The sequence below is a fragment of the Hydrogenophaga sp. genome (assembly GCF_026125785.1).
Taxonomy (GTDB): domain Bacteria; phylum Pseudomonadota; class Gammaproteobacteria; order Burkholderiales; family Burkholderiaceae_C; genus Hydrogenophaga.
The window spans coordinates 1-55,977 of sequence record NZ_JAHCKL010000024.1 but is presented as its reverse complement, the minus strand read 5'-3'; the positions used below and the strand labels follow the sequence as shown (position 1 = coordinate 55,977).

Below are 55,977 nucleotides of genomic sequence, written 5' to 3'. Positions count from 1 at the left end.
GCCACCGCGCAGGCCACCGGGTGGCCGCTGTAGGTGTAGCCGTGGTTGAACTCGCCGCCCTTCTCGATCAGCACCTGGGCCACGCGGTCACCCACCATCACGCCGCCCAGCGGGATGTAGCCGCTGGTCACCCCCTTGGCGAAGGTCACCAGGTCGGGGCGGATGCCGAACTTCTCGTACGCGAACCAGTGCCCCAGGCGGCCGAAGGCGCAGATCACCTCGTCGCTGATCAGCAGGATCCCGTACTTGTCGACGATGCGCTGGATCTCGGGCCAGTACGTCTCGGGCGGGATGATCACCCCGCCCGCGCCCTGCACCGGCTCGGCGATGAAGGCCGCCACCCGGCCCGCGCCGATGGCCAGGATCTTGTCCTCCAGCCAGCGCGCGGCGCGCAGGCCAAAGGCTTCGGGCGTTTCCCCGGGCTGCGCGTCCTCGTAGCAATAAGGCTGGCCGATGTGCGTGATGTCCGGGATCGGCAGGTCGCCCTGCGCATGCATGCCGCCCATGCCGCCGAGCGAGGCGCCGGCCATGGTGCTGCCGTGGTAGGCGTTGTGGCGGCTGATGATCACCTTGCGCTGCGGCTGGCCCAGCAGGTCCCAGTAGCGGCGCACCATGCGCACGTTGGTGTCGTTGCTCTCGCTGCCGCTGGAACTGAAAAACACATGCTCGAACCGCCTGCCGCCCACCACGGGCGCGAGCTGCGCCAGCTTCGTGGCCAACTGCACCGCGGGCACGTTGGTGGTCTGGAAGAAGCTGTTGTAGTAGGGCAGCGTCATCATCTGCTGGTACGCCGCATCGGCCAGCTCCTTGCGGCCGTAACCGGCATTGACGCACCACAGGCCGCTCATCGCGTCCAGGATCTGCTTGCCCTCGCTGTCCCACACGTAGATGTTGTCCGCCCGCGTGATCACCCGCGCGCCGCGGGTGGCCAGGTCCCCGTGGTCGGTGAAGGGGTGGATGTAGTGCGCGCTGTCCAGCGCCTGGATGGCCTGGGTGTCGTGCTGCTCGGCGCGGCGCACCAGGGCGGGAGGGGCAATCAGGGTGGAAGTGTTCATGGGCGTTGTGCGTTCGGGGTGGGGCGTTGGGCGCGGGCTCCGGGTTGACGTCGGGCGCTCGCCGCCCGACGCACAACCCCAGCCATCAGACGTGCAGCAGCAGGTGTTCGCGCTCCCAGGGCGAGATCACCTTCATGAATTCGTCGAACTCCAGTTCCTTGATCTCGGTGTAGATCGTGATGAACTCCTGGCCCAGCACCTCGTGCAGGTCGGGTTCGCGGCGCAGCCAGTCCAGCGCCTCGCCCAGGCTGCGCGGCAGCGCGTAGGGCGAGAGGTAGGCGTCGCCCTTCATCTCGGGCTTGGGCTTGATCTTGTTCTTCATGCCCAGGTAGCCGCAGGCCAGCGTCATGGCCATGGCCACGTAGGGGTTGGCGTCGGCGCCGATCACGCGGTTCTCCACCCGGCGCGCCTCGGGCGGCGCGATCGGCGAGCGGATGCCCACGGTGCGGTTGTCGTGGCCCCATTCGATGTTGATCGGCGCGGCCGTGTGGCGCGACAGGCGCCGGTAGCTGTTCACGTACGGCGCCACCAGCGCCATGGCCGCCGGAATGTAGCGCTGCAGGCCGCCGATGTAGTGGAAGAAGGCCTCCGAGGCCGAACCGTCCTCGTTGCTGAAGATGTTGCGCCGCGTCTCCTTGTGCAGCACGCTTTGGTGCATGTGCATGGCGCTGCCCGGCTCGCCCGCGATGGGTTTGGCCATGAAGGTGGCGTACATGTCGTGCCGCAGCGCGGCCTCGCGCACCGTGCGCTTGAAGAAAAACACCTCATCGGCCAGGCCCAGCGGGTGGTCGTGGAAGAAGTTGATCTCCATCTGTCCGGCGCCAATCTCGTGAATCAGCGTGTCCACGTTCAGGCCCATCAGGTTGCAGTACTCGTAGATCTCCTCGAACAGGGGATCGAACTCGTTCACCGCGTCGATCGAGTAGGCCTGGCGCGAGGTCTCGGCCCGGCCGCTGCGCCCGATCGGCGGGCGCAGCAGCGTGTTGGGGTCGGTGTTGCGCGCGGTCAGGTAGAACTCCAGCTCCGGCGCGATCACCGGGTCCCAGCCCTCGGCGTCGTACAGCTCGCAGATGCGGCGCAGCACGCTGCGCGGCGCATAGGGCACCAGCTTGCCCTTGTGGTCGAAGCAGTCGTGGATCACCTGCGCGGTGGGGTCGGTGGCCCAGGGCACGATGCGCACCGTGCTCGGGTCGGGCCGCAGCTGCATGTCGCGGTCAGTCGGCTCGACCACGTCGTAGTAGGGTCCGCTGGGCGGCTGCTCGCCGGTCACGCTCATGGCCACGATCGCGTGCGGCAGGCGCATGCCGCGGTCTTCCGTGAACTTCTCGCGCGGCAGGATCTTGCCGCGCGCCACCCCCGTCAGGTCGGGCACCAGGCATTCGACTTCGGTGACGCGGTGCTGATTGAGCCAGCTCTCCAGCTCGTTGAAGTTCTTGGGGGCGCTCATGGCCGGCTCCTTGTCTGGTTGGAAGTTTGAAGATGGGTCAGGCCGCCTGGCTGCGGGCCAGATCGCTGGCCTGCAGGCGCAGGCTGCGGCGCTGCCGGCAGGCCCGGCCGAAGGCCTCGAAGATCGCGGCGTAGAAAGGCGTTTCCCAGCAGCGCCACTCCGGGTGCCACTGCATCGCGTAGGCAAAGGTGCGCGCGCCCTTGACGGTAAAGGCCTCCACCAGACCGTCCGGTGCCCAGGCCAGGGGCAGCAGGCCATCCGCCAGGCGGGCAATGCCCTGCCCGTGCAGCGAGTTGACCTGCGCCTCGGTGCCCCCGGCCCACCCGGCCAGTTCGCTGCCCTGTGCGATGCGGATCGCGTGGCGCGGCGCGTACTGCTCGTCCGGCGGCGCGGTCTTGGGCTCGCGGTGGTCCATCATGCCCGGCACCTCGTGCACCCGCTGGTGCAGCGCGCCGCCCAGCGCCACGTTGATCTCCTGGAAACCCCGGCAGATGCCCAGCAGCGGCACGCTCTGGTGCACGCAGGCCTTCACCAGCGCCAGCGTCAGCAGGTCGCGCTCGGTGTCCAGCGGCAGGCTGGGGTCGGCCACGGCCTCCTGGAAATGCGAAGGGTGCACGTTCGAGGGCGAGCCGGTGAGCATCACGCCGTCCACCAGCGCCAGCAGCTCATCGATCTGGTCGGTATCGGCCAAGGGGAACATGACCGGCTGGGCCTGCGCCCCGACCTTGACCGCGCGGGCGTATTTGTCACCCAGCAGCAGAAAGGGCATCTGGTGCCCGTGGTCGCCCATCAGGCGGTGGTCGGCAGGCAACCAGACCATGCACGGCGGCTTGTTCATGATGACTCCAGGCAATGGATGGCATTGTGGGGGGTCAATTGGATCACGACGGGAGCCATTTGGCCGCATGTTATGGTGCCAAATGAAGGCTCCCCCTGCGCCACTTCGCGGCTTCGCGCCGGAGGGGGTCCGCGCCTGCGGCCCGGCAAGCCGGTTCCGAGGTGCGCCTGGACCAGGCCTCTCACTCCGGATAAGGCTTTGCATGTTGTCTGAATTCCTTCTCGCTGAAATGAACCGCCTGGGTGCGCACGGTGCGCTGCCCTTGCACCGCCGGCTGTATGAAGCGCTGCGGCGGGCCATGCTGGACGGCAAGCTCGGCGCCGGAGAGCGGCTGCCCTCCAGCCGGGACCTGGCGCAGGACTTGAACCTGTCGCGCAATACGGTGGTGGCGGCGATCAACCAGCTCAGCGTGGAGGGCTACCTGGCGAGCCGGGTCGGCAGTGGCACCTATGTGAACGACAACGTGCCGCGCGCCACGCCCGGACGGGCGGCACCACGTGCCGCCGCGCCGCAGGCGGGGCGTCTGTCGGCGCGCGGCGAAGCCCTGGCCAGCCGCTACTGCGCCACCGAACTGGAGGTGCAGCCTTTCACGCCCGGCATCGCCGACTTCAGCGCCTTTCCGGTCACGCTCTGGCAGCGCCTGCAGAACAAGCACTGGCGCATGACCTACCCGGACATGCTGGACTACAACGACTCCGGTGGCTACGCACCCCTGCGCCGTGCCGTGGCCGACTACCTGCGCGTGTTCCGCAGCGTGCACCTGGAGGCCGACCAGGTGGTCATCACCACGGGCACGCAGCAATCGCTGGAGCTGTGCGCGCGCCTGCTGGCCGACCATGGCGACACCGTGTGGATGGAAGACCCGGCCTACTGGGGCGCGGTCAAGGCCTTCATGGCCACCGGCCTGGCGCTGCACCCGGTACCGGTGGACGAGCAGGGCATCAGCCCGGCCAGCGCGGACCACGCGACGCCGCCGCGCCTGATCTACCTCACGCCCTCGCACCAGTACCCCACCGGCGCCGTCATGTCCCTGCCCCGGCGCCACCAGCTGCTGGCCACCGCCCGCGCCCACGGCGCCTGGGTGCTGGAAGACGACTACGACAGCGAATACCGCTTCAGCGGCCCGCCCGTCTCCAGCCTGCAAGGGCTGGACACCGACGGGCGCGTGCTCTACATGGGCACCTTCTCCAAGGTGCTCTACCCCGGCCTCAAGATCGGCTACCTGGTGGTGCCCAAGCCCCTGGTGGCCGCCTTCCGGCAGGCCCACTACGACCTCAACCGCCCTGGCCAGATGCCGGTGCAGGCCGCGCTGGCCGAGTTCATCGAAATGGGCCACTTCACCAGCGCGCTGCGCCGCGCGCGCCAGAACTATGGCGAACGCCGCCAGTGCCTGCTCGAAGCCCTGCGCCCCGTGCTCGGCCAGGCCGGCCAGGACCCCGCCATCACGGGCGCCGAACAAGGCCTGCACCTGTGCCTGCGACTGCCACCCCGGGTGGACGACCACGCCCTGGCCCAGCGCATCGCCCAGCACGGGCTCACCGTGCGTCCCCTGTCGGCCTACTGCCTGGCGCGCACCGACCTGCGCGGCCTGGTCATCGGCTACGGCTATGCGCCGCTGGCCGAGATCGAACGCTGCGGGCCCCTGCTGGCAAACGCGGCACGCGAGGTGGTGTGAGCATCAGGCGATGCCGGCGAACTCGCGCCAGCCCAACACCTCGCAACCCTGGCGCTCATAGCGGCCCGTCCCGCCAAACACCAGCCCGGGTGTGCGCAGCGGCGTCTGGTCGCGCTGGGCAAAACCCTGCCACTGGCGCGGCCCGTCCGCCCAGTCGGACGCCAGGGTGCTGCCCGACTTGACCTCGATGGCCTGCAATCCCTCGGGCGTCTCGAACACGATGTCCACCTCGTGGCCCTGGCTGTCGCGCCAGAAGTACAGATCCGACGCCGTTCCCGCATTGAAGCGCTGCTTGATCAACTCCGTCACCACCCAGGTCTCGAACAAGGCGCCCCGCGCAGGGTGCGTCTCCAGCGTCTGTGCATCGCGGATACCCAGCAGCCAGGCCATGAGCCCCACGTCCAGAAAGTACAGCTTGGGCGTCTTGACCAGCCGCTTGCCGAAGTTGCGGTGGTGGGGCAGAAGACGGGTGACCAGGTAGCTGGTCTCCAGAACGGAGATCCATTCACGCGCGGTGTTGGACGAGATGCCGCAATCGGCGCCCAGCGCCGAGAGATTGAGCAATTGGCCCGAGCGGGCCGCACACATGCGGATGAAGCGCTGGAACTGACCCAGGTCGCGCACGGCGATGAGTTGGCGAACGTCACGCTCCACGTAGGTCGCCACGTAGTTGGCGAACCAGTCTGCCGGACTCAGCTCCCGGTCGTACAACGCCGGGTAGGCGCCTTTCAGAAGCATGTCGTCCAGGCGGGTGGGCGCTCGCGCCCGGCCCAGTTCGGCACCCGAAAGCGGCAGCAGCTCGACCCGGCCCACGCGACCCGCCAGCGTCTGGGAAATGCCCGCCATCAGATCGAACTGCGCCGACCCCGTGAGCACGAAATCGCCCATGCGCCGCCGCTCATCCACCAGGCCCTGCAACCAGGAGAACAGGCTGGGACATCGCTGCACCTCATCCAGAATGGCGCCGTCCGGGAACCGGGCCAGAAAACGCCGGGGATCCTGCTCCGCGAACTCCCGTTCCTCGGGATTCTCCAGAGAGACGTAGGGCCTGTCCGAAAAAAGCTGGCGAGCCAGCGTGGTCTTGCCGGACTGCCGCGGCCCCGTCAGGGCCACGACGGGAAAGCCCTTGGCGAGCCTTTGCAGTGTGGCTGAGGCCAAGCGTGGGATCATGGGATTACAAATTTGAAGTTGAATTTCAGATTTGTAATTTTATGGCTTGTTCACCACCATGAACAGGTCTTTGGGATTCTCTACACCGCATCCCGCAACCGGTGCCACAGCATGCCCAGCGCCAGGCTGGGGGTGCGCAGCAGCGGGCCGCCGGGAAAGCTGCGGTGGCGCAGGCGGGCGAACAGGTCGAAGCGGCCCGCCTGCCCCGCCACGGCCTCGGCCACCAGCAGGCCGGCCAGGCCGGTCAGCGCCACGCCGTGGCCGCTGAAGCCCTGCAGGTAGTACAGGTTGTGGCCCAGGCGGCCGAAGTCGGGCGCGCGGTTCATGCTGATGTCCACGAAGCCGCCCCAGAGGTAGTCGGTGGGCACGCCGCGCAGCGCGGGAAAGACCTGTCCCATGCGCTCGCGCATCACCTCTTCCAGCCTCGGCGGTGTGCGGGTGGTGTAGCTCACGCGGCCGCCGAACAGCATGCGCGCGTCGGCGCTGAAGCGGAAATAGTCGAGCACGAAGTTGTTGTCGCAGGCCGCGGCGTTGCCCGGAATCAGGCGCGCGCACAGCGCCGGGTCCAGCGGCGCCGTGGCCAGGATGTAGGTGCCCACCGGCATGATGCGCGGCGCCACATCCGGCGCCACGCGCGGGCCGTACTCCGGCAGCATGCAATTGCCGGCCAGCACGCCGAAGCGCGCCTTGACCTGCCCCTGCGGCGTGCCGGCCACCAGCTTGGCGCCGCGCAGCAGGCCGGTCACCGGCGAATGCTCGAAGATGCGCACGCCCGCGGCCTGCGCTGCGCGCGCCAGGCCCAGCGCGTACTTCAGCGGATGCAGGTGCCCCGAGCGGGTCTCGCGCGCGGCCGCCACATAGCGCGGGCTGTCGATCAGGCGCGGCAGGTCCGCGCCCTCGGCCCAGTCCACCGCCAGGCCGCGCTTCTCCAGCCCATCCATCTCTTCGCGCAGCGCGCGCGCCTTGCGCGCCGAGTCCGCCACATAGAGATACCCATCGACCCGGTCGCAGGCAATGCCATGCCGCGCGATGCGCGCGTCGAGCAGGTCGATCGCCTCCAGCGACATCTCCCAGGCGCGCTGCGCGTCGGCCGCACCCAGCTGCTGCTCGAACGGCCCCTGTCCGCTGGCGTAACCCACGATCGCCTGGCCGCCGTTGCGCCCGCTGGCCCCGCTGCCGATGCGCTCGGCCTCCAGCACCACCACCGAGAGCCCCCGCTGCGCCAGCTCCAGCGCGGCGCTCAGCCCGGCAAAGCCCGCGCCCACCACCAGCACATCGGCCTCCAGGTTCTCCTGCAGCGAGGGCAGCACCTCGGGCCGCTGCACGCTGGCTTCGTAGTAGCTCCGGCGGTTGAGCTGGGTGTCGGAGCCCGTCAAGGAGTGCGTGCCGCCCATGCTCAGGCGCTCCCGGGCAGACGCCGCGCCACCTGGCCGGCCAGGTAGGTCCAGACAAAGGTGGCCGCCGCGTTCGTGGTCAGCTCGGCATGGTCGTAGGCCGGTGCCACCTCCACGCAGTCCATGCCGACCCAATTCAGGTCGGCCAGTTCTTCCAGAAAGGTCAGCACCTGCGAACTCGTCATGCCGCCGGGCTCGGGCGTGCCGGTGCCAGGGGCGAAGGCCGGGTCGAGGCAATCAATGTCCAGCGTGAGGTAGCAGGGCCGGCGGCCGATGCGCGCACGGATCGCGCCGATCACCGGCGCCAGGCCGGCGCCATCCAGCCCGCGCAGCGCACGCGCGGTGAAGATCTGTCCGCCCTGGTCGGCCACGTACTCGCGCGCGGACCGCTCGCCGCTGGAGCGGATGCCGATCTGCACCGTGTGCGCCGGGCTTGCCAGGCCTTCCTGCAGGGCTTCGTAGGTCCAGGTGCCGTGGCCCGAGGGCTCGCCGAAATGGTCGGTCCAGGTGTCGCAGTGCGCGTCGAAATGCACCAGCGCCAGCGGCTCGCCGCCCCCGTATTGCGCCCGGGCCGCGCGCAGCAGCGGCAGGGTGATGGAATGGTCGCCACCCAGGAACACGCAATGGTGTTTCGCCATCAGCGCGGCGGCCTGGCTCTGGATGTGGCGGCGCACCTCCGGCAGCGGCGAGGCATTGGGCAGGCGCATGTCCAGCGCGTCGCCCAGGTGCGCCAGCGGTGACACGTCGAACACCGGGTGGATGCCATCGCACAGCATCAGGCTGGCGGTACGGATGGCCTGCGGCCCGAAGCGCGCACCGGGCCGGTTCGTCACCACACCGTCGTAAGGCACCCCGGCGATGGCGAAGGGCTGCTCCGCCAGCGGCGCGCAGGCGAGGAAGCGGTTGCTGCTGTTGGCGTAGGCGAACTGACCCAGGGCCATGGCGGGAACACCTCAAGGAATGACGAAAGGGAAGGAGCCCGACGATACCGCCGGCCAGTACAGCGGCAGAGGTCCACTTGCGCGGCGAATGCGTCATCCACCGCCGGGCGGGCTTCATGTCCGGTGGCAGGGCGTTCGTGACTCCGCGGCCCGCCCACGCCGACGCTCTCCAGAATGCGCGGCATGTCCCGCCCGGACGGCGGGACGCTCCTTGAAAGGGCCGGGCACGACCGTCACCACCTGAGTCAACGCGCTGTCCGAGGCCGAGGTAACCCCCATGCGAGGGCCGACCACCCCTCCACCTCCTTCAACCCGCCAAGGAGACACCGCATGCAGAGCCCGCACAAAGCCCCACCAAAACCCAGCCCCGCCCAGATTCACCCGAAAGAGTCACTATGCCCATCGCCACCTGTTACGAAGCCCTGGCCGGCGCAAGAACGCCGCAGGACACCGAAGCCGCCATCCGCCGCATGCTGGCGAGCCCGCCCGAGGCGCTGGCCGAGGCGGCGCGGCGCACGCCCGTCAACACCCTGTCCACCGTCCTGAACCGCGCGTCCAAGGTCCGCCCGTTGGTGCCCCAGCACACGGGCGCCCCGAGGCCCGGACCCACCAGCCTGAGCGAGGAGGTCTTCGCCGCCATGGGTGTGGCCAATGTGATGGCGCGCGTAGGGGATGCGGGTGCGGGCAAGCACCTGGCCCTGGCGCTCAATGCGGCGAGCCATGCGTCCGCGCCCACCTGCCAGGCGGCCATCGCCCACGCGCTCGACAGCGGCTCGCTGCAACGGCTGTTCCAGACCAACTGCCTGCAAGACATCGCCCAGGCACTCAACGCCGCCAGCAAGGCCGATGCCGACACCTGCCAGCGGGTCGTCACCCTGGCCGGCGAGACCGGCGCCCTGCGGCGGGTGTTCCAGAACGGCAACCCGCAGGACATCGCCCAGGCGCTCAACGCCGCCAGCAAGACCAACGCCGGGACTTGCCAGCGCGCCGTTGCCCTGGCCGGCGAGACCGGCGCCCTGCGGCGGGTGTTCCAGGGCGGCACCCCGCAGGCCGTCGCCAATGCCCTCAATGCCGCCGGCAAGGTCGACGTCGCGATCTGCCAGCGCGCCGTTACCCTGGCCGGCGAGACCGGCGCCCTGCGGCGGGTGTTCCAGGACGGCACCCCGCAGGCCGTCGCCAACGCCCTCAACGCCGCCAGCAAGGCCGATGTCGCGACCTGCCAGCGCACCGTCGCCCTGGCCGGCGAGACCGGTGCCCTGCGGCGGGTATTCCAGGACGGCGACCCGCAGGCCGTCGCCAATACGCTCAACGCCGCCAGCAAGGTCGACATCGCGATCTGCCAGCAAGCCGTCGCCCTGGCCGGCGAGACCGGTGCCCTGCGGCGGGTATTCCAGGACGGCGACCCGCAGGACATCGCCAATGCCCTCAACGCCGCCAGCAAGGCAGGTGCCAGCACCTGCCAGCAGGCCGTCACCCTGGCCGGGGGGGCCGGTGCCCTGCTGCGGGTGTTCCGGGGCGGCACACCGCAGGACATCGCCAATACGCTCGACGCCGCCGGCAAAGCCGACGCCGACATCCGCCGGCAGACCTTCACCCTGGCCGGAGAAACCGGCGCCCTGCAGCGGGTGTTCGAGGGCAGCAACCCGCACGCCATCACCAATGCGCTCGACGCCACCAGCAAGACCGACCCAGACACCCGCCGGCAGGTCTACGCCACCGCCGAGCGCGCGGGCACCCTGCAGCGCTGGATACGCTCTTCGGCAGACGGGCCGCTGCGGGTCGATCTGCACGACCTGACCCACGAGGCCGCCAGAGACCTGCTCAACCACGCACTGACTCACCACCGCAGGCCCGGCCAGGAGGTAACCGTCATCACCGGCCGGGGCACCCACCGGGACGACAGGCGCAACCCCATGGCCGATGTCGCCAGCGATACCTGCCGCCGCCATGGCATGCGCGTTGACCAGGCGCCCGACAACCCCGGGCGCCTGTTTGCGCAGGAACAAGGCCCCGCACCCGCCGCGGATGTGGAGGAACCCGCCCCGGGTGCCGCCCTGCCCATCGCACCGGCCCATCCCCTGGCCGCCATGGCAGCGCGCGGCGCTCCCGTGGCAGACGTGATCGCCTGGCTGCAAGACCGCGCCCAGGCACGCGATGCCGACGCGTTGCGCCATGCCATTCGACACCACGGCCAGGCGCTGGACCATGTCATGCGACAAGGCTCTGGCGCACAGATCATGGCGCTGGTAGCGGTCGCGGAGGACATGGGCAGCGGTGCCGGCGCACAGGACATCTGCCGCGACTTGCTGGCCGGGGCATGCGGACCACGGCTCAGGGACGCCGTGGCCGCCTCGGGAGACGCGGGCCATGCACTGCTGCGCCGCGCCGCGGCGGCCAGCCGAGACGAAGGACTGGAACGTGATCTCCGGGCCCTGGTCGGCGATGCCCCGCAGACACACGGGGCGGTTCATCCGGGCGGAGCCGCTGGGCCCGCCGATGCCAGGCCTCCCCTGCACTACCGCGATGTCGTCCCGGAACCTGGAGGCATGGGCGGGGCAGGTGCAAACGACAGGAAACGGCCCGCGCCGGGCGACGCCATGCAACCGCCACCCGAGCCCAAGCGCCGCAGGCTGCCCGAACCACCAGGCGGCGGCCCCGCCGGGCCATGACGTTCATCGCCCGCACAAGGACCCGCAGACACCCGACCCTGCCCTGACGCACCCGAAGGAGTCGCCATGCCCATCGCCACCTGTTACGAAGCCCTGGCCGGCGCAAGAACGCCGCAGGACACCGAAGCCGTCATTCGCCGCATGCTGGCGAGCCCGCCCGCGGCGCTGGCCGAGGCGGCGCGGCGCACGCCCGTCGACACCCTGTCCACCGTCCTGAACCGCGCGTCCAAGGTCCGCCCGTTGGTGCCCCAGCACACGGGCGCCCCGAGGCCCGGACCCACCAGCCTGAGCGAGGAGGTCTTCGCCGCCATGGGTGTGGACAACGTGATGGGGCGTGTGGGGGATGCGGGCGCGGCCCAGGGCAAGCACCTGGCCCTGGCGCTCAATGCGGCGAGCCATGCGTCCGCGCCCACCTGCCGAGCGGCCATGGTCCACGCGCTCGACAGCGGCTCGCTGCAACGGCTGTTCCAGGGCAACAACCTGCAAGGCACCGCCCAGGCGCTCAACGCCGCCAGCAAGACCGATGCCGCCACCTGCCAGCGCGCCGTCACCCTGGCCGGCGATACCGGCGCCCTGCGGCGGTTGTTCGGGAACGGCGACCCGCAGGCCGTCGCCAATGCCCTCAACGCCGCCAGCAAGGCCCATGCAGAGACCTGCCAGCAAGCCGTCGCCCTGGCCGGCGAGACCGGCGCCCTGCGGCGGGTGTTCCAGGACGGCAACCCGCAGGACACCGCCCAGGTGCTCAACGCCGCCAGCAAGACCGACGCCGCGATCTGCCAGCGGGTCGTTGCCCTGGCCGGCGATACCGGCGCCCTGCGGCGGTTGTTCGAGAACGGCACCCCGCAGGCCGTCGCCAATGCCCTCAATGCCGCCAGCAAGGCCGACGCCGCGACCTGCCAGCATGCCGTCACCCTGGCCGGCGATACGGGCGCCCTGCGGCGGTTGTTCGAGAACGGCTCCCCGCAGCACACGGCCCAGGCGCTCCAAGCCGCCGGCAAGGCCGACGCCGCGACCTGCCAGCGCGCCGTCACCCTGGCTGGAAATGGCGGCGCTCTGGAGCGGGTGTTCCGGGACGGCACCCCACAAGACACCGCCCATGCGCTCAACGCCGCCAGCAAGGCCGACGCCGCGACCTGCCAACGCGCCGTCTCCCTGGCCGGCGAGACCGATGCCCTGCGGCGGGTGTTCCAGGACGGCACCCCGCAGGCCGTCGCCCAGGTGCTCAACGCCGCCAGCAAAGTCGATGCCGGCACCTGCCAACGCGCCGTCACCCTGGCCGGGGAGAGCCGCGCCCTGCGGCGGGTGTTCGAGAACGGCAACGCGCAAGACACCGCCCAGGCCCTCAACGCCGCCAGCAAGACCGACGCCGTGACCTGCCGGCGCGTCGTCGTCCTGGCCGGCGAGACCGGCGCCCTGCGGCGGGTGTTCGAGGGCAACAACCCGCACGCCATCACCAATGCGCTCGACGCCGCCAGCAAGACCACCCCAGACACCCGCCGGCAGGTCTACGCCACCGCCGAGCGCGCGGGCACCCTGTGGCGCTGGATATACCCTTCGGCAGACGGGCCGCTGCAGGTCGATCTGCACGACCTGACCCACGGTGGCGCCAGAGACCTGCTCGACCACGCGCTGACTCACCACCGCAGGCCCGGCCAGGAGGTGACCGTCATCACCGGCCGCGGCGCCCACCGGGAGGACGGGCGCAACCCCATGGCCGATGTCGCCAGCGAGGCCTGCCGCCGCCATGGCATGCGCGTTGACCAGGCGCCCGACAACCCCGGGCGCCTGGTCGCGCGGGAGCAGGGCCCGGCACCCGCCGCGGGTGTGGAGGAACGAGGAGGAAGAGGCGCCGGTGCGGCCGAAGCCGCAGGGCCCGCCGATGCCAGACTCGCCGCTGTCAGGCCCCCTATCCACTACCGCGATGTCGCCCACAACCCTGGAGGCATGGGCGCAGCGGGTGCCATCGACAGGAAACGGCCCGCACCGGGCGACACCATGCAACGGCCACACGAGCCCAAGCGCCGCAGGTTGCCCGAACCACCGGGCGGTCCCGCCGGGCCATGACTTTCGTCACTTCCGCCCGAGCGGCGCCTGGCCCTAACATGCGGGACCATGATGCCCGTCCTGGCCGCCGAGCCCACCAAGGAAATCCCTCAGGCCACCACCCTGCTGGTGGTCGATGACCACGACCTGCTGCGCCTGGGACTGCTCACGCTGGTGCAGGCACACGCCCATGCCAGTGGTCGGCACATCCCGGTGCTGGAGTCGCGCACGCTGCAGGAGGCGCTGGACCTCTACCGCGAGCACCGCGAACGCATCGGCCTGGTGCTGCTGGACCTGCACCTGCCCGACGCGCACGGCCTCTCGGGCCTGACGCATTTCCTCAAGGCATTTCCCGAGGCCCCGGTGGTCGTGCTCTCGGGCGTGAACGACCCCGGCCTGATGCGCCACGCCCTGGCGCGCGGCGCGCGCGCCTACCTCACCAAATCGGGCGACCTCAAGGACGTGATTGGCTACATCCGGACCCTGGGCCTGTTCGGCGCACCGGGCGAAGCCCCCACCGGAGACAGCCCGGCAGAAACGCCACGCCAGGCGGCAACGCCGCCCGAGCTGCGCACCGTGCGCGGCCTCGACGGCCGGCAACTGCAACTCACCGAGCGCCAGGCCCAGGTGCTGGACTGGGTGCTGGCCGGCCAGTCCAACCGCGACATCGCCGCGCACGCGCACCTCAGCGAAGGCACCGTGAAGAACCACGTCTCGGCCCTGCTGCTGCTGTTTGGCGTGCGCTCGCGTGCCCAGCTCATCAGTGGGATGAAGTGAAACACCCCCCGCGCCGCTGCGCGGCTCCCCCCTCTCTGGCGCGCCTGCGGCGCTGGGAGGGGGGCGGCGGCTCGGGCCGGCGAAGCCGGACCCTTGCCGCCCCTGGGTGGGGTGCGCCTCGCTTCGCTCGCTTGGCTCTCGCCGCTCCTCGGGTGGTGTTGCTGCGCTTGCCTCATGCCTGACGCGACGACGCCGTTGTCTCACGACACCACGGGTGATCGTGTGCTGCGCGAGCAGGTGGTGGCGCTGTATGCGACTTCGCTGAGTTCGACCATTGCGGATGCGGTGCTGGCCTGGGGTCTGTGTGCCTTGTTCTGGTGGCGGCTGCAGGATCCCATGGTGTTTGTCTGGCTGGGCCTGCATACCGTGCAGGTGCTGCGCTACCCGTTGATCCAGGCGTATTTCCGCGATCCGCAGGCGGCTTCGCGCAGTGCGTTCTGGGCGCGGCGGCAGTGGCGTGAGCTGCTGTACTACAGCATCACGTGGGGGCTGGCGCCGTGGTTGTTCATGCCGGCGGACGACGTGCCCATGACGACGCTGCTGATGCTGATCATGCTGGGGCTGGTCAGCGGCGGCATTCCTTCGGTTGCGCCGCGCTGGGCGTCGGTGCTGGCGTTCGTGCTGCCGATGATGGGCGGACTGATCTCGGCCCTGCTCTGGCGCGCGGACGCCACGCACCTGTTCCTGGCGGCCTGCGCGGCCATCTACCTGGGCGCGATGCTGCATTTCGCGCGCAGCCAGCATGTGCTGCTGACCGCGTCGCTGCGCATGCGCTTCGAGAAAGAGGCGCTGGCCGAGGAACTGGCACAACAGGTCGCCGTCACGCAGCGCGCCAGCGAGGAGAAGACGCGATTTTTCGCCGCCGCCAGCCACGACCTGCGCCAGCCGCTGCACGCGATCGCGCTGTTCGGCGCGGTGCTGGACAAGGAGCTGCAGGGCCAGCCCGCGCACGTCCACGCGCAACGCCTCATGGGCGCGGTGCAGGCGCTGGGTACGTCTCTGGACACCATGCTCGATGTCTCGCGCCTGGACGCGGGCGTGATCGAGCCCGACCTGCAGGACGTGCCGCTGAACGCGGTGCTGCAGGCCCTGCACCTATCCTTCGCCTCGCGCGCGGAAGAGCACGAGCTGCAGTTGCGCCTGCGCGCCACGCCGCTGTGGGTGCGCACCGACGCGCACCTGCTGCAGCGCCTGCTGGGCAACCTGATCGAGAACGCCATCAAGTACACGCCCGCCGCTGGCGGTGGTGTGCTGGTGGTGGCGAGGTCGCGCGGCGCACAGGTGTGGATCGACGTGGTGGACACCGGCATCGGCATCGCGCCCGAACATGCCGGACGGGTCTTCGACGAGTTCTACCAGGTCGACAACCCGGGGCGCGACCGCACGCGCGGCCTGGGCATGGGCCTGTCCATCGTGCGCCGCCTTGCGCAACTGCTGGGCCATCCGGTCACGCTGCACTCGCACCCTGGGCGCGGCAGCCGCTTTCGCATCTGCCTGCCACACGCCACGCCCCGGCCGGCCAGTCTGGTGCGCGCGCCCAGCCGCGAAGAGGCACGGGCGCTGCCCCGCCGTGTGCTGCTGGTGGACGACGAGTCCGACATCACCGACGCCCTGGCCGCGTTCCTCGGCGCCTGGGGCGTGGGCTCGCGCGCGGCGCGAGACGAAGGCACCGCGGCCATGGCCCTGAGCGTGGCGCGCCACAACGGTGACCCGTTCGACGCCATGCTGTGCGACTTCCGCCTGGCCGATGGCGCCGACGGCCTGGACGCGGCGCTGCGGCTGCGCGAGCGCTTCGACCCCGGCATGCCGCTGCTGCTCATCACCGGCGAGACCGCGCCCGAGCGCCTGCAGCGCGTGCGCGACTCGGGCGTGCCGGTCCTGTTCAAGCCGGTCGATCCCGAACGCCTGCTGCAGGCCCTGGCCGGTCTGGCACCGCCTGCGCCGCCCAACCCCTCCGCGCCACCGTCCGCCACGTCATGACCTTTGGCACTGGTGTGCCGCGCCCGCCCTGCCTATCGTGGCGGCCACGCCAAAACCAGGTTACCCGGAGGCCCCATGTCCATTGCTGTCACACCCCTCGGAAAAAGCCGTCTGCTGCTCGCTGGCGCGCTGCTGTCGCTGCTGGCCGCCTGTGGAGGCGGCGGTGGCGATGCCCCGGCCGCGCCGCCGGCCAGCGTGAGCGCGGTCATCGGTCCGGCCGGGGGCACCGTCACCGGACCCGACGGTGTGCAGATCGTGGTCCCGGCCGGAGCACTGCGCAGCGACACCACCATCGGCATCGCGCGCAGCGATGCCGGCGCACCTCCGCTCACAGGCTTGGTGCGAGGGCTGGGCAACGCCTACGAGTTCACCCCGCACGGCCAGATCTTCGACGTGCCGGTGCTGCTGCGCATGCCCATCCCCGCGGGCGGCGACGGCAGCAGCTGGCTGGTCGCCAGCCCGGGCGAGGACTGGTCCGAACACACGGCCCGGGTCTCGGGCGGCATGACGGAACTCGTGCGCAACCGCCTCTCCTGGGGCTACCCCGGCTCGACCTGCGCCTACAACCCCAACGACCCCAACCTGAGCCTTTCGGGCTGCGTGTTGCCGCGCGGCGGCACCGCGGCCACCACCCTGCCCGCGCAAGCCCTGCAGTTGGTGAACTACCCGAACTGGCAGGGCAGCGCCGGCAGCTACCGGCTGGAGGTCGCCGCCAGCGTCACCTTCACCACCACCTACACCCAACGGGCCGACTGCATCAGCACCCGCATCAAGGTCTACCGCCGCCAGCTCGACCGCAGCCCGAACCTGCTGGAAACCCTTTACGACCAGGGTGCCCCCCTGTCCCCACCCACCGGCACGCCGCCCGGCATGAAGGTCTCGGGCAGCGTGACCCTCGCGCCCGTCACGCTTACCCATGCCGACAACGGCCGCCACGTCTATGCCTTCCGCGTGAGCTGCACCCTGGCGGACCAGCGGACCTACACCTATGGCGACGACATGGTCATCCACATCGCCGTTCCCATGCCCACCAGCACGCAGACCATCGGCGGCACCGTCTCCGGCCTCACGGGCACGCTGGTGCTGCGCAACAACGGCGGCGATGACCTGAGCATCAGCGCCGACGGCGCCTTCAGCTTCGCCACCCCCGTGGGCACCGGCGCGCCCTACGGCGTCTCCGTGGCCACGCAACCCGCCGGCCAGACCTGCACGGTGCAGAACGGCAGCGGCACCGCCAGCGCCAACGTGAGCAACGTGGCAGTGACCTGCACCAGTGCCCCGGCCAGTGGCTGGCTGGGCGAGGCGCGCATCGAGTCTGGCGCCGGGGTGGCCTCCCACCCGGCGGTGGCGGTGGACGGCCAGGGCAACGCGCTCGCCGTCTGGATGCAGCACGACGGCACCCGCCACGACATCTGGGCCAACCGCTATGTGGCCGGCGGCAAATGGGGTACGCCGCAACGCATCGAGGGCGGCAGCGGCAACGCCGAATACCCGGCCATCGCCATGGACGCAGCCGGCAACGCGACCGCCATCTGGACCCAGCACGACGGCACCACCATGCGCGTGCGCGCCGCCCGTTACGTTGCCGGCACCTGGGGCGCCGACGAAGCGGTGGATGCCGGCAGCGGCACCGCCCGCGAGCCGCACCTGGGCATGGACGCCAGCGGCAACGCGGTGGCGGTATGGGTGCAGAACGACGGCGGGCAGCAGCGGATCAGGACCAACCGCCTGGTCTCCGGCGTCTGGCAGGGAGAGACCTCCATCGACGGCGCCGTCGGCGCCGCCCACGCGCCCCAGGTCGCCGTGTTCCCGGATGGCACCGCACTGGCGGTCTGGACGCAGGAGCAGGGCGGCCGTGTGCACCTGTTCCACAACCGCTTCAACGGCATGGGCTGGTCCACCGCCGACCAGCTGTACGAGAACACCACCTCGGCCATAGGCACGCCGCGCATCGCCGGCAACGCGAGCGGCGGCGCCATCGTGGTCTGGGAACAAGGCACGGGCGCAGGTGCCAGCAGCACCGACGTGCTGGCCTCGCGTTACTCGGGCGGCCTGTGGACCAACCCGGTCACCCTGTCCGACATCAACGCCCAGCGTGCCTTCGACCCACGCATCGCGATGACCGGCGACGGCCGCGCCCGCGTGGTCTGGCGCGAATCGCACGCCGATGCCTTCGAGACCTGGGCCCGGCCGTACGAGCCCGATGGCGGCTGGGCCACCGCTCCGGCACGGCTGGACGGCCCGCTGGTCGACCGCAGTTCGGGCAATGGCCCTCTGGCCGTGGGCGTCGGTCCGGACGGCAACGCCATCGCCATCTGGAGCTACACCGCACCAGGCGCACAGCACAACGACCTGTACGCCTCGCACTACCGTCAGGACGACATGCTCTGGGGCCCGCCCCAGCAGATCGAGAACACCAACGGAGGCGGCACCAACAGCGCCGCGCTGGGCGTCGGCGCCAACGGCAGCGCCGTCGCGGTCTGGGACCAGGACGACGGTGGCCCGCCCCATGGCGACATCTGGGCCAACGTCTTCCCCTGAACAGCGCCCGCGCTTACTTGCCGAACAGGTCCTTCAGGCCTTCGCCGATGCGGTCGCCCAGGTTGGCGCCCGCGCCGGTGCCCACGCCCGGCATGATCGCCGTGCCGATCGCCGCCCCCAGCAGGGCCGCGCGCGTGAGCGTGACCGAGGGCTCGTCCAGCGTGCCACCCACCACCAGCGGCACGCCCACCACCTGGCCGCCCGCGCCCCGCGTCATGTCCACGCGAATACGGCCCGAGAGTGCCCGCGCCGGGGAAACCGTCACCTCGCCGCTGGCCGCCAGCACGCCCGAGCGGGCCACCAGGTGGGTGAGGGCGATGGTCTGTCCGCGCGTGTTCACCTGCCCGGACAGCGTGTCCAGCGCGGTCAAACCACCACGCGACAGGCCCACGCTGGCCACGGCCCGGGCCAGATCCAGCCCATGCACCACCGCCTCGTGCACCGTGAAGCGCGTCTGGGTGCGCAATGCCTGCGTGACCGCGTCCGCGCTGACCGAGCCCGTGTCGATGCGCGCCGAGAGCGTGGTGTCCGCATCCAGCCACCCGCTCAGGGGCCGGCTGGGCGCGGTCAGCACCGCGACCTCCAGGCCACGCGTGCGCAGTTCGCCCTCCAGCACCAGCACGTGAGAGCCCGGTCCCGGCGGCGTGAGCCGGAGCGGGCCCTGCACCGTCCCACTCCCCACGGAGAGCGCCAGCGTCCACGCCAGCGGCCCCAGGTCGGGTGCCCGGCGCAGGGTGGCGCTCGCGCCCTGCATCACGCCCGCCAAGACCTTCACATCGGCGGCTCCCGGCCAGCCATCCGCGAGCAGGTCCACCGCGGCCTGCACCGTGGTGCCACGCCCGCGCGCATCGACCCAGGTCACATCGTCCAGCACCACGCGGCGCGGCAGCCACCCCAGGTCCAGGCCGCGATCCGGCACTGGCACTGGCCCAGGCACCGATGCCGCCGGGGGCGACCCCGCCTCCTGCCCTTTGAGCCGCGCCGCCAGCAGCACCACTGTGGCCTGCGGCAGCACCGCCTGGCGCAGCACCAGCACATCCACCTGCAGGCGGCCGACCAGCAGCGCCGACCAGGAGGGCCGGGCCACCACGCGCGCCAGCGTCAGCGGCGGATCGGCCTGGACATCGAGGCCTTCGAGCACCACCGCCGGCAACGGCCACACCGCCACGGACACCCGCGCCAGGCGCACCGGCACGCCCAGCGCCGCGCCGGCCTCGTGTTCCACGCGCTGGCGAAAACCGTCGCTGCCGGTCCACTGGTACAAGGTCGCCACCCCCGCCACGGCCAGCAGCACGCCCGCGCCAAACGCGATGGCCAGGAAACGCAGCACACGGGCGACGGCGGGCATGATGGCGCCATTGTGCCCAGCACCCGGCGCCAGAACCGCCTTGCGCCGACCGCCCAGCACGATTTCCCGGCGGCCGGTAGGATCGCTCCCGATGCCCCTGCCGGGGCATCACCGATTGACCCGAGGACACATCCCATGAAGCTCTACTACTCCCCCGGCGCCTGTTCGCTCTCGCCGCACATCGCCCTGCACGAATCCGGCCTCACCTTCGAGGCCGTCCCCGCCCCGACCAAGACCCACCAGCTGCCCGACGGCACGGACTACTACACCATCAACCCGCTGGGCTACGTGCCCCTGCTCGAACTGGACGATGGCCAGCGCCTGCGCGAAGGCCCCGCCATCGTGCAGTACATCGCCGACCAGGTGCCGCAGAAAAAGCTGGCGCCCGCCGGCGGCACCATGGACCGCTACCGCCTGCAGGAATGGCTCACCTTCATCGGTACCGAGGTGCACAAAGGCTTCTCTCCCCTGTTCAACCCGGCCACCCCCGAAGAGTTCAAGGCCACGACCAAGACCCGCCTGTCGCAGCGCCTGGCCTGGGTCGACAGCCAGCTCGCCGGCAAGCAGTACCTGATGGGAGACACCTTCACCGTCGCCGACGGCTACCTCTTCACCGTGACCAACTGGGCCCCGCGCGTCGGAGTAGACATCACCGGCCTGGCCAACCTGACGGCCTACCGCGAACGCGTGGCTGCCCGGCCCGCCGTGCAGGCGGCCATGAGGGCCGAAGGCTTGGTGAAGTAGGGGCTCCCCCCTGCGCCGCTGCGCGGCTTCCCCCCTCTCTGGCGCGCCTGTCGGCGCTTGGAGGGGGGACGATGCCTTGGGCCGGCGGAGCCGGACCCTCGGCATCTCTGGGCTTGGGCGCCTCGCTTCGCTCGCTGGGGCGCCCTGGACTGGTGAAGCCGGGCCCTTGCGTTCAGGTCAGGGCTTTCTGGCGGGATGCCAGGGCGGCGCCGAGCCAGAGGGCGATGGCCGAGAACACCAGGCCGCGTGCCAGGCCGCCTGGGCCGTCGGAGATGAAACCGACCACGGTTGGGCCCACGATCTGGCCGGCGGCGAACACGATGGTGAAGGCGCTGATGCCGGCGGCCCATTGCGCGGGCGGCAGGTTGTGGCGCACCAGCGCGGTGGTGGATGCGACGACCGAGAGGAACACGCCGCCGAACAGCGCACCCGAGACGATGAGCAGCGGCCAGGCCGCGGTGAGCGCCGGCACGATGGCGGCCACTCCCAGCAGCGCGTTGAGCACGGCCAGCGGCACGCCGTTGCGGTACCGGTCGAGCAGGCCGGCCCAGATGCGCGAGGAGGCCACCACCGCCACCCCCAGCAAGGCGTAGAACAGCGTGATGCCGCCGCCGGACACACCCTGCTCACGCAGCAAGGCAATCACGAAGGTCATGTAGCCGATGTAACCCACGCCGAAGGCCCCGTACCCGGCGAGCGCGAAGGCGAAGTCCCGTGCGCGGAACACGCGCGCGCCCGAGCCCAGCGGCCCGGGTGGGGGCGGTGCCAGGGTGGCCAGCACGCGCGCGGGCCAGGCCATGAGCAGCGTCGCCAGCAGGCAGACCATGGCCAGCACCCACCAGGCCCAGGCCCAGCCGTGGGCCTGCTGCGCGGCGGCCGCCAGCACGGGTGGCACGCCCAGGGCCGACACCACGATGCCCAGCCCCGTGCCACCGTAGTACAGGCCCAGCAGGAAACCGCTGCGCCGCGGCTGCAACGCGCCCAGGCGCGCGGCGAGCAAGCCGCCCGAGATGAACACCAGCGCACTGGCCACACCGGCCAGCAGGCGCTGGGCCAGCAAAGGCACGGCGCTGGTGAAGAAGCCGCTGAGAGCCATGAACACGGAAGCCAGCAGCGAACCCACCAGCAGCAGCCCCATCGGCGAGGCCCGCCGCAACAGCCAGGGCGTGGCCAGGGCGCCCACCAGGTAGCCCGCCGCGTTGAAGGTGTTCATCGCGCCCGCCAGGGTGTAGCTCCAGCCCAGGTCCCCGCGCATGGGTGGCAGCAGCAGGCCGTAGGCGAAGCGGGTGATGCCCAGCGAGACCGCGGCCCCCAGGGAGAGGGCCAGAGCCAGGCGCACATACGGCGTGGCATCGGGGGCATGGCCCGGCGCGGCGGGTGGGGTGGGGCGGGTCATGGACCGGCACATTTTGTGCGAAGCTGGCGCGCATGAACAAGTCCGCCCGCCTCACCGCCCTGCAAGCCAGCGAACGCGAACGCTTCATCGCCACCCACCCCACCTCCATGGCCCTTGCCCGGGCGGCCCGCGCGCACTACCTCTTTGGCGTGCCCCTGCACTGGATGCGCGACTGGCCCAGCCCGGCCACGCTGTTCGTGACCCACGCGCAGGGCGCGCGCATCACCTGCGCCGATGGCCTGGCCTACACCGACTTCTGCCTCGGCGACACCGGCGCCATGTTCGGCCACAGCCCGCCCGCCCTGGCCCAGGCCATCGCCACCCAGGCCGCGCAAGGCCTCACCTGCATGCTGCCGTCTCCACGCGCCTTGCCGGTGGGTGAGGCGCTGCAGCGCGTCTTTGGCCTGCCGCGGTGGCAGATGGCGCTCTCGGCCAGCGACGCCAACCGCTTCGTGCTGCGCTGGGCGCGCGCCGTCACCCGCCGGCCGGTGCTGCTGGTGTTCGATGGCTGCTACCACGGTGCGGTGGACGACACGCTGGTGGACAGAGACCCCACCAGCGGGAAGACGCTGCCACGCCCCTCGGTGCTGGGACAGGTCCACAACCATGCCGATTTCACCCGCGTGGTGCCGTTCAACGATCTGGCGGCCCTGCGTGCCGCACTGGCCCAGGGCGACGTGGCCTGCCTGCTGGCCGAACCCGCGCTCACCAACTTCGGCCTGGTGCCACCCCAACCTGGCTTCTGGGCCGCCGCGCGGGCGCTGTGCCGCGAGCACGGTGCGCTGTTCGTCTGCGACGAAACCCACACGGTCTCCACCGCCCTCGGCGGGTATGCGCGGGCGCACGGCCTGGCGCCCGATGTGCTGGTGGTCGGCAAGGCCGTGGCCGGCGGCCTGCCGTGCGCGGTCTATGGCTTCACCGAGGAACTCGCCGACCGCATGGCCGCGGCCAAGGAACACGCCCCCGACGGACACAGCGGCATCGGCACCACGTTGTCGGGCAACGCCCTGACCATGGCCGCGCTCGAAGCCGCGCTGCAACACCTGCACACCGAGGCGAACTACGGGCACATGCTGAAGCTCGCCGAGCTGTTGGAACAAGGCCTGCGCGAGCGTATCGCCCGCGCGGGCCAGCCCTGGACCGTGACCCGCCTGGGCGCGCGCATGGAACTGCAGTTCATGGACCACACGCCGCTCGATGCCCAGGACGTGCGCGACCACGCGCAGGGCGAACTCGAAGCCCTCACGCACCTCTACATGCTCAACCGCGGCGTGCTGCTCACGCCTTTTCACAGCATGCTGCTGGTCTCCCCCGCCACCAGCGAGGCGGACGCGCAGCGCCTTCTGGCGGTGTTTGGCGAATGGGTGGATGCGCTGGCGCGCAGCGCGGCCGAATGACTTGGATCAGCCCAGCCCCACGGGTGCGGGCGTGCGCATCACGATGCGCGTGAACAGGCGGTCGAACGCGGGATCGCGCGGCAGGTGCGGGTTCAGCGGATCCTGGTTGGTCGAGAAGGCCACGTCCAGCGCCTGCCAGTCGCTTTCGTCCAGCGAGCGCTCGGCCTCGGGCAGCACCACGGTTTCCTCCAGCCGCATGTGTTCCAGGTAGAAGCCGATGTAGTCGCGCGCCGCCAGTTCAAAAGCCGTGCGGCGCGTTTCGCCCAGGTACTCCCAGGCCATGAGCAGGTGCATGAGTTCGCGCACCCTGTTCTCGCCCGTCATGTGGTCGCGTTCGAGCTGTTCGATGGTTGGCATGACCTGGGGCGCAGCCCGGGCCACGCGGGGAAACAGCAGGTCCGATTCCTTGGGGTGGTGCCGCTTCTCGGGAAACTCGTCGATGTAGAACAGCATCGCCCGCAGCACATCGAAGTACTGGTCGTGCAGACCCTTTCCATCGGGATCGGGCCCCCGTTCGATCATCTGCCGCATGGACAGCAGCATGGCCGACAGGCTGGCGTGTTCGTCGCGGATGACGCGCAGGGCTTCGTGTTTCATGGCGGGCAGGACCATTTCCTCTGGCCCTGCAGCATCGCGCAAGCTGGCCCTGCCGGGCTTGACCTGGGTCAAGCTTCAACGCTGTGGCGGCTTCCAGCGGCGCAGCAGCAGCGCATTGCTCACCACGCTCACGGAACTCAGCGCCATGGCCGCACCCGCCACCACAGGGCTCAGAAAGCCCAGCGCGGCCAGTGGAATGCCCGCCACGTTGTAGGCAAACGCCCAGAACAGGTTCTGCCGGATCTTGCGCACCGTGCGCCGCGATATGTCCAATGCGGCAGCCACCAGCATCGGGTCTCCCCGCATGAGCGTGATGCCGGCCGCGTGCATGGCCACGTCCGAACCGCCACCCTGGCTGTGGCTCATCGCCATGCCCACGTCGGCCGCCGCAAGCGCCGGTGCATCGTTGACACCATCACCCACCATGGCGACGGTGTGAAGACCCTCGCGTCCCAACCCTGCATGGCTGGCTCCCACCCTGGAGGGCTGTTTCAGCTTGCGCACCACCGCCGCCTTGTCGCCCGGCAGCACCTCGGCCACCACCTCGCCCTGGTCGGCGCGCAGGCCCAGGCGCGCAGCCATGGCGGTGGCCGCTCCACGGTTGTCACCCGACACCATGAACACACGAAGCCCCTGCGCGCGCAGATCCGCGATGGCTTGCGCCGCACCCGCCTTCGGTTCATCACCAAAAGCCAGCAACGCCAGCGGTGTCCAGGTGGCAGCCGCGGCGGCGTCTCCCGGTGTCTGGCTGGCCAGCACCGATACCGTGGCGCCCTCTGCCTGCAGGCTGCGCACCCGGTCTTCCAGTGGTCCCATCCGTGCACCCAGCTCTTCCATCCAGCGCAGACTGCCCAGCGCCAGCAGCGCGCCACCCACCACGCCCTGGCTGCCACGGCCAGGCACGGCCTGCACGTCCTGCGCAGGACCGGGTGTGATGGCGGCCGATGCGGCGGCCTGCACCACGGCGCGCGCCAGCGGATGCGCACTCTGCGCCTGCAGCGCGGCAGCCGTCTGCAGCACCGCCATCTCGTCCACGCCCGGCATGGCCTCGACCACCAGCAGGCGCGGGCGCCCCTCGGTGAGGGTACCGGTCTTGTCAAAGGCCACCGTGTCCACCTGGTGCGCCACCTCCAGAGCCTGCGCATCCTTGATCAGAATGCCGTGCCGTGCCGCCACGCCCGTGCCCGCCATGATGGCCGCGGGTGTGGCCAGGCCCAGCGCACAGGGACAGGCGATCACCAGCACGGCCACCGCATGCAGCAAAGCCTCTTCCAGCAACGCCCCGCGTGCCCACCAGGCCACCAGCGTGATCAGTGCGATCACCAGCACCACCGGCACAAACACCGCCGCCACCTGGTCCACCATGCGCTGCACCGGCGCCTTGGTGGCCTGCGCGTCCTGCACCAGACCGATGATGCGCGCCAGCACGCTCTCTGCCCCTACCGAGCGCACACGCACCTCCACCGCACCCTCGCCATTGAGCGAACCACCGGTGACGGCATCACCCACGTCCTTGGACACCGGCATGGCTTCCCCGGTGAGCATGGACTCGTCGGCCTGCGTGCGGCCCTGCACCACCACACCATCGGCCGCGAAGCGCTCACCCGGCAGGACCCGGATCAGGTCGCCCGGCAACAGCTCATCCACCGCGACGTCGGCCACCTCCGTGCGGCGCACACCATCGGGCAACAGGTGCGCGCGTTCAGGCCGCAAGGCATGCAAGGCCCGAATGGCCGCCGTGGTCTGCCGCTTGGCACGCGCCTCCAACCACTTTCCCAGCAACACCAGCGTGATCACCACCGCAGACGCCTCGTAGTACAGATGCACCATCTCACCCGGCTCCGCACGCCACCACAGCCAGGTCGACAAAGCCCAGCCAGCCGTGGTCCCTATCGACACCAGCAGCTCCATGTTGCCGGTCAGCGCCTTGAGCGCATGCCACCCCGCACGGTAGAAACGCGCACCCAGCACGAACTGCACCGGCGTGGCCAACAGGAACTGCGCCCAGGCCGGCAGCATCCAGTGCCGCCCAAAAAGATCGCCGACCATGGGCACCACCAGAGGTGCCGACAACACCAGACCGATGAACACAGGCAGAAAGCTGCGGGGCATGCCCATCCACTGCACTTCCGTCTCCTCGTCCATCTCTTCCAGCGTGCGCGGTTCGTAGCCCGCGTCGCGCACAGCGCGCTTGATGCGCGCCAGCGCCTGGGCTTCATCGCCCGTGTTCAACACCACGCGGGCCGACTCGGTGGCCAGGTTGACCGTCGCCTCCGTCACACCCGCCTGCTTCTTCAGTGCTTTCTCCACCCGCGTCACGCAGGAAGCGCAAGTCATGCCACCAATGCCCAGATCGATCTGGTGGATCGAAGGTGATGCGGAAAACTCGCCCGGCATGGTGGCCGTGGCCGCAGGTATCGTGTTCATGAATCCAGCATAAGCTTTACCACCGTGGGAAGGTCAAGTGGTCTTGTTGCCAACTGTGAACGGGACAGGTCCGCCTGCAAAAGGCTTGACCTTGACACCATGTCAAGGATGACAATGTCCCCATCATCCACTTCCTTTTCAAGGACATTTCCATGAACCAGGTATTTGACGTGCAAGGCATGACCTGCGGCCACTGCGAAAAAGCCGTGACCACCGCCATCCGCGAGCTCGACCCACAGGCCCAGATCCGCATCGATCGCGCCAGCCACCGCGTCGAGGTCGACACCACGCAGCCGCGTGAAGCGGTGGCGCAGGCGATCCGCGAAGAGGGTTACCAGGTCGCCGCCTGAGCACCATGGCCGACGAACCCAGTGAACAGGACCTGCGGGTCCCGTGGCCAGTGAACATCGGCACGGCCGCGCGGCTCAGTGGCATTTCGCCCAAGATGCTTCGCCACTACGAAGCCCTGGGCCTGCTTGCCGCGGTGCCACGCACGGACAGCAACTACCGCCAGTACAGCCTGGCCGACGTGCACACCCTGCGCTTCATCCGCCGCGCACGCGACATGGGCTTTGGCCTGGATGCCATCACCGAACTGGTCAGCCTCTGGCACAACCGCCGGCGCAGCAGCGCCAGCGTCAAGCGCATTGCGCAGAAACACATGGAAGAGCTCAGTGCCCGCATCGAAGCCCTGCAGGCCATGCAGCGCACGCTCGACCACCTGCTGAACCTCTGCCCTGGCGACGGCCGTCCCGACTGTCCCATCCTCGACGACCTCGGCCACCCCACGACAGAGGCCTGCGCCACCGTGCCACACAAGGCCACAAAACTTTACACACCCGCCACACCGGCGGCACAGGATGGAAACACGCCGCTTCGACACTGAAGCCATGCCATCTCACCCATGCATTCCGCAGGCGACCTGGCAGACCTTCCCAACCCTCTCCAAGGAGTCCACCATGACCTCGCTTCCGAAACGTGCCCTGATCACCGCCGCCTTGGCCTCTGCCTTCGTCGGTCTCTCTGCCACCGCCATCGCCCAGACCGCGGCCACGCCGGCTCCTACCGCGCAAACCGCACCAGCCCCCCGCCCCGACGCAGACAAACTGGACAAACACCAGAAGCGCCACGCCGAACGCATGGCGAACATGCAGAGAAAGATGGCAGAGCGTCGGGCCGCCCTCAAGGCCGATCTCAAGCTCACGCCCGAGCAGGAGCCCGCCTGGAACGCCTTCGTGGCGCGCACACAGCCTCCCCAGCAAGGTCCTGCGCCTCGCATGAACCGCGAAGACTGGTCCAAGCTGACCACGCCGGAACGTCTGGACAAGATGCAGGCACTCAAAGCCGAACGCGACGCCCACATGGCCCAGCGCAACGACGCGATCCGCAGCTTCTACGGTTCGCTCAACGCGGATCAGAAGAAAGTGTTCGATGACCGTTTTGCTCAGGGCTTCCAGCGCGCCGGCATGCGCCACAAGGGCCACCCTGGCGGCCATCCCCATCCCATGGGCGGTGAAGTCCGCAGCTGAACCACCTGAGGGCCTGCGGCTGTCTGTCTTGTCTTCTCTTAGTTTCTTTATTTAAAGATAGTCGTAGTAGTAGAGGGCGCTGTCCGCTGTGGACAAGCGCCCTTTTCTTTGTCGTTTCAAGGACTTGCAGAAGGGCCAACCCTGTGTGAAGGACCCGGGTACCGACAGTGGCCCAACAGGGATAACCTGAACGCGAAGCCGTCGTCTGTGGACAACCGGGTATTTGTTCAAAAGTTACACACAGCTTTGTGAGACATACCGTGAAACAGGCGCTGACACCTGCGCACAGTCGCTTGCCAGTGGACCACGGTCTGGCTGTTAAGATGCGCCGCTTTCCCGCTGGCTGCGCCGTCCAGGCGCGGCTGTGGCTGGCCCGTATCTGGACCCCATTTGCCCATGTCTGTTGCCCTCGCAGGAAAAGCACCCGCGACCTTTGAAATCAAGAGCGCACAGTTGTCTCTGGTGGCGCTCATGCTGAAGTCCTCCGACCTGCAGCGCCTGGGTGAAGAGCTGGCTCAGCGCTATGGCGACATGCCCGACTTCTTTGACCAGGACCCACTGGTCATTGACCTGCATCCGCTCAACGTGGCCGAGTCCCGTGCCCTGCCCGACTTCGATGCCTTGCTGGAGCTGCTGCGCCGCTACCACCTGCGGCCGCTGGCGGTGCGCGGCGGCACGATCGAGCAGACCGCGCGCGCCGTGTCCGCCGGTCTTGTGCCAGCACCGGACGCTTCGGTGCAGCGTGGCACGCCGGTCACGGCTGCCGAACCCGTGTCTTCACCGCCTCCGCCACCTGGTGCCCTGGTGGTGGACAAGCCCTTGCGTTCCGGCCAGCAGGTCTATGCGCGTGGCCGTGACCTGGTGGTCATGGCCATGGTCAATCCGGGAGCGGAAGTGATCGCCGATGGCCATGTGCACGTCTATGCGCCACTGCGGGGCAAAGCCATCGCGGGCGCGCGTGGCAACGGCGACGCACGCATCTTCAGCCTGGGCATGGCGCCCGAACTCATTTCCATCGCCGGCATCTACCGCACCAGCGAAGTGCCCTGGCCCGATGCGATCCTGGGCAAGCCCGCCCAGGTGCGCCTGGCCCCGGGACCCGACGGCGACAAGCTCGTGATCGACGCCCTTGGCGCCTGATCCTCTTCCGCACAGAAAGAACCTCACCATGACCAGAATTGTTGTCGTCACCTCCGGCAAGGGAGGCGTGGGCAAGACCACCACCAGCGCCAGCTTTGCCACTGGCCTGGCCTTGCGCGGCCACAAAACCGCCGTGATCGATTTCGACGTCGGCCTGCGCAACCTGGATCTCATCATGGGCTGCGAACGCCGCGTGGTCTACGACCTGATCAACGTCATCCAGGGCGAAGCCAACCTCAACCAGGCCCTGATCAAGGACAAGCAGTGCGAGAACCTGTTCGTGCTGGCCGCCAGCCAGACGCGCGACAAGGAAGCGCTGAGCCAGGAGGGTGTGCACAAGGTGCTGACGGACCTGACCGGCATGGGTTTCGAGTACATCATTTGTGATTCGCCTGCCGGCATCGAGACCGGTGCGCTCATGGCCATGCACTACGCGGACGAAGCGCTGGTGGTCACCAATCCCGAAGTCTCCAGCGTGCGCGACTCTGACCGCATCCTGGGCATGCTCGGGAGCAAGACGCAGCGCGCCATCGAGGGCAAGGAGCCGATCAAGGAACACCTGTTGATCACCCGCTACAACCCTTCGCGTGTGGCCGATGGGCAGATGCTCTCGCTGGAAGACATCCAGGACATCCTGCGCATCAAGCTGATTGGCGTGATCCCCGAGAGCGAGAGCGTGCTCAGCGCATCCAACCAGGGCACGCCGGCGATCCACCTCAAGGGCACCGACGTGGCCGAGGCCTACAGCGACGTCATCGACCGTTTCCTGGGAGCGGACAAGCCGCTGCGCTTCATCAACGCGGAGAAAGCGGGATTCTTCAAACGCCTGTTCGGAGGGAAGTAAGGCATGTCCCTGTTGTCCTTCCTGCTCGGCGAGAAGAAGAAGACGGCCAGCGTCGCCAAAGAGCGGCTGCAGATCATTCTTGCCCATGAGCGCAGTGGCCGCAGCGCCTCTGAACCCGACTACCTGCCCGCCCTGCAGCGCGAGCTCGTCGCGGTGATCGGCAAGTACATCAAGATCAACCCGGACGACATCAAGGTGCAGCTAGAACGCCAGGACAACCTGGATGTGCTGGAGGTCAAGATCGAGCTGCCCGAGCGCAAGTAAGACCTCGGCGCGGCGGGGACTATCATCGTCCCATGCTGATAGAGACCCTGGGTGCCGCCCGTGACATGGGTCGCCTCCATGCCATTCTGGGTGTGCTGATCCGCCATGGCTTTGGCGACACCGTGCGCCGCCTCGGGCTTGGCGACGCGCTGGAGCGTGCCGGCCACGCGTTGAACTGGACCCATGTGGCCGACCTGGCGCACCTGCCGCCGCCGGTGCAGGTGCGCATGGCCATGGAGGAACTCGGTCCCGCCTTCGTCAAGCTCGGGCAGGTGCTGGCCGGTCGCGCGGATCTCTTTGGTCTGGACTGGATAGCCGAGTTCGAGAAGCTGCACAGCCATGTACCCGCGGTACCGCTGGATGCGCTGCGGCCCCAGTTGCGCGAGGACCTCGGCGACGAACCCGAGGCGGTGTTCGCCCACTTCGAAGCCGAACCTCTCGCTGCCGCTTCCATTGCCCAGGTGCACCGGGCCCTCCTGCACGATGGCACCGAGGTGGTGGTGAAAATCCGGCGGCCCGGCATCACCGAGACCATAGAGGCCGATCTGCGTCTGCTGGCGCGCCTGGCGGCGCTGGCCGAAGACCAGTTGCCTGCGCTGCGGCCCTACCAGCCCAGGCAACTGGTGCGCGAGCTGGCGCGCTCCCTGCAACGTGAGCTCGACCTGGCCAGTGAGTGCCGCAACGCCGAGCGCATCGCCGCCAACATGGCGACCCTGCCCTGGATCGTGGTGCCCAGGGTGCATTGGAAACACACCAGCGCGCGCGTCAACGTGCAGGACTTCGTGGGAGGCGTGCCAGGGGACGCGCTGGATCGCCTCGACGCCGCGGGCCTGAACCGCCAACTGCTCGCCCGCCGGGGGGCCCAGGCGGTGCTGAAGATGATCGTGCAGGACGGTCTTTTCCATGCCGACCCCCATCCGGGCAACGTGTTCTACCTGTCCGGCGACCGCATCGCCTTCATCGACTTCGGCATGGTGGGGCGCCTCTCGCAGCGCCGCCGGGAAGAACTGCTCACGCTGCTGCTGGGGTTGGTGGAAAACCAGCCCCAGGCCGTGGCCGACGTGCTGCTGGACTGGACCGGCGATGGCCATGGCGTGAACCTCGCGTCACTGGAAACCGAGATCGAGGCCTTCGTAGAGCAGTACCAGGGAGCGCCCCTGGCCCAACTGGACCTGGGCCAGATGCTGGCCGACGTGACCGCCATCCTGCGTGAGCACCAGTTGGCGCTGCCGGGAGATCTGGCTTTGCTCATCAAGGCCTTCATCACGCTCGAAGGCCTGGGCCGTGGCCTGGACCCCGGCTTCCACATGACCACCGAAGCCCTGCCCCTGTTGCGGCAGGTGGTGCGCGAACGCTACCAACCCCGGGCCCTGGGTCGGCGCGCATGGCAGACCTTGCGCCGCGCGCTGGCCGTGGCCGAGCAACTGCCCCACGATGTCTCGCACCTGCTGCGCAACGCCCGGCGCGGCAAGCTGCAGGTCGGTATTGAACTGGCGCACCTGCGGCGCGTGGGCAACCAGATCGACCGCGCGGCCAACCGCCTGGCCATGGCGCTGGTGATCGCGGCCCTCATCATCGGGTCTTCCATCGTGATGACGGTGCAGGGTGGCCCGACGCTGCTGGGCCTGCCGCTGTTCGGTTTCCTGGGTTTCGTGGGCGCGGTGCTGGGCGGGCTCTGGCTGGTGCGCGCCATCTGGCGCAGCAGCCGTCGAGGCGACGGCGAAGACCAGGCCTGATCCCCGCAGGGATATACCCGGCGTGGTAGGATACCGGCCTCTCGCAAAGCGAGTCTCCCCCGCATGGCGGCTTCATCGCCACCGTGCCGGCCACCCTCCCCTTCGGACCGGGCGGCCAAGCCAGCCTCTCCCGGGCCCCTGCCCTGCCTGCCTTCCACGTTGCCGTGGACGACATCTCTCCACCGGTCGCAGCCGCCGACGCTGCCCCACGTGGCGCGTGCGCGCAGCAGGGCAAGGGCCATCCTCTCTCGAAGCAAGGACATCACTGCACATGGCCAAGGAAACACTGATCGACATGATGGGCGTCGTCAACGAGGTGTTGCCGGACACCCGTTTTCGCGTCACGCTGGACAACGGGCACCAGCTCATTGCCTACTCCGCGGGCAAGATGAAGAAGAACCACATCCGCATCCTCGCGGGCGACCGCGTCTCGCTGGAACTCTCGCCCTACGACCTGACCAAGGGCCGCATCAATTTCCGCCACATCGAGGGCCGCGCCCCGATGGCACCGCGCAAGCCGCGCTGAGCCTTTTCCTTTTCTCTTTCAGTAGAACAGCGCACCCAGGTCGGCGCTGCCGCGGCGGCCTACATCGGCCCGGTGCGCCGCCAGCCATGCGGCCGCCCGCTCGCGCCCGAGCGCGAACAGCATCTCGAAGAAGCGCAGGTTGGCCGCGGCCTTGCTCTCGGTGCTGAGTTCGCGCAGCACCTCGCTGGCCTCGATCAGGTGAAAGTGCGTGCCGGCCAGACGCCGGTCCAGCGCACCCCGGCGCCACCACGGACTGGACAGGGCACGCTCGCGCAGGTGCGCGAACATGCGCATCTCGCGCAGGAAAGTGGCGTTGAAGGCCAGTTCCATCATGCGGCCCCGGATGTCTTCGGCCGATTGCGGCGCGGCGCGGTGCCGCAGCGGTGCGAGCATCACCAGCAGGATGTCGCGCGCCTCGCACTCATGGAACAGCGGGAACACCGCCGGATTGGCCGCATAGCCCCCGTCCCAGTACGGCTCGCCGTCGATCACCACGCTGCGGTGCATGGTGGGCAGGCAGGCCGAAGCCAACACCGCATCGGGCGTGAGTTCGTGCGTGCGGAACAGGCGCAGCTTGCCGGTGTTGGCGTTGGTGGCGGCCACGAACAGGCGCACCGGGCTGTGCGTGCGCAGCCGCCCGAAGTCGACCTGGGCGTTGAGGATGTCGCGCAGCGGATGCAGATCGAAGGGGTTGAGCTGCTCGGGCGAGAAGTAGTGCGTCCACTGCAGCATGAGGCGCATCCCGGGAGCCAGGCGCACGCCGCCGTCGGCCGTCGGCACCGCCACCTCAAAGGGCAGGCTGGAAGCGACCGCGCGCCAGAACTGGCCCAGCGCGGCGCGCGCGCCATCCGGGCCGCCCGCCATCAGCCCTTGCGCCAGCACCACGGCGTTCATCGCACCCGCGCTGGTGCCACTCACGCCGTCCCATTGCAGTTGCCTTTGCTCCAGCAAGGCGTCGAGCACACCCCAGGTGAACGCGCCGTGCGCACCGCCGCCCTGCAGAGCCAGGTTGACCGCCGGCGGGCTGTTGCGCCACCTCATGCAAGTTCTCTGGCGCGGCGGCGCGATCGCACCGCCTCCGCCAGGCCTTGCAGCACCGGCACTGTCTGCTCGAAAGCGATGCAGGCATCGGTGACGCTCACACCCGGGCGCAGCGGCTGGCCGGGAACGATGTCCTGCCGCCCTTCCTGCAGATGGCTCTCGATCATCACGCCCATGATCCGGGCATCGCCCGCCGCGACCTGGGACGCCACGTCCGCGGCGACCTCGATCTGGCGCTGGTGCTGCTTGCTGCTGTTGGCGTGCGACACGTCGATCATCACCTGCTCGCGCAAGCCCGCCTGGCGCAGCAGCGCGCAGGCGGCGGCCACGTCGGCCGCGCCGTAATTGGGGCGTGCGCCGCCACGCAGGATCACGTGGCAGTCGTCGTTGCCGCGTGTCTCGAAGACCGCGGCCTGACCCATCTTGGTCATGCCCATGAAGGCGTGCTCGGCGCGTGCGGCGAGGATGGCATCGGAGGCCACCTTCACGCCACCGTCGGTGCCGTTCTTGAAGCCCACGGGACAGGACAGGCCGCTGGCGAGCTGGCGGTGGCTCTGGCTCTCCGTGGTGCGTGCGCCGATGGCGCCCCAGCTCACGAGGTCGCTGATGAACTGCGGGCTGAGCAGGTCCAGGAACTCCGTGCCAACGGGCAGTCCCAGCGCCAGCACGTCCAGCAGCAGCGCGCGGGCCAGTTCCAGGCCTTCGTTGATGGCGAAACTGCCGTCCAGGTGCGGGTCGTTGATGTAGCCCTTCCAGCCCACGGTGGTGCGCGGCTTCTCGAAGTACACGCGCATCACCACCAGCAGGTCCTCCTGCAACGCGTCGGCCTGGGCCTTGAGCAGGCGCGCGTAGTCCATGGCCTGGTCGTGGTCGTGGATGGAGCAGGGCCCGACCACCACCACCAAGCGGTCGTCCTGGCCGTGCAGCACCCGCGAGACCGCGGCGCGGCTGGACTCCACCAGCGCCTGCGCGCTCTCGCTCGCCGGTTGCCACTCCTGCAGCAGGGCGGGCGTGATCAGGGGCCGCACGGCGCGGATGCGCAGGTCGTCGATGCGGGTGGTGTCGTGGGTGGACAGCGGGATCTGGGGGGTGTGGGTCTTCATGGGAGAGGCGAGGACGTCGCCGAGCAGCGGGACTGTTGCGCCCGCATGAACGCGGGCAAGGCCGCGCGCGAACAGCGCTGCAGGGCCATCAGGAAAGCATGGTCGGGGTTGCCCACGCCGTGGCGTGTGCGCAGGTCGTGCTGGATGCGGCCCAGCAGCTCGCTGGCCATTTCGGCATCGGCCAGCGCCCGGTGGGCACGCCCGGTGCGCGGCAGCTGGAAACGGTCCACCAGCGCGCCCAGCCGGTGGCTGGGCGCTTCCGGGTAGAGCCGGCGCGAGAGCAGCACGGTGCAGGCAAACGGCTGCGGCGCGGCGACACCGGCGCGTTCCAGTTCAGCGACCCAGAAGCGGCGGTCGAAAGCGGCGTTGTGCGCCACCATGGGCGTGTGCTGGCCGACGAAGCGCGCCGCCTCGCGCATCACGGCGTCGGCGGGAGGGGCCTGGGCCAGCATGGCGTTGGTGATGCCGGTGAGCTGGGTGATGAAGGACGAGACGCGAACGCCTGCGTTCATGAGGCTCTGGAAGCGGTCCACGGCAACGCCTTGCTCGGCAATGACGATGGCCACCTCCGTGGCGCGGTCGCCGGCGTTGGGCGTCATGCCGGTGGTCTCGAAGTCGATGATGGCGATGCGGCTCATGGAGCCCCGAGCTTAAACGGACGCGGTGACAGGCTCCGGTGCGGCTTCCTTCAAGGGCAGCTCGGCGCTCACGCGCGTGCCTTGCCCGGGACTGCTGACGACCCCGAGCTGGCCCGCATGCGACTCCACGCGCACGCGCATGCCCAGCAAGCCGTGATGGCCCGCAGGTACCTTGGTCACGTCGAAGCCGCGGCCGTCGTCGCGCACGGTGATGCGCGCCACCTTGTCGTGCCGCGCCAGCGACACCCAGACGTGGCGCGCGCCGGCGTACTTGCTGATGTTGGTGAGCGACTCCTGCACCAGCCGGTAGACCGTGAGCTCGGCCTCCCGGTCCAGTTCCACCGGCTCCAGCTCGTGGGACACCGGAATGCCCAGGCTGGCGGCGGTGTCCTGGCACAACACCTCCAGCGCGTTGATCAGGCCCAGTTGCTCCAGCGACGAAGGCCGCAGGTTCTCGATGATGCGGCGTTTGACGGCGATGCCTTCGTTGAGCCGTTTCTCGATGCCGCCCATGCGCTCCTGCGCGGCCGCTGGCAATTCGGGCACGCGGCGCAGGCGGGCGAGCTCCAGCTTCATGGCGGTGAACAGGCCACCCAGTTCGTCGTGCAGCTCGCGTGCCACCCGGCCCCGTTCGTCTTCGCGGGTGTTCACCAGGTGGCCGGCCAATGCGCGCAGTTCGGCGGTGCGCGCGGCGATCTCCAGCGCCAGGTACTGGCTCTCGCGCGCCTTGCGCTCATCGCTTTCGCGCAGCTGCCGCATGAACATCAGCAAGGCCAGCACGGTCACCAGCACCAGGGCGTGCAGCGCCACGCGGTTGAGCATCATGGCGTCGAACAGCGACATGCGCGTCATCTGCTGGATCTCGGCGGCGCGCGCGAACACGTGGTCGAACTCCTGGCGAAGCTCGTTGTAGATCTGGCGGCTGCGGTCGCTGCTGGCGATGCGGAAGGCCTGCGCGCGCTGGCCGCGGTCGACGGCGGTCATCCAGTCCTCCAGCACCGCGACACGTTCGTCGATGCGGCGGCGCACACCCTCCACCGACACCGTGCGGCGAGGGTCCGCGTCCGCGATGAGCTGGAAGGCGCCGCGCTGCACCACGGCGAGCTGGTCGATCGCCTCGCGGAACTCCTCGCGGTCGCGGTTCTGGCCATTGATGAGGTAGGCCCGCGCCGAGGTCTCCGCATCGGTCAGGCTCTGCAGCGTGAGCGCGGCCTGCCGGCGTGCCTCGGTGAAGGTGATGCCGCGCTCCAGCATGGCGTGCGAATGCTGGTAGGTGCTTTCGTTGACGACCACCGCGATGACCGCCAGGGCCAGCACGACGGGCATCATGTACCGGGTGCGCGCGACGCGCTCGATCGAGGTCTTGATCATGGGGATCCGTCCAGGGTGCGGACACCCCCGAGCCTAACGCAGTTCAGTTGAGTTCACCCGGTGCCGTGGCGGCGCCATCGGCCACACGGGCGCAGTACTCGATGAGATCGTCCAGTTCGCACGACTTGTCGAACACGCGGTTGGCGCCCAGCATCTCGCAGCGCCGCCGGATGTCGGTGGTGGCGTGGTTGGTCAGCACCACGCGGCGCGCGGGCAGGTGGGCTTCCTGCGCCGCCTTCAACACGCCCAGGCCGGAGCCCGAGAGCAGGAAGATATCGACGATCAGCAGGTCCAGCGAGACGCCCTGCTCCTGCAGCCACTGGCGCGCACCGCGCTCATCGGGCGCGTGGCCCACCACCTCGACGTGGGTGAGCTCCTCCAGCGTGGAGCAGAGGTTTTCATAGATCACCGGGTTGTCTTCGACGATGAAGGTCTTGAGCGAGGCCATGGGCGGACAGGGAAACACGGCAGGCGGTGGCGGGAAGCCCGAGAGGGTCGGCAGCATGGCTGCACGACCCCGGCCCGAGCTTCGCCCAAAAAGCGCGCCGGGTCTGTAGGCGCATTCCTACAGCGCGCCCGGCGCAGGTGCGGGGTCGTCAGCGCACCACGATGTCGTTGCGCACCGCCTTGACGCCGGAAGTGGCCTTGGCCAGGCGTTCGGCGGCGGCGCGTTCTTCATTGGACTTGGCGAAGCCCGAGAGCTGCACCGTGCCGTTGAGGGTCTCCACGCTGATGGCCGCAGCGCTCACCGTCGGGTCCTCGGCGAAACGCGCCTTCACCCGCGTGGTGAGCGTGGCGTCGTCGATGTAGGCGCCCACGGTCTGCTGGTCGCGCGCGACCGCGCAACCGGTGATCTGGACGAGAGAGAAGGTGGCGGCAACGGCCACGAGTGCGTGTGCGATCTTCATGTGGTTTCTCCTGGATGGGGTATCGGGAGGGCCCCTCACTGTGGACGGGTCGCCCCCACTTTCTGGTTCTGGTTGTCGTCAGCCCTGTGGCTTAGCTGTTCTTCTGCACCACGAGGCGGTTGTCCACCGACTTCACGCCCTCGACGGCGGAAGCCAGGGTGGTGGCGCGTTCACGCGAGTCGGCGTCGGGCGCGGTGCCGCTCAGGGCCACGCGGCCAGCCTCGGTGTCGACGTCGATCTGCAGCGCGCTGAGCTTGTCGTCAGCGGCCAGCGCGGCGTTCACCTTGGCGGTGATGGCCATGTCGCTGGCACCCTCTGCCATGGCCTGGCCAGCTTGCGAGCCGGCGGCCTGCATCTCCTGCGCCGCGTTCTGCGCGTCGCTCTTCATCGTGTTGGCGGCGCTCTGCACCTCGTTCACGGTGCTGTCCAGGCGCTGGCCGACGGTGGCGTCCTCCGTCTTGCCGCAGGCGGCCAGCAGCACGGTGGCAGCAGCGGCGGCGACGAGGGCGGTGTAGCGGGTGGTTTGCGTTTTCATGGTGGTGTGTCCTTCTGGTGGAATGAGGGAGAGATGGGGCCTGTGCGCGCGGGTGTGGGCGCGGTCTTCAGACCTTCTCGGAGTTGCGCTTCTTCGGCGTCGAGCCGAACCAGTCGTCGCCCACGGTGCGCTCCCAGGCGGCCACTTGCCGCTCGGCCTCGTCCTTGGCGCAGCCATAGCGCTCCTGGATCTTGCCGGCGAGCTGTTCGCGGCGACCGGCCACGACGTCGAAGTCGTCGTCGGTGAGCTTGCCCCACTGCTCGACCACGCGGCCTTTGAGTTGCTTCCAGTTGCCTTCGATGCGGTCCCAGTTCATGTGAATCTCCTTGCTAGGTTGGGTAGGTGTAGGCGGTGACGGTCTTGGACTCTGGCACCTGCCCCGGCTGCGTTGAGGTCAGCGCGTTGCCGTGAAGTCACTGTAGGCGGCAGGCCAGGCCGCGCCTGTCGGGCAGATCGCCACGGCCCTGTAGGACGCGTCCGATCGGGCTGTCCGCCGTGTGTAGGAGGCGTCCGACGCGCGCCCTGGGCGCGGGCCTGTTAAATTGCCGGACGTCCCCGAGGACCCAGCCGGACCTCTTCCCTTTATCTCTCGCACAGCGCGCGCACACCATGATCAGAGTCGGTATCGTCGATGACCACGCCATCGTCCGTTCGGGACTGCGCCAGTTCCTGGCCGACCATGTCGACCTGCGCGTCACCGGCGAGGCGAACAACGGGCGTGAGGCGCTGGAGCTCGCGCGCGGCGGCGAGGTCGATGTGCTGGTGATGGACATCTCCATGCCGGAGCACGGCGGCGTGGACGCGCTGCAGGCCATCAAGGCGCGTTTCCCGGACCTGGCGGTGCTCATCCTCAGCGGCTTTCCCGAAGCGCAGTACGCCACCACGCTACTGCGCCACGGCGCCAGCGGCTACCTCAACAAGGAGTGCCCACCGGAGGACATCGTCAACGCCATCCGCACGGTGGCGCGCGGCCGGCGCTACATCAGCCCGGCGGTGGCCGAACTGCTGGCCGATGGCGTGGCCGGCGAGAGCGAGCGGGCGCCGCACGAACTGCTGTCCGAACGCGAGCTGCAGGTGTTCCTGCGTCTCGCGCGCGGCGAGACCATCGGCGCCATGGCCGATAGCATGTTCCTCAGTGTCAAGACCGTGAGCACCTACCGCACGCGCGTGCTCGAGAAGCTCAAGCTCACCAGCAACAGCGACCTCACCTACTACGCGCTCAAGAACGGCCTGATCCAGTAGCGCCTGTCGGCGCCGTCCTACGCCAGCGCGCGGCATCGGCTTGCAGCCGGCGCGTGCGCTCCTCCCTACAGTGAAGCCATCGCAGCGGTCATCGTTGCGACACCCTTCATTCCAACCGAGGAGTTCACCATGCTGCACTATGCCGTCGTCTTCTTCATCATCGCGCTCATCGCCGCCGTGCTGGGCTTTGGCGGCATCGCCGCCGGTGCCGCGGGCATCGCCAAGATCCTGTTCGTCGTGTTCCTGGTGATGGCCCTGGTTTCGCTGGTGGCCGACGTGCTGCGCAAGCGCTGACCGCACGCATTCCCCGCAACCTTCCAATCACAGGAGCCATCCCATGAGCAAGACCGCCACCGCCCAGACCCGAGACCTCGCCCACTCCGCCCTCAACGGCGTGGGCAGCCTGTCCTCCCACGCCATGGAGGTCGCGCAGGACAGCGTGCACGCCCTGCGCAGCCGCGCCGCGCGCGCCGGCGAGCAGACCGTGGACTACATCCGTGAAGAACCCGTCAAGTCCGTGGTGGCCGCCGCCGCCGTGGGCGCTGTGGCGGCGCTGCTGCTGGGCTGGCTGGGCCGCTCGCGCCTGCGCTGAGGCCTATCAGGCCGCCGCCAGGCGCATCAGCTCGATGAAGCGCTTGGCGCCCAGCCCCAGCGGCTGGTCGTTCTGCCAGACCACGTCCACCCACAGACGCAACTGGTTGCTCATGTTCCCGAAGCGGATCTCCACCAGTTGTCCCGTGGTCACCAGCGGCGCGACCAGCCGCTGCGGCAGGTAGGCCCAGCCCAGGCCCGCCTGCACCAGGCTGAGCGTGGCCAGGTGGCTGTCGGTGCGCCAGATGCGGCGCGCCACCAGCACGCGCGGGTCCGCACCCTGCCGGTCCTCTCCCGCCACCGCGATCTGCCGGATGTCCATCAGGTCCTTCAGGCGGAAGCGGTCCTGGCGCGTACGGGCCTCGGGGTGGTCCGGCGACATCACCGCCACCAGCGTCTCATGCCCCACCTCCTGGAACGCTTCCCGCTCGTCCGTGCCGGGCCGCTCGAACACCAGCGCCAGCTGCGCCTGCCCCGCATGCAGCAGGCGCAGCGCGTCGGCCTGCGGCGCGGACAGCACCTCCACGTCCAGCGATGGAAACTCCGAGGCCAGCACCGCCAGCGGCTGGCTCCACGGTGCCGACAGCAGCTCCGGAGCGATCGCCAGCGTCAGCCGCCGCTCCAGGCCCTGGTGCAGCTGCTGCGCGTGCGCCTGGAGCTGGCGCAACTGACTGGCCAGCAGGCGCGCCTGCGGTTCCAGCGCGCGCGCCACATCGGTGGGCCGGGGCTCGCGCGTGCTGCGGTCGAACAGTGCCAGGTCCAGCTCCGCCTCCAGTTGCGCAATGGTCATGCTCACCGCTGACGGCACCCGGCCCAGCAGGCGCGCGGCGGCCGAAAAAGAGCCGCTGTCGAGCACGGCCAGGAACACCCGCACGTTGTCACTGGAAAAAGCCATGGCGGCAACATATCAGAATTCCTGAAGGTAACTGACTTTTCCCTTCAGCTAAGCAGACCTATCATCCGGCGCATGCAAGGCATCAAACGAAAAATCGTCTACGTCACCCTCTACGAGCTGATCGCCATCGCCTGTTCCAGCCTGGGCCTGGCCCTGCTGGCCGGCAGCAGCGTGGGCCACGCCAGCGTGGCCGCCGTGGCGGCCTCGGCCATCGCGGTGGTCTGGAACCTGGTGTTCAACACCCTGTTCGAGCGCTGGGAGAGCCGCCAGGCCACGCGCGGCCGCAGCATCGGACGGCGGGTGGCGCATGCCATCGGCTTTGAAGGCGGCCTGGTGTTCACGCTCGTGCCGCTGTTCGCCTGGTGGCTGGACATCTCGCTCTGGCAGGCCTTCGTCCTCGACCTGGGCCTGATCGTCTTCTTCCTGATCTACACCTTCGTCTTCAACCTCGCCTTTGACCGCGTCTTCGGCCTGCCGGCCTCGGCGTTGCCGGTGTCGCAGGGTGCCTGAAGGATGTCTACGCCGTTCACACGGCGTCTCCTATGATTGGCGGCATGCCAGCCAAGCGCCCCTCGAAGTCCGCCAACGAACCCCCGCGACAGCCTTTGCTCGTGGATCCACCCGCGCGATCCCGGTTGGACGGTGAGTCGGAAGACCTGCTCTCGGACCGTCTGGCTCGGCAGATCCGTCTGAGCATCCTGCGGGGAGAAAGCCCGGCCGGCTCACGCCTGAACCTGGACGAGATGAAGGGCCGCTACGACGTGAGCCTGAGTCCTCTGCGCGAGGCGCTCTCGCGCCTCACCGCCGAGGGCTTCGTGCGCTTTGAGGCCAAGCGTGGTTTCCGCGTGAGCGAGATGTCGGTGGCCAACCTCGCGGAAATCGTCACCATTCGGCGGCTGTGCGAGCCGGTGGCGATCCGCGAGTCGGTGTTGCGCGGCGACGATGAGTGGGAGGCGCGGCTCGCCGCGGCCGCGCACATGCTGTCCAAGCGCGTGGCCGGGGGGCCTGGGGCATCGGCCGAATGGGAGAACGCCCATCGCAAGTTTCACCTGGCGGCGCTCTCCGGCTGTGGCATGCCCATGCTGATGCACTTCTGCAGCACCCTCATGGACCTGCAGGACCGCTACCGTTTGCAGCTCACCCAGGACGGCGCCTATTCGCGGCAGGCTGGCAAGGAACATGAAGCCCTGCTCGACGCCTGCGTGCGGCGCGACGCGAAACTGGCCGAGAAACTGGCCCTGGCGCACATCGACGAGACCTACCGCCATCTGATGGCGGTGATGAAGGTCTGAGGAAGTTCCGCGCGGCCCCACTGCGCAGGATCGACCTCATGAGACCCAACACCTAGGCCTCGCTCTCCAGGACCGCGCCCTGCGCGCGCAGGGCTTGCTGCAGCGTGGCGATAGGCGTGTCGCGCACGTCGCCGGACCAACCCGCATCTGCCGAGCACAAGGCCGCCGCGGTGCCGGCAGCCTGGCCCATGGCCATGCAGGTACCCATCACGCGGGCCGAGCTTTGTGCTTCCCGCGTGGCCGAAAGGCAGCGTCCGACGACGAACAGGTTGCGTACACCCTGCGCGATGGCCGCTGCGAGCGGCAGGTCGTAGGATCCACCGTCCTTGATCGTCTGGCGCCGGTGTGTGGATACGGCGAACAGGTCGATTTCGTGGCCGCCCTTGGCCACCACGTCGGGCCGTTTGCGCGCCTGCAGCACGTCGTCCTCGTGCAGCACGAAGTCACCCACGATGCGGCGCGTTTCGCGGATACCGATCTTGCTGGCCACGCCGCTGAACTGGGCGCCCTCGAAACCCGGTACGCGCGCCCGGAGGAAGCGCATGGTGGTCTGGATCTGCTCGAAGAAGGTGGGCAGCGCCGCGCTCAAGGCGCGAGTCTCGGTGGCGTTCACGTTGCCGATCTGCGTGCAGTTGATGCTCACCTCGCGCCGCGCCGTGGAGACCGGTACCACCGCGAGGATGGAGGTGGCAAACATTTCTCCCGACGCGATGGCTCGCTGCAGCAGGCCATGCTCGCCCAGCAGAACCACCTTGGGCTGGCCCTGCCTGTACAGGGCTTCGGCGCACTGCTCGCGTGTCATGCCCAGGCCGGCATACTCGGCCAGCCCGAAGTCTTGCGGCGCCTCACGCACATGGCCCAGCAGCCGCGGGGTGTCCACGCCGGTCATGCGGAAGATCAGCGAAGGCGGCTGAAAGAAGCGGCCGTCCTTGCCGAGCTCGGTTCGACCGCCCGCCGCATCGACCAGGTCTGCATCGCCGCTGGCGTCGATGACAACGCGGGCGCGCACCAGGTGCCGGCCCGACTTGTTCTGAACAAACACGCCACCCGCCTTGCCGCCATCGGCCAACACACCGGTGGCCATGGTGTAGAGCATGGTTTGCACGCCTGCGCGGTGCAACAGGCCCGACACGGCGAACTTCATCAGTTCCGGGTCGAAGCAGACCAGGTGCAAGGCGCGGTAGTCGAACACCGGGCCGATGTAGCCACCCAGTTTTTCCACTTCCTGCAGCAGTTCACGGGCCACGCCGCCCACGATCCACTCCCCACGGGCAGAGAGCATGCCTAGCAGCGCGATGCCGCTGATGAGCTCGCCGCCGGCCATGGGCGAGGCCTCGACCAGCAGGGTCTTCGCGCCGTTGCGCGCGGCGCTGATGGCGGCGGCGACGCCGGCACTGCCGCCCCCGACCACCAACACGTCGCATTCGATGTCACGGGTCACGTCAAGCATGTTCGGTCGCTCCTCAGCTGGTGATGTTCTTGGCCGTGACGATCTCGCCCCAGCGTTTGACCTCGGAGCGCAAAAGGGACATGAAGGCTTCGCGCGTGCCACCAATGGGCGTGGAGCCCAGGTTCGTGATGCGGGCCGCCATGGCTGGGTCGTTCAGCGCCGCATTCAGCGCCGCGCTGAGCTGGTCCAGGACAGCCGCTGGCGTGCCGTTGGGTGCGAGCAACCCGTACCAGCCCTGTGCATCCAGCCCGGGGATCAGTGTGTCCGCCAGTGTGGGCACGTCCGGCAACTGGGGCGAACGCTGGCGGCTGCTTACCACCAGGCCGCGCAGCTTGCCAGCACTGATGTGCGGCAACGCGGTCTGTACCAGGTCCATTACGAACTCGACGCGCCCGCCCAGCAGGTCCACGATGGCCGGCCCGGTGCCGCGGTAGGGCACGTGGGTGAACTGCGCGCCGGTGCTGGAAGCCACCAGCTCGGGCAGCAGGTGCGTGAGGGTGCCGGCTCCGCCAGAGCCGTAGACCATGGGGCTGGCCTTGGCCGCGGCCACCACGTCGCCGAAGGTTTTGTAGGGCGCGTCTGCCCGGACCACAGCCACCAGCGGGCTGGCGGCCACGCCTCCCACGGATGCGAAGTCGTTGACCGCATCGAACGGCAGCGGTTTCATCATCGTGGCGGTAACGGCATGACCGGTGGAGGCCATGAGCAGCGTGTACCCATCTTTGGGTGCCTTGGCGACGATGCCCGCTGCGATCGTGCCGCCGGCGCCGGCCCGGTTGTCCACGATCACGCTCTGTTTGAGCTTCTCCGCCAGCAGGCTGGCCGCGGTGCGCGCCAGCGCGTCTGCGATACCGCCGGCCGCGAATCCGACGACGATGGTGATGGGCTTGGAGGGATACGGTGCCTGCGCGAACACCATCGGCGAGGCCACGGTGCTGGCTGCCACCGCCAGGAAGCGCCGCCGGTTGGGGCCGCGCTGTGGTTCGGCAGGGGTCTTTCCCGAAGAATGCAGGGATGGTGTCATGGTCGTGTCTCCTTGGGTCGTGAATGGAAAGCAGGTCAGCGGAAGAAATCAAGCAACCGGTCCAGCTGGCCAGCCAGCACCTGGCTGCCCGGATGGATGGCACAGCCTTTCTGTTGCGCCGCTCTCAGCAGTGGCGTCCATTCGGGGGACATCACCACCTCCGCGACGGTGTGCGACGGCTCAAGCAGCGTGGTGTCTATGGGTGTGCGCGGATCCCCGGCCATGCCGACGGGACTGGCGTTGGCGATGAGGTCGAAGCCCCTGGTCATCGATGCGTCGCTCGCCTCGAACCGTGTGCCGGTGCCGGACAAACCCGACAACCGCTCAACCAGCGAACGCGCTCGCGCCATGTCGATGTCATGGATGGCGACACGCGAGGCCCCCGCTTGCGCCAGTGCGAGCGCCATCGCGGAACCCACGCCGCCAGCGCCCAGCAACAGTACGGCGCAGCCGTCGATGCCAAAGCCACGCGCTGCCAGCCCGGCCGTGAAGCCGACGCCATCGAACAGGTCGCCGAAGGCCTTGCCATCACGGAAGCGGACGGCGTTGACGACGCCCGCAAGACGGGCCGCGGGGGACAGTTCGTCCAGCCAGGCCGCGATGGTGGGCTTGTGCGGCACGGTCACGATCCAGCCGCGCAGATTGCCGATGCGGCGTGCTGCGTCGAACACGCGCCGCAGGTCGTCGCTGTGCACCGACGCCGGCAGCACGCACAGCCGGTCACCTGCGAGCGCGTAGCGTGGGTTCATGACCTGGGGCGCCTTGACCTGGGTAATGGGGTCGCCAACGATCCAGATGAACTGGGTGCTGGCGTCCACGCACGGTGTTGCTTTGCAGGAATCGAGTGGGCCGACCATCAATCGATGTTAGCACGATCATCGATGATGATATGAATCATCGTTTAATAATCGGCATTCTCGCGAAAAGCGGCATGGCGTCAGGGTCTTTGTTGCGACGAGGCGTACCGGCGCGAGCGGGCCGGGAGGCACTGACCCAGCCACGTGTGCCGCGTATGCGATGGGGGTGCGGCGACGGATCCGTCAGGCCGACGGTTCGCCGCCGTATGCCGCGCTGCGAGTGAACAACGCCGGATACACCTCCCGCAGCGGCCGCACCTCGCCCAGCGCCGCCGGGTCGTAGCCTGGCAGTTCAGACAAGGCCTCGCGCATGGCCGGGTCGCGCAGCGTGGCCAGTACGGCCTGCAGTGCCGGCGTGGCCTGCTCCGCCTGGCGGCAGAGCAGGAAATAGCGCTCCGTGGCGATAGGCACGAAGTCCAGGCGGAACTGGCGCGCTGGCGGCTCCAGGCCGAAGCCCACGTCGGCCATGCCGCTGGCCACGTGGGCGGCCACGGCCGCGTGGGTGTATTCGCCTCGCTCGAAGCCGGCGATGCGTGTGCCCGCCAGGCCCTGCGCCTTGAGCAGACCTTCCAGCAGCAGCCGCGTGCCCGACCCAGGCTGGCGGTTGATGAAGCGCACGCCGGGGCGGGCCAGGTCGGCCAGCGCAAAAAGCTCCTTGGGGTTGCCGGGGCGCACCATCAGGCCCTGGCGGCGCGTGGCGATGTCGATCAGGGCGAAATCCTGCGCCTGCAGCCAGGGGCGGTAGTGGTCCAGCACCACCGCCTCCATGGGGCCCAGGGGCAGGTGCAGGCCGGCGAGGTCGCAGTCGCCTTCGTGCAAGGCGGCCGCGGCGGCCGAGCTGCTGGCGTACGAGAACGCCACCTTCAAGCCATTCTGTGCCAGGCGCTCGATCAGGCGCTCGATGGCGAAGCCGTGGCTGGCCTGTATGCGCAGCGCCGCCGGGGCTTCGCTGAGCGCGCCGCCCAGGGCCTGCTCCAGCTCGGAGGACAGGGATTCCAGCGACGGCCGCAGCCGCGCGTGGATGCGCCGGTCCGCCCACACGATGCGGGTGCCCAGCTCGGTCAAGGTGGAGCCCTTGCCGCGGGCCATGGTCAGCAACGGCGCCTGGAAAACCTGCTCGCCCTGGCGCACCAGATCCCAGGCCCGGCGGTAGGACAGGCCCAGCGCCCCGGCCGCGTGCAGCAGGCTGCCGTGCTCGGCCACCAGCACCAGCAGCTCGATCAGCCGCGCCGGCAGGGCCGTGCCATCCGGGTTCTGGATGGTCCACACGGGCTGGATGGACACCTTCTTCATGCGGGAGAACCTTTATGAAGCGCACTGCCAGTGCATTGGCACAAGGGCTTCATATTGCAAGAGCCGTGCTTTGACAGGACCATAGGCACCTTGAGACACATCGTCCGCATTGTCGCTGGCCTCGCGGCCGGTGCATCTTTCCCATGAGTGAACAGAAGATCGCGTTCTACACAGGCCCGGCCGGCGGTTGGGGCGCGTTGCGCAGCGTGACGAACACGCTGCTGCACCAGGACATCCCGGTCAAGGGCGCCAGGACATTGCTCTCGGCCAACCAGCCCGACGGCTTCGACTGCCCGGGCTGCGCCTGGCCCGACCGCAACCACGCCTCCACCTTCGAGTTCTGCGAGAACGGCGTCAAGGCCGTGGCCGCCGAGGCCACCGCGCGCCGCGCGGGGCCCGAGCTGTTCGCGCGCCACACCGTGAGCGAGCTCGCCGCACAGAGCGACTTCTGGCTTGAAGACCAGGGCCGGCTCACGCACCCCATGGTCTACGACGCGGCGAGTGACCGCTACCGGCCCATCGAGTGGGACGCGGCGTTCGCGCTCATCGCGCGCCACCTCAACGCCCTGCCCGATCCCAACCAGGCCATCTTCTACACCTCGGGACGGGCCAGCAACGAGGCCGCCTTTCTCTACCAGCTCTTCGTGCGCGAGTACGGCACCAACAATTTCCCCGATTGCTCCAACATGTGCCACGAGCCCAGCGGCAGCGGCATGTACCCGCAGATCGGCGTGGGCAAGGGCACGGTCACGCTGGAAGACTTCGAGCAGGCCGACGCCATCTTCATCTTCGGCCAGAACCCGGGTACCAACCACCCGCGCATGCTGGGCGAGCTGCGCGCGGCGTCCCGGCGCGGCGCGCGCATCGTCAGCTTCAATCCGCTGCGCGAGCGCGGGCTCGAACGTTTCCAGGACCCGCAGGACAAGCTGGAGATGGCCACACTGGGCTCCACCCCCATCAGCACGCACTACTTCCAGCTGCGCGGTGGCGGCGACCTGGCGGCCGTCAAGGGCATGATGAAGCGCCTGCTGGAGCGCCACGAGGCGGGTGAACAAGGCGTGCTCGACCAGGACTTCATGGCGGCGCATACCATCGGCTTCGAAGCCCTGGCCGAGGACCTGCGCGCCGAGTCCTGGGACCTCATCGTCGAAGAGGCCGGCCTCACGCGCGAGCAGATCGAGACCGCCGCCGACGTCTACGCCGGCGCGCGCAACGCCATCGTCTGCTGGGGCATGGGCATCACGCAGCACCGGCATTCGGTGGCCACCATCCAGATGCTGGTCAACCTGCTGCTGCTGCGCGGCAACATCGGCCGGCCCGGTGCCGGTGCGTGCCCGGTGCGCGGCCACAGCAACGTGCAGGGCGACCGCACCATGGGCATCTGGGAGAAACCGCCGGCCCGGCTGCTGGACCGCCTGCAACAGGTGTTCGGCTTCGAGCCGCCGCGTGCGCCGGGCGTGGACACGGTGGAGGCGATCCGCCTCATGCTCGCGGGCCGGGGCAAGGTGTTCTTCGCGCTCGGCGGCAACTTTGCCGCGGCCACGCCAGACACCTACGAAACCTGGAAGGCGCTGCGCCAGTGCGACCTGACGGTGCACGTGACCACCAAGCTCAACCGCAGCCACGTGGTGCACGGCCGCGAGGCGCTGATCCTGCCCTGCCTGGGCCGCACCGAGATCGACATGCAGGCCGCCGGCCCGCAGGGCGTGACCGTGGAAGACTCCATGAGCATGGTGCACATCTCGATGGGCATCAACCCGCCGGCATCGGAACACCTGCTGTCCGAACCCGCCATCGTGGCGCGCCTGGCCGCCGCCACGCTGGGCGCGCGCAGCCGCACACCCTGGCTCTGGATGGTCGAGGACTACGCCCGCATCCGCGACAAGATCGAAGCCGTGTTCGACGACTTCAAGGACTTCAACGCCCGCATTGCCGTGCCTGGCGGCTTTCGCCTGCGCAACCCGGCCAGCGAGCGCGAGTGGAACACGGCGAGTGGACGTGCGGCCTTCTTCACGCACGCGGTGCCGCGCGACACACCGGTGCACCGCGCGCGCCGCGCCATGCGCGAGCAGCGGCGCGACACCATCGTCTTCACCCTGCTCACCACGCGCTCGCACGACCAGTACAACACCACCATCTACGGCATGGACGACCGCTACCGCGGCGTCTACGGGCAGCGCCGCGTGGTCTTCATCCACGCCGAGGACCTGCGGGCGCTGGGCCTGCGTGATGGCGAGCAGGTGGACATCCACACCGTGTGGGACGACGGCCAGGAGCGCCGCGCCGATGGCTTCCGGCTCGTGGCCTACGACATTCCGCGCGGCTGCCTGGCGGCCTACTACCCGGAGACCAACCCGCTGGTGCCGCTTTCGGCCACCGCCATCGCCGCTGGCACGCCCACCTCCAAGTCCATCCCCGTGGTGCTCACCCCGCACGAGAGCGCGGCATGAACGGGGCCAGCGCGCCCCTGCCGCCGCTGAGCGAGGCCATCCTGCGCGAACTGGCCAGCGCCCCCGAGGCGCAGGGCATGTCGCTGCCCCGGCTGGGCAAGCGGCTGGGCCAAGGTGTGAGCGTGCTGCTGCGGCAGCTCACGCTGATGGGCGATGCCGCCATCGGCGGCGTGCCAGGCCCGGGCTGGGTGCGCGTGGAACAGGCCGGAGACCGCTGGGTGGCGCACCTCACCGCCACCGGCCGTGCGCGCCTGCGGCCGCAGGCCGGCGCCCGCGCCGCCGAAGTGCTGGCGTTGCGCGAAGACGGCGCCACGGTGGTGAACGACTGGCTGGCCGAGGAGGTGCCCGTCGCGCTGGTCTTCAACGGCATCTCGCACGCCGTGATGATGGCCACCCCCGCCGACCTGGAAGACTTCGCGCTCGGCTTCTCGCTCACCGAGGGCCTGCTGGCCGACCCGGGCGAGCTGCGCGGCGTCGACATCGTCGAGGCGTCAGGCGGCATCGAGGTCCGGCTGGAGGTGTCCAGCGCCTGCGAATGGCGGTTGAAGGAACGCCGCCGCAACCTCGCTGGCCGCACCGGCTGCGGCCTGTGCGGCACCGACTCCCTGGCCATGGTGCGCCAGACCCTTCCCCTGCTGCCCGAGGTTCCCGTGGCGGCCGCGTCCATCGCCGCCGCTGTGGCGGCGCTGCGCACGCACCAGGCCTTGCAGCAGCTCACCGGCGCCACGCACGCGGCCGCGCTGTGCCGGCTGGATGACGGTGCCATTGAAAGCCTGCGCGAGGACGTGGGCCGGCACAACGCGCTGGACAAGCTCATTGGCGCGGCGGTGCGCGAGGGGCGAGACAGGCCACGGCATTTCATCGCCATCACCAGCCGCGCGAGTTTCGAGATGGTCCAGAAGGCCGCGCTGGCCGGCGTGCCGGCGCTGGCCGCCATCTCCGCGCCCACCGCCATGGCGGTGGCGCTGGCACAGCAGTGCGGGCTGCTGCTGGTCGGGCTGGTGCGGCCCGACGGCATGAGTGCCTACACCTTCGCGCAGCGGCTGCTGCGGGCGTGAGCGCTGGCGCCAGGTTCAGCGGCGCGTGTCCTCGATCAGGGACAGGCGCACGCTGCGGTTGGCCGCTTCGCGCGCCTGGTCCGCCGTGACGGCCGGAAGGGCTGTCTCCGGCAGGTACGACACCACCACGCGTTCGGGTGCGACGCCCCCCTGCGCGCAGAGGCGCTGCAGCACCGCCTGCGCGCGGCGCTGGGCCAGCCCCTCGTTGTAGGACCGGGGCGCCATGGTGTCGGTGTGCGCCTGCACCAGCAGCAGCGTGCGCGGGTGCCGGTTCAGCGCATCGCGTGCCAGCTGGATGGCCGCCTGGCCAGCGGCGGAGAGGCTTGCGCTGCCGGAGTCGAACAGCACCGGCGACAGGGCGGGCAGGGTGATTGGAGGGGTGGTGTCAGGACAGGACCCCGGACAGGCATCGACATGGATCACAGGAGCCGGTGGGGTTTCCTTCTTCTCCGGCACGCCGGTGACGATGGCGAAACCCAGCAGGGCCAGCAGCGCGAGGATGCCAAAGGCCGCCATCCAGGGTTGCTCCCGCTCGAAACGCTGCTGCAGCCGCAGGTACTGCGCCAGCGGCAGTCGCTTGTCCACGCCGGCCAGCAGCTTGGCGCGCAAACCTTGTCCCTTGGCGATGAGCCTGGCCCTCTCCGCCGGGTCCGCGTGGGATTTCGCCTCTTCCAGTCGACGCTTCACCTCGTCCAGCGCCTGGGCCATGGCGGCGAGGTTGGCGTAGTTGTGTGGCAGCAGGTCCGCCGCGTGGGCATCGATCTCCTGGCGCAGCGGCTTGAGCTCGCGGTCCTCGTCCTGCGCCAGCAGGTCCGAGCGGTACAGCACGTCCGGCCGCAGGATGCGCAGCGTGCGCCACAGGGCCAGGCAGATCAGCAGGAAACCGAGGAGCAGCAGCAGGATGGCCGTGACCCAGAGGCCACCCTGGTGTTCCAGCCGGCCCAGACCCGCCAGCGGACTGGTGCCGATGACCAGGCCCGCCGCGCCGGCAAACGCCGCCGCCAGCCATTTCACCGTTTCGCGCAGCGTGGCCGCGGCGGCGCGGAAATCCGAACTGGCCGGCTCGCGGGGCGGCTCGCTCATGGCAGCTCAACCTGCGTCGGGAAAACGACCGGTGCGGGAGCGCCACCTTCCACATAGACATGCAGCCGCACCTTGCGGGCGCCCGCCTGCCGGCGGACCTGTTGCGCATCGCGGGTCAGTTGGGCGAGGTCGAAGCTCGCGCCCGGCGGTACGCGCAACACCACCTCCACCACCCCGTTGCCCAGCGGCCGCACGGTCGGCGTGGCGTCGGGCATGTGGCGCACGATGGGCTGGGCGAGGATCTCCAGCGGCTGCAGAAAAGGATCACCACCCAGCGGTGCCGTGGGGAAACGCGGTCGGGGCTGCGGCCCCACGTGCAGGTACGCCACCACGCCGCCGTCGTTCTCCTCCGGGTCATCCGGCCAGTCGCCGCCGTCGTTGTCGCCACCCGGTGCCGCCGGGGGCCTGTCGGGCGTCGGCAGGGGCATGTTGCCGCCGCCCGTCCGACCAACCGTCACCTCCTCGTCGCCGCACTTGACGGTATAGGAACCGTCGGCGTGGGTTGTGACCGTCATCGACATGGATGCACTCCCTGCGGTGTGAAGGTCTTGGCACGGTAGCCCAAGTGCCCTGGGGCTTCAATACCCGGTTGGCGGATGGTTCTGGCCCGGTGTCTCCCACAAAAGTGCAGGCCGCCAGGCGCCGGCGGGCATGGAGGGCGCTACTTGCTCATGCACTCCGTCAACAGCTTGAAATGGCGATCGGGGTCTCGCTGGGCCAGCGCATCGGACTTGGCCGGGTCATCGAAGATCGCGCATTCGCCGCCCTTCGGCTGGCGTTGGTTGCTGGATGCGCTGCCGGCAGAGGCAATCAGCGCATCGAGCGCCTGCAGGCACTGAGTCGATGCGGCCCTGTCGCTGGCGCCGATGCGCACGCAGTCTTGCGCGTGCTGCAGGCACTTGGCCTGCTCCTCTCGGGGCACCTGGCCAGAAGAACACCGTGCCGTGACGCGCTGCACCAGCCCCATGCCATTGTCACCTGTGGGTTGCTTCGTCCGTGCCAGCCGCCCCTGCAATTCAGCGAGAACAGCAAACCGGAGTTCTTCGGGCTTCGCGCGTTTGCTGTACTTGTCGGTGAAGGCGTTCGAACGCCGCTCGATGCAAGCGATCTGCGCGCGCAAGTCCACGGCGTTGGCGCAGGCCTTGATGGCTTCGACCTCGGCCTTCTCCTTTTCCTGCATCAACCAGGCCTGTGCCTCGCGTTCGCGGCCATCTGCGATGCGCCTCTTCGTGCTCTCGTAGGTCTGCCTGACCCAGTCCAGCAACTCGTCCGCGCGGTTCGCCTGAGCGCCGGCGGCCCACCCCAACGGGGCCACCACGATCAGAAGCGCGCACAGCCACGCGCGTCTGCCAAGCGTGCCCCACCTCATGGAGACCTCCGGGCGAGGCAGGCAGCCACCGCAGCCACCGCGCGGTTGCCTATTGCCGCCATGTACGACGCCACATAGGCCTGATAAGCGTTCTCGCCCATGCCGAAGGCGCCAGCCTGCGCAGCGTCGCACCGCGGCGGCGAATCGCGCAGCGCGGCCAGCCGTGCGCGAGCCGTGCCCGCATGGGCCGAGGCCTCCAGCATGGCCTGCTCGTTCTGCTTCATGGCATTCTCGAACTCGATCGCCGCTTGCGAGTTGATGACCGCAATCCGCTGGTAGCTGTATCCCTGGGCCCGATCGGCACGGAACGACACGTCGATATCCAGCAACATCTGGCGCAATTCCATGAGCTTGGCGTTTGCCGTACAGCGTGGCAGGCGTGGTTCGATATGGGCCAAGGACGAAGGGCAGCCGTCGCCGCCAGGCTGCGCGTTGTTCCCGCGACCACCGGACGCCGAGCCCCCGGCCATGGGGGGAGGTGCGCTGCTCCGGGCCGCATTGGCCGGGCGCGGAACATTGGCGTACAACCCCGTTCGGCTCCGCAGCTCCTGTATCTCGCTTTCGCAAGCCTCCACCGAGACCTGGCTGGAAATGGTCCGGCGCAGGCCGGCGCATTCCTGCAGCGTGCGCAACGCCTCTGCATCGTTGCCCGACCAGGCATGCCACAAGGCCGCGGAACTCAACAGATCCGCCCTAACGTCGTAGTCGGCCGGATCGTTGTACTTCGCCGCCGCCGTCTGATAGATGCGGGCCGCCGCGGCATAGTCCTTGCGCTGGATGGCGGCATTCGCCTGGCTCTCGGCGGCTCGCTTCACCGTGAGGTCGGCGGTGTGCCCGCAGGCTTGAAGCAACAGGACGAGTGACAGCGCGCAAGCAAGCAGGCAGAAACGCATTCGAGGGATCCTCTCTCCAAGGTTTGCCCGATCCTACGTAAGGGAGGGATGCTGTGCAAGGGCGTGCGCGAACGTGAGGTCGCCACTGCGCCCGCCCACGCTCACAGTTTGGGAGCCGCTCCCTGGCCCTGGCGCTTGCGGATGGCCTCGGCCTTCAACTGCTCCACCCACTGGACCGACTTGCGGCTCGCGGCAACCATGCCGCCCTGGTCCACCAGCCAGGCCTCGAAATTGCGGACCGGTTCGCTCCCCCACTCGTAGCGCAGCACGGTGCCGCACTTGGCGGCGTCCCTGGATGCGCCGAGCGCATCTCGAAAGACATCCTGGCGGGCATATTGCTCAAGCGTCTTGACCGCATTCGGAGGGACCAGGGTCCCCAGGGCATTCGACCAAGGCGCCTTCTGGCCATTGCGCTCCTTCACCACGGTGCACTGGGCCTTGCCTTCCTCGTCCCAATGAACAACGGCGCCACCTCCCGCGCGCGGCGCCGACCGCACATTGAAGGGGCCATGCTTGGCGGTCAGCGCGGACAGCATCTGCTCGCCGCTCGGGGGCTGCGGCGGGCTGCCCCTGCGGACGACGGCGAACACACGCGGCTCGGAGGGTGGGCCGCTGAACCACACACCGATGCCCGCGTCCGCGGTGCGAAAGCTCATCTGGTCCAGGAACTCCGGCGTCTGCAGGTGGTTGACCCCGTCGAAATAGGGAAAGTAGCCAACAGACCGGCTGGTCATCTTCGCGCTGGCATCAAAAGCCTGGATGGCCTTGACGGCCTCGGCCTCGGTCATGCCGATGCGCACGCCGGCGATGTCCATCCTGGCCAGGGGGGTGGTGGTGGTCTGTGCCAGGGCCGGCGCCACCCAGGCAAGCGCAACGGCCCGCAGCATGCGGCCGCCGAACGCAACTGTTTTCATGTGTACCTCCAGTTCGAGCATCTTCTGGGGGATGGTGATGGGTTCCCAACAGGAATTCGCCTCCCAAATGGGATAGAAACCAGGGATGGACACCCCCCTGTTCCACGAAGCCCGCCTCTCGAAACTCGTCGCGCACCTGTACGACGCCGCGATGGACGCCACCTTGTGGCCCGGAACCGCCTCGCGGATCGCGCAAGCCCTGGGCTCGACCAGCACCGTGGTCAAGCTGCACGGTGAGCAAGGCCATGTGAATCTGCTGGAATGCACCAGCAACCTGGTGGTGTCCCCACGTGACCAGGCCTGGGCCGATGACTGGCACCGCCGCGACCTGTGGGTGGAGCGCTCCCTGGCCTACGGCATGTCGCGCGTCATCACCGACGAAGACCTGGTGACGCGCGACGAACAGGCGCGCAGCGGCTTCTACCAGGAATGGCTGCCGCACCTCGGCATTCACCACATGCTGGGCGCGGTGTTCCCCACATCGCCGGGGGTGGTGGGCGTGTTGGGCATCCATCGCCCGCGCGAAGCCGGCGCCTACGCCGACCCTGAGCGCCGGCAAGCGGCGCTGGTCTTGCCACACCTGCAGCGCGCGCTCCGGCTCGGGCAACGCCTGGCCGCAGTCACCCACCAACATGCGGTGGCGCTGCAGGCCCTTGACCGGATCGACACCGGCGTCCTGGTGGTGGACGGTACCTGCCGCATCCTCCACGCGAGCGCGATGGCCGACACCCTGCTGATCGGCAACCCCGAACTGGCCGTGGTGGGTGGGCGCCTCTCACCTCGACAGCCCACGCTGCGCGACAGGCTGTCGGCCCAGGTGCATGCGGCCCTGGAGACCGCGCACGGCAGAGCGGGCCCGCCGGCATCGGCGCTCTTGATTCCAAGGCGCGGGCGGACACCGTTGACGCTGGAGGTCGCGCCCTTGCGCCCAGGCAGCCCGGCGTTCGGCGAGGACCGCCCCGCCGTGCTGCTCTTCATCCGCGACCCCGAGGCGCCGCTGGCGGTGGCAAGGCTGCGTGAGCTGTTCGGACTGACGCGCACCGAGGCAGCCGTCGCCGCCGCCCTGGCGCGGGGACAGTCGCTGGAAGACATCGCGGCGCAGAGAGGCATCGGGCTGGGAACGGTACGCACCCACCTCAAGCGCATCCTCGCCAAGACCGGTACACACCGCCAGGCGCAGGCCGTGGCGCTGCTGGCGCGGAGCACCGCGACGGCCGCGCCTCGGTGAGTTGGCCAAAGTTCCTCCCGGCGGGCCGGGCGGCTCTCATGAGGGTTCTTGTGCGTGAGGTACTCGCGAGGCAAGCCGAGCCGCAGCCTCCCCAGGAAAGAGCGCAGCAGTTGCGGATCCTGAGGGTGCTCCGCTATATCGTGTTGCCGGAGATGGTTGCCAGACTTCTTCCTTGAGAGCCTGGGCAACGGCAATCCGTTGGGGAGTCAATGGCGCCAGCTGGGACTACTACAGCAGCCCCTCAAGAAACTCGGAAGGACCAGC

At 69.2% G+C, this 55,977-nt stretch carries 52 protein-coding genes (1 of these 52 only partly in view); 24 read left to right on the top strand and 28 right to left on the bottom strand.

All coding sequences use genetic code 11. The features are described 5' to 3' along the window. From KIT53_RS17645 to KIT53_RS17635, 3 genes are all read right to left on the bottom strand, one after another. Positions 1–1,055 carry the 5' portion of an aspartate aminotransferase family protein gene (locus KIT53_RS17645; RefSeq protein ID WP_297755384.1) on the bottom strand. The gene continues 385 nt to the left of window position 1, outside the view, so the window shows 1,055 of its 1,440 coding nt (coding positions 1–1,055); its start codon is at positions 1,053–1,055; its stop codon lies off the left edge, out of view. Positions 1,056–1,140: 85 nt separating this feature from the next. Further along, positions 1,141–2,502, bottom strand: a complete 1,362-nt coding sequence (locus tag KIT53_RS17640) for a glutamine synthetase family protein (protein WP_297755380.1) — start codon at positions 2,500–2,502, stop codon at positions 1,141–1,143. Positions 2,503–2,539: 37 nt separating this feature from the next. Continuing rightward, entirely contained in the window at positions 2,540–3,340 is an 801-nt protein-coding gene (locus tag KIT53_RS17635) for a gamma-glutamyl-gamma-aminobutyrate hydrolase family protein (RefSeq protein WP_297755377.1), read from the bottom strand. A gap of 202 nt (positions 3,341–3,542) precedes the next feature. Here KIT53_RS17635 and KIT53_RS17630 point away from each other — a divergent pair, with 202 nt between their 5' ends. Then, entirely contained in the window at positions 3,543–5,015 is a 1,473-nt protein-coding gene (locus tag KIT53_RS17630) for a PLP-dependent aminotransferase family protein (protein WP_297755374.1), read from the top strand. A 3-nt stretch (positions 5,016–5,018) separates the two neighbouring features. On the opposite strand, the gene KIT53_RS17625 is transcribed toward KIT53_RS17630, so the two are convergent. The 3 genes from KIT53_RS17625 to speB all read right to left on the bottom strand — a co-directional run bounded on the left by KIT53_RS17625 (position 5,019) and on the right by speB (position 8,520). After that, positions 5,019–6,173, bottom strand: a complete 1,155-nt coding sequence (locus KIT53_RS17625; RefSeq protein ID WP_297755372.1) for an ATP-binding protein — start codon at positions 6,171–6,173, stop codon at positions 5,019–5,021. A 92-nt stretch (positions 6,174–6,265) separates the two neighbouring features. After that, positions 6,266–7,579, bottom strand: coding sequence for an FAD-binding oxidoreductase (locus tag KIT53_RS17620; protein WP_297755369.1), 1,314 nt, complete (start codon positions 7,577–7,579; stop codon positions 6,266–6,268). 2 nt (positions 7,580–7,581) lie between these two features. After that, positions 7,582–8,520, bottom strand: a complete 939-nt coding sequence (speB, locus tag KIT53_RS17615; RefSeq protein WP_297755366.1) for an agmatinase — start codon at positions 8,518–8,520, stop codon at positions 7,582–7,584. Between the two features lie 395 nt (positions 8,521–8,915). Here speB and KIT53_RS17610 point away from each other — a divergent pair, with 395 nt between their 5' ends. From KIT53_RS17610 to KIT53_RS17590, 5 genes are all read left to right on the top strand, one after another. Then, positions 8,916–11,189, top strand: coding sequence for a hypothetical protein (locus KIT53_RS17610; RefSeq protein ID WP_297755363.1), 2,274 nt, complete (start codon positions 8,916–8,918; stop codon positions 11,187–11,189). A 66-nt stretch (positions 11,190–11,255) separates the two neighbouring features. Beyond that, entirely contained in the window at positions 11,256–13,253 is a 1,998-nt protein-coding gene (locus KIT53_RS17605; protein WP_297755360.1) for a hypothetical protein, read from the top strand. 48 nt (positions 13,254–13,301) lie between these two features. Beyond that, positions 13,302–14,009, top strand: coding sequence for a response regulator transcription factor (locus KIT53_RS17600; RefSeq protein ID WP_297755357.1), 708 nt, complete (start codon positions 13,302–13,304; stop codon positions 14,007–14,009). 174 nt (positions 14,010–14,183) lie between these two features. Continuing rightward, positions 14,184–15,989: a hybrid sensor histidine kinase/response regulator gene (locus tag KIT53_RS17595; RefSeq protein ID WP_297755354.1), complete on the top strand. Its 1,806-nt coding sequence runs from the start codon at positions 14,184–14,186 to the stop codon at positions 15,987–15,989. A gap of 75 nt (positions 15,990–16,064) precedes the next feature. Further along, a complete protein-coding gene (locus KIT53_RS17590) occupies positions 16,065–18,530 on the top strand; it encodes a hypothetical protein (RefSeq protein WP_297755351.1) in 2,466 nt (821 codons plus the stop codon). Positions 18,531–18,543: 13 nt separating this feature from the next. Here the strand turns inward: KIT53_RS17590 and KIT53_RS17585 are convergent, their stop codons facing one another. Beyond that, positions 18,544–19,878, bottom strand: a complete 1,335-nt coding sequence (locus KIT53_RS17585; protein ID WP_297755348.1) for a hypothetical protein — start codon at positions 19,876–19,878, stop codon at positions 18,544–18,546. A gap of 135 nt (positions 19,879–20,013) precedes the next feature. Here KIT53_RS17585 and gstA point away from each other — a divergent pair, with 135 nt between their 5' ends. Then, on the top strand, positions 20,014–20,622 hold the full coding sequence (gene gstA, locus KIT53_RS17580; protein ID WP_297755345.1) for a glutathione transferase GstA: 609 nt from the start codon (positions 20,014–20,016) through the stop codon (positions 20,620–20,622). A gap of 172 nt (positions 20,623–20,794) precedes the next feature. Here gstA and KIT53_RS17575 read toward each other — a convergent pair whose 3' ends face one another. Further along, complete coding sequence (locus KIT53_RS17575) at positions 20,795–22,018, bottom strand: YbfB/YjiJ family MFS transporter (RefSeq protein ID WP_297755342.1); 1,224 nt, start codon at positions 22,016–22,018, stop codon at positions 20,795–20,797. Positions 22,019–22,050: 32 nt separating this feature from the next. Here KIT53_RS17575 and KIT53_RS17570 point away from each other — a divergent pair, with 32 nt between their 5' ends. Then, entirely contained in the window at positions 22,051–23,415 is a 1,365-nt protein-coding gene (locus KIT53_RS17570) for a transaminase (protein ID WP_297755339.1), read from the top strand. 6 nt (positions 23,416–23,421) lie between these two features. Here KIT53_RS17570 and KIT53_RS17565 read toward each other — a convergent pair whose 3' ends face one another. Beyond that, positions 23,422–24,012 (bottom strand): hemerythrin domain-containing protein, encoded by a 591-nt coding sequence (locus KIT53_RS17565; protein WP_297755336.1) that lies wholly within the window; start codon positions 24,010–24,012, stop codon positions 23,422–23,424. A 75-nt stretch (positions 24,013–24,087) separates the two neighbouring features. Next, entirely contained in the window at positions 24,088–26,409 is a 2,322-nt protein-coding gene (locus KIT53_RS17560) for a heavy metal translocating P-type ATPase (protein WP_297755410.1), read from the bottom strand. A gap of 182 nt (positions 26,410–26,591) precedes the next feature. On the opposite strand from KIT53_RS17560, the gene KIT53_RS17555 reads away from it, so the two are divergent. From KIT53_RS17555 to infA, 8 genes are all read left to right on the top strand, one after another. Continuing rightward, complete coding sequence (locus KIT53_RS17555) at positions 26,592–26,789, top strand: heavy-metal-associated domain-containing protein (RefSeq protein WP_297755333.1); 198 nt, start codon at positions 26,592–26,594, stop codon at positions 26,787–26,789. Positions 26,790–26,794: 5 nt separating this feature from the next. Continuing rightward, positions 26,795–27,325: a Cu(I)-responsive transcriptional regulator gene (cueR, locus tag KIT53_RS17550; protein ID WP_297755329.1), complete on the top strand. Its 531-nt coding sequence runs from the start codon at positions 26,795–26,797 to the stop codon at positions 27,323–27,325. Positions 27,326–27,398: 73 nt separating this feature from the next. Continuing rightward, the gene (locus KIT53_RS17545; protein WP_297755326.1) at positions 27,399–27,968 is read left to right on the top strand and encodes a Spy/CpxP family protein refolding chaperone; all 570 of its coding nucleotides are present in this window, start codon (positions 27,399–27,401) and stop codon (positions 27,966–27,968) included. A gap of 396 nt (positions 27,969–28,364) precedes the next feature. Next, positions 28,365–29,108, top strand: a complete 744-nt coding sequence (gene minC / locus KIT53_RS17540) for a septum site-determining protein MinC (RefSeq protein ID WP_297755323.1) — start codon at positions 28,365–28,367, stop codon at positions 29,106–29,108. A 28-nt stretch (positions 29,109–29,136) separates the two neighbouring features. Beyond that, positions 29,137–29,952 carry a septum site-determining protein MinD gene (minD, locus tag KIT53_RS17535; RefSeq protein ID WP_297755319.1) on the top strand — a complete coding sequence of 272 codons (816 nt, stop codon included), beginning with the start codon at positions 29,137–29,139 and terminating at the stop codon, positions 29,950–29,952. Positions 29,953–29,955: 3 nt separating this feature from the next. Further along, the gene (gene minE, locus KIT53_RS17530) at positions 29,956–30,216 is read left to right on the top strand and encodes a cell division topological specificity factor MinE (RefSeq protein ID WP_297755316.1); all 261 of its coding nucleotides are present in this window, start codon (positions 29,956–29,958) and stop codon (positions 30,214–30,216) included. Positions 30,217–30,248: 32 nt separating this feature from the next. Beyond that, on the top strand, positions 30,249–31,952 hold the full coding sequence (locus KIT53_RS17525; RefSeq protein ID WP_297755313.1) for an AarF/UbiB family protein: 1,704 nt from the start codon (positions 30,249–30,251) through the stop codon (positions 31,950–31,952). A gap of 271 nt (positions 31,953–32,223) precedes the next feature. Next, positions 32,224–32,478: a translation initiation factor IF-1 gene (gene infA, locus KIT53_RS17520; RefSeq protein ID WP_297755310.1), complete on the top strand. Its 255-nt coding sequence runs from the start codon at positions 32,224–32,226 to the stop codon at positions 32,476–32,478. Positions 32,479–32,496: 18 nt separating this feature from the next. On the opposite strand, the gene KIT53_RS17515 is transcribed toward infA, so the two are convergent. The 8 genes from KIT53_RS17515 to KIT53_RS17480 form a co-directional block, all read right to left on the bottom strand. After that, a complete protein-coding gene (locus tag KIT53_RS17515) occupies positions 32,497–33,519 on the bottom strand; it encodes a patatin-like phospholipase family protein (RefSeq protein WP_297755307.1) in 1,023 nt (340 codons plus the stop codon). Continuing rightward, complete coding sequence (locus KIT53_RS17510) at positions 33,516–34,622, bottom strand: 3-deoxy-7-phosphoheptulonate synthase (protein ID WP_297755304.1); 1,107 nt, start codon at positions 34,620–34,622, stop codon at positions 33,516–33,518. Before KIT53_RS17510 ends, KIT53_RS17515 begins: the two co-directional genes overlap by 4 nt. After that, on the bottom strand, positions 34,619–35,260 hold the full coding sequence (locus tag KIT53_RS17505) for a 3'-5' exonuclease (RefSeq protein WP_297755301.1): 642 nt from the start codon (positions 35,258–35,260) through the stop codon (positions 34,619–34,621). The genes KIT53_RS17510 and KIT53_RS17505 overlap by 4 nt, the downstream gene beginning before the upstream one ends. A 12-nt stretch (positions 35,261–35,272) precedes the next feature. Beyond that, positions 35,273–36,631 (bottom strand): ATP-binding protein, encoded by a 1,359-nt coding sequence (locus KIT53_RS17500; RefSeq protein WP_297755298.1) that lies wholly within the window; start codon positions 36,629–36,631, stop codon positions 35,273–35,275. 43 nt (positions 36,632–36,674) lie between these two features. Continuing rightward, the gene (locus KIT53_RS17495) at positions 36,675–37,136 is read right to left on the bottom strand and encodes a response regulator (protein ID WP_366521934.1); all 462 of its coding nucleotides are present in this window, start codon (positions 37,134–37,136) and stop codon (positions 36,675–36,677) included. 91 nt (positions 37,137–37,227) lie between these two features. Next, a complete protein-coding gene (locus KIT53_RS17490) occupies positions 37,228–37,539 on the bottom strand; it encodes a BON domain-containing protein (protein WP_297755295.1) in 312 nt (103 codons plus the stop codon). 91 nt (positions 37,540–37,630) lie between these two features. Further along, entirely contained in the window at positions 37,631–38,074 is a 444-nt protein-coding gene (locus KIT53_RS17485) for a BON domain-containing protein (protein ID WP_297755293.1), read from the bottom strand. A 67-nt stretch (positions 38,075–38,141) separates the two neighbouring features. Beyond that, positions 38,142–38,390, bottom strand: a complete 249-nt coding sequence (locus KIT53_RS17480) for a CsbD family protein (RefSeq protein WP_297755290.1) — start codon at positions 38,388–38,390, stop codon at positions 38,142–38,144. Between the two features lie 293 nt (positions 38,391–38,683). On the opposite strand from KIT53_RS17480, the gene KIT53_RS17475 reads away from it, so the two are divergent. The 3 genes from KIT53_RS17475 (at position 38,684) to KIT53_RS17465 (ending at position 39,908) form a co-directional block, all read left to right on the top strand. Continuing rightward, complete coding sequence (locus tag KIT53_RS17475) at positions 38,684–39,316, top strand: response regulator transcription factor (RefSeq protein ID WP_297755287.1); 633 nt, start codon at positions 38,684–38,686, stop codon at positions 39,314–39,316. Between the two features lie 129 nt (positions 39,317–39,445). Then, a complete protein-coding gene (locus tag KIT53_RS17470) occupies positions 39,446–39,610 on the top strand; it encodes a DUF1328 domain-containing protein (protein WP_297755284.1) in 165 nt (54 codons plus the stop codon). A 43-nt stretch (positions 39,611–39,653) separates the two neighbouring features. After that, a complete protein-coding gene (locus KIT53_RS17465; protein ID WP_297755281.1) occupies positions 39,654–39,908 on the top strand; it encodes a hypothetical protein in 255 nt (84 codons plus the stop codon). Positions 39,909–39,914: 6 nt separating this feature from the next. Here the strand turns inward: KIT53_RS17465 and KIT53_RS17460 are convergent, their stop codons facing one another. Next, the gene (locus KIT53_RS17460; RefSeq protein WP_297755279.1) at positions 39,915–40,802 is read right to left on the bottom strand and encodes a LysR family transcriptional regulator; all 888 of its coding nucleotides are present in this window, start codon (positions 40,800–40,802) and stop codon (positions 39,915–39,917) included. A 72-nt stretch (positions 40,803–40,874) separates the two neighbouring features. On the opposite strand from KIT53_RS17460, the gene KIT53_RS17455 reads away from it, so the two are divergent. Together KIT53_RS17455 and KIT53_RS17450 are read left to right on the top strand one after the other, a co-directional pair. Then, on the top strand, positions 40,875–41,312 hold the full coding sequence (locus KIT53_RS17455; RefSeq protein ID WP_297755276.1) for a PACE efflux transporter: 438 nt from the start codon (positions 40,875–40,877) through the stop codon (positions 41,310–41,312). Between the two features lie 44 nt (positions 41,313–41,356). Continuing rightward, complete coding sequence (locus KIT53_RS17450) at positions 41,357–42,094, top strand: GntR family transcriptional regulator (RefSeq protein WP_297755273.1); 738 nt, start codon at positions 41,357–41,359, stop codon at positions 42,092–42,094. A 52-nt stretch (positions 42,095–42,146) separates the two neighbouring features. On the opposite strand, the gene KIT53_RS17445 is transcribed toward KIT53_RS17450, so the two are convergent. From KIT53_RS17445 to KIT53_RS17430, 4 genes are all read right to left on the bottom strand, one after another. Beyond that, a complete protein-coding gene (locus tag KIT53_RS17445) occupies positions 42,147–43,544 on the bottom strand; it encodes an FAD-dependent oxidoreductase (protein WP_297755270.1) in 1,398 nt (465 codons plus the stop codon). 13 nt (positions 43,545–43,557) lie between these two features. Then, a complete protein-coding gene (locus tag KIT53_RS17440) occupies positions 43,558–44,568 on the bottom strand; it encodes a tripartite tricarboxylate transporter substrate binding protein (RefSeq protein ID WP_297755267.1) in 1,011 nt (336 codons plus the stop codon). A gap of 35 nt (positions 44,569–44,603) precedes the next feature. Continuing rightward, positions 44,604–45,386, bottom strand: a complete 783-nt coding sequence (locus KIT53_RS17435) for a shikimate dehydrogenase (protein WP_297755264.1) — start codon at positions 45,384–45,386, stop codon at positions 44,604–44,606. A 222-nt stretch (positions 45,387–45,608) separates the two neighbouring features. Next, entirely contained in the window at positions 45,609–46,718 is a 1,110-nt protein-coding gene (locus tag KIT53_RS17430) for a substrate-binding domain-containing protein (protein ID WP_297755261.1), read from the bottom strand. A 143-nt stretch (positions 46,719–46,861) separates the two neighbouring features. On the opposite strand from KIT53_RS17430, the gene KIT53_RS17425 reads away from it, so the two are divergent. Further along, positions 46,862–49,168 (top strand): FdhF/YdeP family oxidoreductase, encoded by a 2,307-nt coding sequence (locus KIT53_RS17425; RefSeq protein ID WP_297755258.1) that lies wholly within the window; start codon positions 46,862–46,864, stop codon positions 49,166–49,168. Then, on the top strand, positions 49,165–50,226 hold the full coding sequence (gene fdhD, locus KIT53_RS17420) for a formate dehydrogenase accessory sulfurtransferase FdhD (protein ID WP_297755255.1): 1,062 nt from the start codon (positions 49,165–49,167) through the stop codon (positions 50,224–50,226). The genes KIT53_RS17425 and fdhD overlap by 4 nt, the downstream gene beginning before the upstream one ends. Before the next feature lie 15 nt (positions 50,227–50,241). On the opposite strand, the gene KIT53_RS17415 is transcribed toward fdhD, so the two are convergent. The 5 genes from KIT53_RS17415 to KIT53_RS17395 all read right to left on the bottom strand — a co-directional run bounded on the left by KIT53_RS17415 (position 50,242) and on the right by KIT53_RS17395 (position 54,485). Next, positions 50,242–51,309: an OmpA family protein gene (locus tag KIT53_RS17415; RefSeq protein ID WP_297755251.1), complete on the bottom strand. Its 1,068-nt coding sequence runs from the start codon at positions 51,307–51,309 to the stop codon at positions 50,242–50,244. After that, the gene (locus KIT53_RS17410; protein ID WP_297755248.1) at positions 51,306–51,824 is read right to left on the bottom strand and encodes a hypothetical protein; all 519 of its coding nucleotides are present in this window, start codon (positions 51,822–51,824) and stop codon (positions 51,306–51,308) included. The genes KIT53_RS17415 and KIT53_RS17410 overlap by 4 nt, the downstream gene beginning before the upstream one ends. A gap of 146 nt (positions 51,825–51,970) precedes the next feature. Further along, the gene (locus KIT53_RS17405) at positions 51,971–52,678 is read right to left on the bottom strand and encodes a hypothetical protein (RefSeq protein ID WP_297755245.1); all 708 of its coding nucleotides are present in this window, start codon (positions 52,676–52,678) and stop codon (positions 51,971–51,973) included. Then, positions 52,675–53,571: a hypothetical protein gene (locus KIT53_RS17400; RefSeq protein WP_297755242.1), complete on the bottom strand. Its 897-nt coding sequence runs from the start codon at positions 53,569–53,571 to the stop codon at positions 52,675–52,677. Before KIT53_RS17400 ends, KIT53_RS17405 begins: the two co-directional genes overlap by 4 nt. 101 nt (positions 53,572–53,672) lie before the next feature. Beyond that, entirely contained in the window at positions 53,673–54,485 is an 813-nt protein-coding gene (locus KIT53_RS17395) for a hypothetical protein (RefSeq protein WP_297755240.1), read from the bottom strand. An 85-nt stretch (positions 54,486–54,570) separates the two neighbouring features. Here KIT53_RS17395 and KIT53_RS17390 point away from each other — a divergent pair, with 85 nt between their 5' ends. Further along, the gene (locus tag KIT53_RS17390) at positions 54,571–55,713 is read left to right on the top strand and encodes a helix-turn-helix transcriptional regulator (RefSeq protein WP_297755237.1); all 1,143 of its coding nucleotides are present in this window, start codon (positions 54,571–54,573) and stop codon (positions 55,711–55,713) included. The last annotated feature ends 264 nt before the right edge of the window (positions 55,714–55,977 follow it).

Bases quoted from the DNA above. Each gene is read 5' to 3' on its own strand.
- KIT53_RS17640 (WP_297755380.1), bottom strand. From the start codon at position 2,502: ATGAGCGCCCCCAAGAACTTCAACGAGCTGGAGAGCTGGCTCAATCAG.
- KIT53_RS17635 (WP_297755377.1), bottom strand. From the start codon at position 3,340: ATGAACAAGCCGCCGTGCATGGTCTGGTTGCCTGCCGACCACCGCCTG.
- KIT53_RS17630 (WP_297755374.1), top strand. From the start codon at position 3,543: ATGTTGTCTGAATTCCTTCTCGCTGAAATGAACCGCCTGGGTGCGCAC.
- KIT53_RS17620 (WP_297755369.1), bottom strand. From the start codon at position 7,579: ATGGGCGGCACGCACTCCTTGACGGGCTCCGACACCCAGCTCAACCGC.
- speB (WP_297755366.1), bottom strand. From the start codon at position 8,520: ATGGCCCTGGGTCAGTTCGCCTACGCCAACAGCAGCAACCGCTTCCTC.
- KIT53_RS17610 (WP_297755363.1), top strand. From the start codon at position 8,916: ATGCCCATCGCCACCTGTTACGAAGCCCTGGCCGGCGCAAGAACGCCG.
- KIT53_RS17605 (WP_297755360.1), top strand. From the start codon at position 11,256: ATGCCCATCGCCACCTGTTACGAAGCCCTGGCCGGCGCAAGAACGCCG.
- KIT53_RS17600 (WP_297755357.1), top strand. From the start codon at position 13,302: ATGATGCCCGTCCTGGCCGCCGAGCCCACCAAGGAAATCCCTCAGGCC.
- KIT53_RS17595 (WP_297755354.1), top strand. From the start codon at position 14,184: ATGCCTGACGCGACGACGCCGTTGTCTCACGACACCACGGGTGATCGT.
- KIT53_RS17590 (WP_297755351.1), top strand. From the start codon at position 16,065: ATGTCCATTGCTGTCACACCCCTCGGAAAAAGCCGTCTGCTGCTCGCT.
- KIT53_RS17585 (WP_297755348.1), bottom strand. From the start codon at position 19,878: ATGCCCGCCGTCGCCCGTGTGCTGCGTTTCCTGGCCATCGCGTTTGGC.
- gstA (WP_297755345.1), top strand. From the start codon at position 20,014: ATGAAGCTCTACTACTCCCCCGGCGCCTGTTCGCTCTCGCCGCACATC.
- KIT53_RS17575 (WP_297755342.1), bottom strand. From the start codon at position 22,018: ATGACCCGCCCCACCCCACCCGCCGCGCCGGGCCATGCCCCCGATGCC.
- KIT53_RS17570 (WP_297755339.1), top strand. From the start codon at position 22,051: ATGAACAAGTCCGCCCGCCTCACCGCCCTGCAAGCCAGCGAACGCGAA.
- KIT53_RS17565 (WP_297755336.1), bottom strand. From the start codon at position 24,012: ATGAAACACGAAGCCCTGCGCGTCATCCGCGACGAACACGCCAGCCTG.
- KIT53_RS17560 (WP_297755410.1), bottom strand. From the start codon at position 26,409: ATGCCGGGCGAGTTTTCCGCATCACCTTCGATCCACCAGATCGATCTG.
- KIT53_RS17555 (WP_297755333.1), top strand. From the start codon at position 26,592: ATGAACCAGGTATTTGACGTGCAAGGCATGACCTGCGGCCACTGCGAA.
- cueR (WP_297755329.1), top strand. From the start codon at position 26,795: ATGGCCGACGAACCCAGTGAACAGGACCTGCGGGTCCCGTGGCCAGTG.
- KIT53_RS17545 (WP_297755326.1), top strand. From the start codon at position 27,399: ATGACCTCGCTTCCGAAACGTGCCCTGATCACCGCCGCCTTGGCCTCT.
- minC (WP_297755323.1), top strand. From the start codon at position 28,365: ATGTCTGTTGCCCTCGCAGGAAAAGCACCCGCGACCTTTGAAATCAAG.
- minD (WP_297755319.1), top strand. From the start codon at position 29,137: ATGACCAGAATTGTTGTCGTCACCTCCGGCAAGGGAGGCGTGGGCAAG.
- minE (WP_297755316.1), top strand. From the start codon at position 29,956: ATGTCCCTGTTGTCCTTCCTGCTCGGCGAGAAGAAGAAGACGGCCAGC.
- KIT53_RS17525 (WP_297755313.1), top strand. From the start codon at position 30,249: ATGCTGATAGAGACCCTGGGTGCCGCCCGTGACATGGGTCGCCTCCAT.
- infA (WP_297755310.1), top strand. From the start codon at position 32,224: ATGGCCAAGGAAACACTGATCGACATGATGGGCGTCGTCAACGAGGTG.
- KIT53_RS17515 (WP_297755307.1), bottom strand. From the start codon at position 33,519: ATGAGGTGGCGCAACAGCCCGCCGGCGGTCAACCTGGCTCTGCAGGGC.
- KIT53_RS17510 (WP_297755304.1), bottom strand. From the start codon at position 34,622: ATGAAGACCCACACCCCCCAGATCCCGCTGTCCACCCACGACACCACC.
- KIT53_RS17505 (WP_297755301.1), bottom strand. From the start codon at position 35,260: ATGAGCCGCATCGCCATCATCGACTTCGAGACCACCGGCATGACGCCC.
- KIT53_RS17500 (WP_297755298.1), bottom strand. From the start codon at position 36,631: ATGATCAAGACCTCGATCGAGCGCGTCGCGCGCACCCGGTACATGATG.
- KIT53_RS17495 (WP_366521934.1), bottom strand. From the start codon at position 37,136: ATGCTGCCGACCCTCTCGGGCTTCCCGCCACCGCCTGCCGTGTTTCCC.
- KIT53_RS17490 (WP_297755295.1), bottom strand. From the start codon at position 37,539: ATGAAGATCGCACACGCACTCGTGGCCGTTGCCGCCACCTTCTCTCTC.
- KIT53_RS17485 (WP_297755293.1), bottom strand. From the start codon at position 38,074: ATGAAAACGCAAACCACCCGCTACACCGCCCTCGTCGCCGCCGCTGCT.
- KIT53_RS17480 (WP_297755290.1), bottom strand. From the start codon at position 38,390: ATGAACTGGGACCGCATCGAAGGCAACTGGAAGCAACTCAAAGGCCGC.
- KIT53_RS17475 (WP_297755287.1), top strand. From the start codon at position 38,684: ATGATCAGAGTCGGTATCGTCGATGACCACGCCATCGTCCGTTCGGGA.
- KIT53_RS17470 (WP_297755284.1), top strand. From the start codon at position 39,446: ATGCTGCACTATGCCGTCGTCTTCTTCATCATCGCGCTCATCGCCGCC.
- KIT53_RS17465 (WP_297755281.1), top strand. From the start codon at position 39,654: ATGAGCAAGACCGCCACCGCCCAGACCCGAGACCTCGCCCACTCCGCC.
- KIT53_RS17460 (WP_297755279.1), bottom strand. From the start codon at position 40,802: ATGGCTTTTTCCAGTGACAACGTGCGGGTGTTCCTGGCCGTGCTCGAC.
- KIT53_RS17455 (WP_297755276.1), top strand. From the start codon at position 40,875: ATGCAAGGCATCAAACGAAAAATCGTCTACGTCACCCTCTACGAGCTG.
- KIT53_RS17450 (WP_297755273.1), top strand. From the start codon at position 41,357: ATGCCAGCCAAGCGCCCCTCGAAGTCCGCCAACGAACCCCCGCGACAG.
- KIT53_RS17445 (WP_297755270.1), bottom strand. From the start codon at position 43,544: ATGCTTGACGTGACCCGTGACATCGAATGCGACGTGTTGGTGGTCGGG.
- KIT53_RS17440 (WP_297755267.1), bottom strand. From the start codon at position 44,568: ATGACACCATCCCTGCATTCTTCGGGAAAGACCCCTGCCGAACCACAG.
- KIT53_RS17430 (WP_297755261.1), bottom strand. From the start codon at position 46,718: ATGAAGAAGGTGTCCATCCAGCCCGTGTGGACCATCCAGAACCCGGAT.
- KIT53_RS17425 (WP_297755258.1), top strand. From the start codon at position 46,862: ATGAGTGAACAGAAGATCGCGTTCTACACAGGCCCGGCCGGCGGTTGG.
- fdhD (WP_297755255.1), top strand. From the start codon at position 49,165: ATGAACGGGGCCAGCGCGCCCCTGCCGCCGCTGAGCGAGGCCATCCTG.
- KIT53_RS17415 (WP_297755251.1), bottom strand. From the start codon at position 51,309: ATGAGCGAGCCGCCCCGCGAGCCGGCCAGTTCGGATTTCCGCGCCGCC.
- KIT53_RS17410 (WP_297755248.1), bottom strand. From the start codon at position 51,824: ATGACGGTCACAACCCACGCCGACGGTTCCTATACCGTCAAGTGCGGC.
- KIT53_RS17405 (WP_297755245.1), bottom strand. From the start codon at position 52,678: ATGAGGTGGGGCACGCTTGGCAGACGCGCGTGGCTGTGCGCGCTTCTG.
- KIT53_RS17400 (WP_297755242.1), bottom strand. From the start codon at position 53,571: ATGCGTTTCTGCCTGCTTGCTTGCGCGCTGTCACTCGTCCTGTTGCTT.
- KIT53_RS17395 (WP_297755240.1), bottom strand. From the start codon at position 54,485: ATGAAAACAGTTGCGTTCGGCGGCCGCATGCTGCGGGCCGTTGCGCTT.
- KIT53_RS17390 (WP_297755237.1), top strand. From the start codon at position 54,571: ATGGACACCCCCCTGTTCCACGAAGCCCGCCTCTCGAAACTCGTCGCG.